Here is a 57,671-nt window from a genome sequence, read left to right as displayed (position 1 = left end):
TCTATACTGCGTTCCATATATCGTATTATTAGAAGTATAATGCACATAATCTAACCCTCTAGGTATAACAATACCTTCAGGGATATACGCATACTTTCTATCCTTAGAAGAAGCTAATACGTTAACTTCTCCGAATGCCTGAGCCTGCGCTATAGCCTTAGAAGACCAGTTACCCGTATCGATATAGCCCGCTTTCGTTTTCATCAGATTATAAGGCACACGCAGAAACTCCATACTCGCCCCACCTTGTAAGAAAAGGGCTGAATATCCCTTACCTTCAAGACCTAATAAAGACAGTGCTAAATGCTGTGCTTCTTCTAACACAGCTATAAACTCTTTACTGCGATGTGAGATAGACAGTACAGACAGTCCACTTCCATTAAAGTCAATTACTGCTTCGGCTGCGCCTCTATATACCTCATCAGGTAGTAAGCAAGGCCCTGCACAGAAATTATGCACTTTACTCATAGTTATACGTTGTTTGGTGCTTATATTCTTTACTTATGATCACTAATTAATCAGAGGTCACTAATACCTCTACATATTTAGACTGATAGATAAGTGATTGATTCTATAATTTTAATAAGAATTCTAATGTATCTACATTATCAGCATAGTCCCATAACTGAGGCTCCTGAGTCTGACCAAAAGCGATACTTCCTTCGATTAAGTTATTAGACACGATACACTGTATCTTATCCACATCCTCAGTTAAGCGTGCTTTCACCTCATTAATATCTGTATAATACTCATAGAATACAGATGATATAGGTGATGCATACCCTTTGTCCTCTTTCACAGTTAAGAATCCATTGTCTAAAATCTTAAACTCACTCATCAGGAACACAGCCTTGTTATAATCGTAGTTATTAGAATATTTCTCATACTCTATCACATCTTTATACTCAAACATGCCTTGGTAAAAGTTGTCAAACACATACCCATCTGGTACGAATATTTTAGACACATTACGACATCCTAACCCATAATAAGTAAATACATCTTTACCTAAAGCTACGAAATCTTCATGAGTCTCTGTACCATCTAATATAGCTACAGAGTTTCTGTTCTTACGTATGATATTAGGCACACTATTAAAGTAGTAATCAAAGTAACGTGCAGTATTATTACTACCTGTCGCTATCACAGCATCGAATGCCTCCATCTTTCCTTCAATAAATTCGAAACGATTAGCAAAACCAGGTTCTACAGCTACTAAATACTTAGCTAAAAATGGCAATAACTTCTGATCATTAGAAGACATCTTAACCACAGCTATATTACCCGAAATCAATACACTCAAGAAATCGTGAAAACCAACTAAAGGAATATTTCCCGCTAAGATAAGTCCTACGCGTTTATTAGGTTCTGTTGAAAAATCGTATTTTGAAGTCCACTTATCTAAATTTTCTTGTGTCAATGCACTTGCCCAAGAGTTGATAGAGATCACTACTTGCTCTAATGTGAACCATCCATTATAGTTTACTGAACTGTGAATTAGTTCTGAAAATGTTGAGAAAAATTCATCATTATGACATACATCATTGTTTTTTACAAATTCATTTGCAGTAAATTGACTCAAAAAATGGCCTAACTTAACAAATGCATTTTTTTTAACATCTAAATTCATATTGACTTGTTTGTGAATTGTTTTGGGTGTAAATTTGCATACAAAGTTAATACATATAAAACAAAATATAAGCTATGGCAATCATTATAACAGACGAATGCATAAATTGTGGAGCTTGCGAACCAGAATGTCCTAATACAGCGATATATGAGGGTGCAGATGATTGGAGATATAAAGACGGTACAGCCTTAACTGGTAAGGTAGTTTTACCTGATGGTACTGAAGTAGATGCTGATGCAGCTCAAGAGCCTGTATCTGATGAATTCTACTTTATCGTTCCTTCTAAATGTACAGAGTGTAAAGGATTCCACGAAGAGCCTCAATGTGCTGCTGTGTGTCCTGTAGATTGTTGTATTCCTGACGACAACCATGTTGAAAGCGAAGAAACACTTTTACAAAGACAAGCATTCTTGCACAAGCACTAAAAAGCATACAAAGCTACTCACTAGGAGTAGCTTTTTTTATTATACCTCATCGTTACATTTAGATTTGATAACACCTAGCTAAATGTTGAATCAGAACTCCACTGTATCTATTGTTACAGTGGAGTTTTTGGTTTTATACATTCACTATACTTTTTTGCCCAAATATTCGCGTACTGAACCCAAAACATCATTCTGCTATAGAGCCATTTTCATGGCATTTTACACCTAGTGTTAGTACAATGCTAGTATAGTGTAAGTATAGTGCAAGTACCAAAATACCGCAAAATGTTACTAACACCATACTAGCATTATAGTATAAGTATAGTAGCACCTCAACCATTACACATAAAAAAAAGGTGCGTAATGCACCTTTTTAATTAATAGTATTCTGTTAGCTATTCTGTGAAAGTTTATTTCTATAAGATATAGCTGATATATAATGTATTTCTTTGATATAATCTCTTGAATATTTCCCCTTGTCCTTTCTATTTAGAATTTACAAATGTAATAGGAAGTCCAAACATATGATTATAGTAATTACCTTTTATATCCTTATTAAAGTGATAATCCTCTAACTTAACACTGCCTAAAGCACTAAGTACACTAGTCACTAGATCTAAGTAAATATTCTGATTAACAGCGTACCCTTTAGAAAATTCAAATGACACATACCACTTCTTAGTTGCATAATCTGCCTCTAGATTGACCAGTAGATAGGATGGCAATCTTCCACTATATGAATATACAACATTAGTAAGTTGTTGTTTTATTAAATCACTTATCGTTTCCATTTTATGAAGAGGAAACTTAGAATGTGTATATAACAGGCATCCTTTATCGTTTATCTTATTACCCTTATTATCAATACAGACCATAGATTTTTTCCCTTTATCATTCTTATATTCCTGTACCGACCCATCTTTAAGCAAAATCCTAGACACGTATTTCTCTTTCTTTCCTTTCTTGTCTAATAGGGTTCTACTGCTCTCCGTCCATTTATACAGTTTACCTGTCTCATTATCTATCTTATAAACTTTAGTTCTCAATAGATATTGGTCATTATCAAGGCTTTTACCTGCATATTTCACTACTTGTGTCCATCTATAAACTGAATCAACTGGAAAACTTAAATTAAAGTAACGAGTGAAGACGGTATCCTTTCTTTGTTTACTTAACTCCTTGACAATATCTGCTCCGCTATACAGCTCATTATTAATTTTTATTGCCTGAGAAGCGAAACCACCTTGACTATATTGTCCATATCCTATAGTAGAAGCTAAGATTACAGCAATCACAAGTGCTGCCTTTAATAATTGATTCATTTAGTTGTGTTTTAAATAATATTGTATGTGTTTTCAAAAATAGCACTTTAGACATCTAAAAAACAAGACACTATCTGTCACAAAACCTACTAAAAACAAAGTATTAAGGAGATATTATTTCTTAAATCGAATAGGAACATACATCGTACGATTATAATAGTTACCATTGATATCCTGATCATAGTGATACTCTTCTAACTTTTCGTTATTTAGTACATGCACTATCGCAGCCACTAAGCTAGTATACATATCTGATCCTAAATTATACTGATCTGGAAAGTCTAATGCTAAATTCCATCTCTTAGATTTAGCGTCAGCTTCAATACTTAAGATGATATAGTTAGGTAATGCACCTCTACTCTTAGTCGCTACATTGTAAATTGCATCTTGCATACTGGCTCTAAACTTATGTGTTTTGATCTCTGGGAATGGCGTATATGAGTAGCGTAAACATCCTTTATTATTTAAAGTACTCCCTTCAGCATTTACGCATTTAACGACATACGTATCTCCTTTATGCACTACCTCTTCTACTAGACCATCTAGTAGATATTTCTGATGAATGATATGCGTAGCTTTAGTTTTTTTCTTCTCAAATCGTTTCTCACCTTTGATATAGAGACTTAATTCTCCTGTCTCCTTATTCTTTAGCATACTAGTAGTCAATAACTGATACTCATCCTCAGCAATTTGCTTACCTGTATAAATCACTTTCTCTCTCCATAAGGCTGTAGAATCAACCATAAATCCACCTAAATAATATCTCGTAAACAGGGTATCTTTCTCTTGCTTCAATAAATCTTTAATGATGTCAGATCCGACATAAATATCACGTCCATCTGCTTTTTGTTTTGTTTTACTGCTCTTTTGAGCATACATAGTTATGGTACTAGTCAATAAGGTAAAGACTAATAGTACTTTTAATAATCTATTCATAAGTGGTGTTTAAATATTCTAATAAGTGTCGCCGAAATTACTAACTAATCTAGTCAAACCACAGACGATATATGGCGTAAGCGTTAATATATTATTAAACCTAGATACAGTATTAACCTAGTAATATCCGTTAATTCTATGTTACATCTCATTCTCGTTTATGAGGTATAATGTAATAATCAGAGTCCAAATAAGTTCAAAAAAATGGGGATAGACACTAACCTGTCTATCCCCCTACCAAAAACTAAAAAATGTAAGATGCTTACAAAATTTACTTGTATAAAACCTAGTCTAATATAGCTATAGGTTTGAAATTATCATTTAATGCTACGAGTGTGAATACTCCTGTCACTACCTGAATGCGCTCATCTTCCCTCATCTTCTCTCTATACACATTCACACGGATGCGGATACTCGTATTGCCTATAGACTCTACCTCGCCTACCATCTCTACTAATGAGCCTGCTGGTATTGGCTTCTTAAAGTCTATCTTATCACTGCTCACGATCACGAAATTCTTTCTACAGAAACGCGTAGCAGTCATAAATGCAGTCTCTGTCATCATCATTATCACTCGACCACCAAACATCGTGTTATGGTGATTAGTGGTATCTGGGAATACTACCTTAAATACACTAGTCACTGCCTTCTGTTTGCGCTCTTCTATTGATACTTCTAATAACATTGTCCTATCTGTTAATGCTACAGTATAATGCCCATAACACAGACTAGATAAGTTATTATCTCAATGCTAACCGCTAAAATGTTTTGGAATTAAATGAAAAGATACAATGTGCCTATCCCCGAGTATATCATCTATAATCTCGTGAATACTATAGATAGCACATTCCAACTTGACATAAAGCTCTAAACCGCGAAAGCATAGTCTATAAACAGAATTAGGCAGGTCTCCTGACTTGTAACAGTTTTTTATCGTCCTTCCCATTATACAGATGATAACAGTGGATCTCTAGGATAAAAACTAGCTTGTTACTTACAGTTGCGCGACAGTTCGTGATTCTCACACGATTCCCTTTTCATATACAACTAAGTATAACCTATTTCTATGGAATTGATACTGTATTATTCTACTAATACAGTGGCGAAGATAGTAATTCTTTTTAAACTACCAACCTTTTTTTAGCAGTAGCAGCCTCGCTAGATATAGTATTACTCCTAATGATGACTGCTAAAACGCAATTATTTCAACTTCCTTTTTGCCCAGTTTAACACATCGATATAAAGGATACTTCGCACATAAAATTTATTAGTATACAACTCCTCTGTTCGGTTTACAAATCGCTCTAATACAGCTTTTTGTTCTTTATCAGAAGCACCTAATAATCCTTCAAAAAGAGTCATAAAAGTATCGTGTATTTCTGTCTTATTTTTCATCTTTTTCATTAAGGTTCTATTCGCCTTAACGAAGTCTTCATAATTCTGATCTATGCCAGACTCATACTGAGCCATTAAAGACAAAATACGGGTATGAAATAACAAATCCTCTTGTACAGAATAGTCAGATTTACATAAAATTCGCTCTGTATAAGCTAACGATTCATCGTATTTCTTATACCCAAAATACAAGGAAGCAACCTTAAAATAAAGGATGTGAAAGTGATGCTCATCTATCATATTCCTATATTCATTAATTCCCCTCTGTAGTTGTTTCACGAAGAGTAAACTTCCATTATAAGTTTGCTGTATAAACTCAATATTTAACTTATTGCTAAACTGCAATAAGAATCGCTGAGAATCTATATTTGACGATTGAGGAAAGTTCTCGTTGTTCAATTGGTCCTCTAATCTATTATTCCAATAGATATATTTATCCACAGATTTAAACAACAACAATATTTTAAATAGGTAAGAATTTCCCTTCAGATACCATATAGGATGACTCTGTATCATCTTAGGATGTTGATAGAATAACTCTACCCAAAACTTAGCATACTTATAAGCATTGCGATAATCCTGTATTAAAAAACACAGCCATACATGTGCTTTAAAATACCATAACTTCTCTCTAAAATTCAGTAAATCTATATTGATATCTAACAGTTGATCACTAAACTGATTAATCATCTCTTGCTTCTCTTCCTCGCTTTTAGCATATCCTGAGGTAAGCATCTCATTATAAAACTGAAGAGATAGATTAGATAGCTTAGTGGCATAGTAATTCTGTACTATTAAATCGTTAGACTGAGCGATCAGTTCATCAGCACGTCCTGTAATACTTCGTGTGATATACTGAGACTCTATGACCTTCTCTAGTTCTATAATTTCTAAAGCTAAGCTTTTCTCTTCTACGTCTAAAGCTATTTGTTTAGCCTTATCTAATATCTTTAATCCTTGTTTATGCAAGCCTTTTTGGTACAGAATAGTCGCGAAGTCAAGTTGCTCACGTATCTGTATTCTCACATTTTTCTTACTTGGATTCATGCGAAGACTTGCCAGAATAGCCTTGTATAAATTAGCTTTAAGGTTAGATAGCTGTTGTTTGCTCGTTATTTTTTGTTTCAGAATAGCTTGTTCGTCATACTCTTCCATCTTATCCATAGCGTTGAATAGAGAGATGAATTTAGCATCTGCATTGTTCTGCAGTCTATTTACATATAATGTGAATTGACGTTTCTCTGATCTTGTCAAAGATTTTATCAATATAAATAACCAGTCTTTACCCCAATTTGACATTGTAACAAAAAATATTATAACAATTTTAAAAACAACAACTTACACAACAAAAAACACTTTTAAACATTGTAGTTTTGAGTATTTTCTTAAAGTTAACAAAAAGCTTTTATACACTTTTGTCCAAAGTTATTTAAAAAGCTAAAATATGAAAACTGAAAAGATAGAGATTTTCGACACCACATTGAGAGACGGAGAACAAGTACCTGGTTGTAAGTTAGATAAACAACAGAAACTAGCTATTGCTCAACAGCTCGATGAACTCGGTGTAGATGTCATAGAGGCAGGTTTTCCTATTTCTAGTCCTGGTGACTTTGAAGCAGTACAAGCCATTAGCAAAATAGTGAAAAACGCCAAGATATGTGCACTTACTCGTGCAAATACAAAAGATATAGACTCTGCTGCCAAAGCACTAGAGTATGCACAAAAACCAAGAATACACACGGGTATCGGTACCTCAGATTCACATATAAAATACAAGTTTAACTCTACACAAGAGGCTATTATAGATAGAGCTGCAGAGGCTGTGGCTTACGCTAAGAAGTATGTACAGGATGTAGAGTTCTATGCTGAAGATGCAGGTAGAACAGATAATGCGTACTTAGCTAAAGTATGTGAAGCAGTTATACAAGCAGGTGCAACAGTAATCAATATTCCAGATACGACAGGATACTGCTTACCTACTGACTATGGAAATAAGATTAAGTACCTAAAAGAACACGTCAAAGGGATAGATAACATCGTCTTATCATGTCACTGTCATAATGATTTAGGTATGGCTACTGCTAATTCGATAGCTGGTATCATCAATGGGGCAAGACAGATAGAATGCACTATAAATGGGATAGGTGAACGAGCAGGTAATACTGCCTTAGAAGAGGTAGTAATGATCTTAAAACAGCATGAGGATTTAGGTTTTCACACAGATATTAATACTACGATGTTAAATCACTTGAGTCAATTGACTTCTGCTACTATGGGAATGATAGTACAGCCTAATAAAGCTATTGTAGGATCTAATGCTTTCGCTCATAGTTCAGGTATTCATCAGGATGGTGTAATAAAGCGAAGAGATACTTATGAAATCATCGATCCTAAAGATGTAGGTGTAGATGCTTCGTCTATCATACTTACGGCGCGTAGTGGTAGATCTGCTTTAGCTTATCGCTTTAAAAATATTGGGTATGATGTCACTAAAAACGAATTAGACACTCTATACGATTATTTCTTAGGAGTAGCTGATACAAAGAAAGAAGTGACTGAAGTGGACTTATACGCTATTATGAATATGTACACACAAAATCGAATGATTAAACACGCCTAAAACAATTGATAATGAGTAAAACACCTAAAACATTATTTGACAAAGTATGGGATGCCCATGTTGTAGAGAGTGTCGATAATGGACCAGATATATTATACATAGACAAACATCTAATTCATGAGGTAACGAGTCCACAAGCTTTTGATGAACTAAAGAAACGAGAAATTCCTGTCTTTAGACCAGAGCAGATAGTAGCTACTGTAGACCATAATGTACCAACTCTGAATCAAGAATTACCAATAAAAGATCCTTTATCAAAACAACAAGTTGAGCAATTAGCAATAAACTGTAAGGAAAACAACATTACATATTATGATTTAGGACATCCGTATCAAGGGATAGTGCATATTATAGCACCTGAACTTGGTATTACTCAGCCTGGTATGAGTATGGTGTGTGGAGACAGCCATACTTCTACTCACGGCGCTTTTGGAACTATTGCCTTTGGTATTGGAACTAGTCAAGTAGCTCAAGTATTCGCAAGTCAATGTATCTTAATGAATAAACCTAAGACTATGCGTATTACTGTAAGTGGTAAATTAAATAGTCATGTACAACCTAAAGATGTTATACTATATATCATCTCAAAGGTAGGTACGGATGCGGGTACTGGCTACTTCTGCGAATATGCTGGTAATGTGTTCCAAGAGATGAGTATGGAAGGAAGAATGACTGTCTGTAATATGAGTATAGAGATGGGAGCTCGTGGAGGAATGATAGCTCCTGATGAGACGACTTTTGCTTATGTCAAGGATAGACCTTTTGCTCCTAAAGGAGAAGAGTGGGATAAAAAAGTAGCTTACTGGAAGACTTTACCTACAGATAAAGAAGCTGCGTTTGACTGTGAATACCACTTCAATGCTGAAGAGATTAAACCTATGATTACTTATGGTACTAATCCTAGTATGGGTATTGATATAGATACGTTCATTCCATTTAACAAGAATGAATCAGAAGAAAAAGCATTGCATTATATGGGATTACTTCCAGGACAAGCAGTGGATACTATTCCGATTAAGCACGTATTTATAGGTAGTTGTACAAATGCTAGAATAGAAGACTTTAGAGTAGCTGCGTCTTATATCAGAGGTAAACAGATTTCTAAAGACATTAATGCTTTAATAGTACCTGGATCGCAACAAGTAGTCGCTCAGATAAAAGAAGAAGGATTAGATACGGTGTTTCAAGAGGCTGGTTTTATCATTAGACAGCCAGGATGTTCTGCCTGTCTAGCAATGAATGAGGACAAAATACCTGCTGGTGAATTCTGTGTATCGACCTCAAATAGAAACTTCGAAGGAAGACAAGGACAAGGGGCACGTACATTACTAGCGAGCCCATTAACAGCTGCTATAGTGGCTGTGGAAGGAAAGATTACTTACTCTAAAATGAATGAATATGCAAGCCTTAACTAAGATAAACTCTACTGCTACACCATTAGCAATAGAGAACATCGATACTGATCAGATTATCCCTGCGCGTTTCTTAAAGAGTATTAATAGAGAAGGTTTTGGTGATAATCTATTTAGAGATTGGAGATATAACAACGATGGTAGCGAGAAAAAAGACTTCTCTCTTAACAATACAAGATATACAGGTGAAATACTGATAGCTGGTAATAACTTCGGATGTGGTAGTAGTAGAGAACACGCTGCTTGGGCACTGTCTGATTACGGTTTTAAGGTTATTGTGAGTAGTTATTTTGCTGATATATTTAAGACCAATGCGCTAAATAATGGTGTACTGCCTATTATGGTGAGTAAAGAATATCTCTCTTATTTATTTAACGAGGTAGAAAGTAATCCTGATATAAAAATAGAGGTAGATGTAGAACAACAATCTATCACTATAAACAATCAAAAAGAACACTTTGATTTAGATCTGTACAAAAAGATATGTCTACTCAATGGATATGATGACATAGACTTTTTAATTGCTAAAAAGGATGCAATAAAGTCCTTTGAACTTACTAAATCATACTAATCATGATCAATAAATACAATATAGCAGTATTACCAGGTGACGGTATAGGTCCAGAGGTAATCCACGAAACAAAAAAAGTATTAGACGCAGCAGCACAGACTTATGTGTTCCAATTACAATATCATGAAGCGCTTATCGGAGCTATTGCAATAGACGAAACAAATGATCCTTTGCCACAAGATACATTAGCGAAATGCAAGGCTTCGGATGCAGTGCTTTTTGGAGCAATTGGAGATCCTAAATACGACAATGATCCATCGGCTAAGATACGTCCTGAACAAGGCTTATTAGCCCTTAGAAAAGCTTTAGGTCTATATGCTAATGTACGCCCTGTGAAGGCGTATCAAAAGCTTATAGATAAAAGCCCTTTAAAAGAAAGCATCATTCAGGGTACTGATATGGTAATTTATAGAGAATTAATTAGCGGTATCTACTTCGGAGACAAAAGTACTTCTGCTGACGGAAAGTCAGCAGTAGATATCTGTTCGTATCACCAAGAAGAGATAGAGTGTATCGCTAGATTAGCTTTTAAAGCAGCTAGACAGCGAAATAACAAGGTAACGCTAATTGATAAAGCGAATGTATTAGAGACTTCTAGACTATGGCGAAAAGTAGTAAAAACTATTGCTATGGAATTCCCAGAGGTAGAACTAGACTTTATGTTTGTAGATAATGCGGCTATGCAATTAATCCTAAACCCAAAACAATTTGATGTTATACTTACAGAGAATATGTTCGGTGATATTATTTCGGATGAGGCTAGTGTAATTGGAGGGTCTATTGGCTTATTACCTTCAGCATCTGTAGGAGATGAGAGTGCATTATTTGAACCTATTCACGGCTCATATCCACAAGCTAAAGGTTTAGGTATCGCTAATCCTATTGCTTCTATCTTAAGTGGTGCGATGATGTTAGAGCATCTAGGGGAACACGATGCTGCAGAAGCTATTCAAGACGCCGTTTTGCATTGTATCAATGCTGGAGTATTAACTTCTGACCTAGATAAAACATCAAAATTCATAACTTCAGACATTGGAGATTACATTTGCAATCATATCAAATACAGAACAGGATATCGCTATAAAGATACTATCCCGTATAACAAATCGACTATAATTTAATTAATTACATACATATAACTCTTAAATTTTATAATTATATTTGTACCGTAAGTAGTGCACTTCACAAGGTTATTTTTAATGTTCGAAAATATTTTTCAAAAACGTTTTGTAAGACTAAAAAGACTTTTATATATTTGCACTCGGTTTTTAAGCAACAGCTAATCGAAAGACCTAGTTAGAATAGTAAAATTTAAGATTTAAAGATAAAAGCAATGAGCAAGAGAACGTTTCAACCATCGAATAGAAAAAGAAGAAACAAACATGGTTTCATGGATAGAATGTCTACTCCTAACGGTAGAAAAGTATTAGCTGCTAGAAGAGCTAAAGGAAGACATAAATTGACTGTTTCTTGTGAAACAAGACATAAAAAATAATGTTTGAGTCAAACATAGATAAAGGTGTTACTATTATTTGTAACGCCTTTTTTTATACTTTGTCGTAAAACACACCCTATATCACACACAACAACACTAAACTTACTTCACTCACAACGAAGTATTTAACATAACAACACAATTAAAATGCCCAAAGACAATTCTATCAAAACTGTATTAATCATTGGTTCAGGACCAATCATTATCGGACAGGCTTGTGAATTCGATTACTCTGGTTCACAATCAGCAAGATCTTTAAGAGAAGAAGGAATTAAAGTTATTCTAATTAACTCTAACCCTGCTACAATTATGACTGACCCTTCTATGGCAGATCATATTTACTTAAAACCACTGACAACAAGATCTATTATCGAGATTCTTGTAGCACATCCTGAGATTGATGCTGTACTACCTACTATGGGAGGACAGACAGCTCTAAACTTATGTTTAGAATGTGATGAGAAAGGTATATGGGCTGACTTCGGAGTACGCCTAATCGGAGTTGATATCAACGCTATTAACATCACTGAAGACCGTGAACAATTTAAACAGCTTCTAGAGAAAATAGACGTACCTGCTGCACCAGCTAGTACTGCTACTTCATTCTTAGAAGGAAAAGAGATTGCTCAAAAATTTGGTTTCCCATTAGTTATTCGTCCTTCATTTACACTTGGAGGTACTGGAGCTGCTTTCGTTCACAAAGAAGAAGACTTCGACGATTTATTAACTTATGGTCTTGAAGCCTCTCCTATCCACGAAGTTTTAATTGATAAAGCTTTATTAGGATGGAAAGAATATGAATTAGAATTATTACGTGATAAAAACGATAACGTAGTAATCATCTGTACTATCGAAAACATGGACCCTATGGGTATCCACACTGGAGATAGTATCACTGTAGCTCCTGCTATGACTTTATCTGATAGAACATTCCAAAGAATGCGTGATCTATCAATCAAGATGATGCGTAGTATCGGTAACTTCGCTGGTGGATGTAACGTACAGTTCGCTGTATCTCCAGACGAAAAAGAAGATATCGTAGCTATTGAAATTAACCCTCGTGTATCTCGTTCTTCTGCATTAGCATCTAAAGCTACAGGTTATCCTATCGCTAAGATTGCTACTAAACTTGCATTAGGATATACACTTGATGAGTTACAAAACCAAATTACTAAATCTACATCAGCTTTATTCGAGCCTACTTTAGATTATGTAATCGTTAAAATACCTCGTTGGAACTTTGATAAATTTGAAGGTGCTGATAGAACATTAGGTCTTCAAATGAAATCTGTAGGGGAAGTAATGGGTATCGGACGTTCGTTCCAAGAAGCGTTACACAAAGCAACTCAATCATTAGAGATTAAACGTAATGGTTTAGGTGCTGACGGTAAAGGATACACTAATTATGACCAAATTATCGACAAACTTACTCACGCAAGCTGGGACAGAGTTTTCGTTATCTATGATGCAATCCAACATGGTATTCCATTAAGTAGAATTCATGAAATCACTAAAATCGACATGTGGTTCTTAAAACAATACGAAGAACTATATATGTTAGAAAAAGAGATTTCTAAATATACACTGGAAACTCTTCCTAAAGATTTATTACTTGAAGCTAAACAAAAAGGTTTTGCAGATAGACAAATCGCACATATGCTAAATACTGTTGAAAGTAAAGTTCACACACTACGTGATGATATGAACATTCAACGTGTGTTCAAATTAGTTGATACTTGTGCTGCTGAGTTCCCTGCTAAAACTCCTTACTACTACTCTACTTTCGAAGCTGAAATCGAAAGACCTGATGGTACTCGTTATGTATCTAACGAAAGTATCGTAACAGATAAGAAAAAAGTAGTTGTATTGGGTTCAGGACCTAATCGTATCGGTCAAGGTATCGAATTCGATTACTCTTGTGTGCACGGTGTATTAGCTGCTGAAGAGTGTGGATACGAAACAATCATGATTAACTGTAACCCAGAGACAGTATCTACTGACTTTGATACAGCTAACAAATTATACTTCGAACCTGTATTCTGGGAACATATCTATGATATTATCCAACATGAGAAACCAGAAGGTGTTATCGTACAGTTAGGAGGACAAACAGCTCTTAAACTTGCTGAAAAACTTGAGAAGAATGGTATTAAGATCTTAGGAACTAGCTTTGACGCATTAGACTTAGCTGAAGATAGAGGTCGTTTCTCTACATTGTTAGAGCAATTAGATATTCCATTCCCTCAATTTGGTGTAGCTAAAACAGCTGAACAAGCATTACAATTAGCAGATAAATTAGACTTCCCTCTATTAGTAAGACCTTCTTATGTATTAGGAGGACAAGGAATGAAGATTGTTATCAATAAAAAAGAATTAGAAGAGCACGTAATCGAATTACTTAACTCTATTCCTGGTAACTCATTATTACTTGACCACTACTTAGCTGGTGCTATAGAAGCTGAAGCAGATGCTATCTGTGATGGAGAGAACGTACATATCATCGGTATCATGGAGCACATTGAGCCTTGTGGGGTTCACTCTGGTGATAGCCACGCTATGTTACCTCCATTTAACTTAGGTGAGTATGTATTAAACCAAATTAAAGACCACACAAGAAAAATTGCTGTAGCTTTAAAAACAGTTGGTTTAATCAACATTCAGTTTGCTATTAAAGATGATATCGTTTATATCATCGAAGCAAACCCTAGAGCATCTAGAACTGTTCCTTTCATCGCTAAAGCTTATGGTGAACCATATGTAAACTATGCGACTAAAGTAATGTTAGGACATAACAAGGTAACTGACTTTGACTTCAATCCTCAATTAAATGGATATGCAATCAAAACTCCAGTATTCTCATTCAACAAGTTCAAAAATGTAAATAAAGCATTAGGACCTGAGATGAAATCAACAGGAGAAAGTATCTTGTTCATCGAAAACTTAAGAGATGATCAGTTTTATGAAATCTATTCTCGTAGAAAAATGTACTTAAGTAGATAATAATATTTTATTCTAAATATTTTAAAAGAGGTTAGTTAACGCTAACCTCTTTTTTTTTGCTATAAACCATAGCAGGACTAACAAGGTTCACTTCACTTATAATTACTACTTTTGAGTATTAATCTAAGTAGTCTATTATGTCACAAGAAATCTTAATCGCTTTATTAGCTGTTTTAATAATCATCGCTTTCTTTATTGGTAAATCAGGAAAGAAAGAAAATACCTCATCGACTGATTTTATAAAACTACAAGCTGACAATAACTATAAAGACAAACAAATAGAACAATTAAAAGCTGAAAAGAGAAATACAGAAGAAAACTTAGAAATTATCCGATTAGACAATCAGGAGTTAATAGCTCGTATCTCTATCCGAGATACAGAATACACAAATCTGCAAGAGCGATTAGAATCCCAGCAGAAAGAAACTTTAGCACTGCAAGAGAAATTTACAATAGAATTTGAAAACTTAGCGAATAAGATATTAGAAGAGAAAAGTGATAAGTTTACTAAACAAAACAAAGTCAATTTAGAAACACTACTCTCTCCTCTACAAGAGAAAATACTACACTTCGAACAAAAGGTAGAACAAACTCATAAAGAGAGTATTGATCATCATGCTGCTTTACGTCAACAGATATTTGGTTTACAACAAATGAACCAAAAGATGAGTCAAGAAACACTTAACCTGACTAAAGCTTTGAAGGGAGATAATAAGATGCAAGGAAACTGGGGTGAAATGATCTTAGAAAGTGTCCTTGAAAAATCAGGGCTAGAAAAAGGAAGAGAATATGAGACTCAACAGAGTTATACTTCAGAGAACGGCAATAGACTACAGCCAGATGTAGTAATCTACTTACCTGATAACAGACATATGGTGGTAGACTCTAAAGTATCTTTAGTGGCATACGAGCAATATGTAAATACCACAGATATCGAAGAACAAAAGCGCTATCTACAAGATCATCTTATCTCTCTAAAAAGGCATATAGATGGCTTATCAGACAAGAACTACCACGAACTATATAAAGGCACTAGTCCTGACTTTGTCTTATTATTTATCCCTATAGAAACTGCTTTCTCTATAGCTATAAATGCTGATAATTCATTGTACACAAAAGCATTTGAAAAAAATATTGTAATAGTTACTCCTTCTACCCTATTAGCTACTCTTCGTACAATAGAAACTATGTGGAGCCAACGCAAACAACAAGAAAATGCTTATGAAATAGCTAGACAGGCAGGATTGTTATATGACAAATTTGTTGGCCTTGTTACTGATTTACAAAAAGTAGGTAAACGTATTGATGATACTAAAATTGAATATGACAACGCATTCAATAAACTAAGTGAGGGTAAAGGAAACTTAATTACTTCTGTTCAAAAATTAAAAGAAATGGGTGCAAAAGCAAAGAAAAGCTTAGATTCCCAAATTTTAGATAATGCTATAGATAACCAATAGTTTAAATAGATAAAATCTTAAGAGAAGTTTATTTTATTAAAAAATCATTAGAAATTTTAAAGTACACTTAGTATAGATTACCTTTGCATAGTTTTTAAGAAATAATATACTAACACCTTAATAAACTTCGATCTATGACTTTTAAAGATATGCACCCAGCTGACATTGCTGAAGCTATTACAGAGATGAAAAGAACTGAAAGAAACCTTTCGTTTCTTAAGCTTTCACCTGACTTAAAAGTTGAAGTATTCTCCTTCTTAGACATCAACATTCAAGAGGAAATAGTACGCAGTATGACGCAAGAAGATTATGCTGATGTACTAAATAACCTTGAGCCTGATGACCGTACAGAATTACTGGAAGACTTTCCAGATGAGTTAATCAAATACTCTATCAACTTACTTAATGATAAAGAGAAACAAATAGCTCTTAACCTTATAGGGTATAAAGAAGATAGTATTGCTCGTCTAATGACTCCGCTTTATATACAAACAAAAGCGAATAAAACAGTAAGACAAGTTTTAGACCACATAAAGGTATATGGTAAAAAAGCAGAGACATTAAACTATATCTATGTTGTAGATGATCACAACAAGTTAATTGATGACTTAAAACTTGGAGAACTTGTATTAGCAGATGAGAATACGCTAATATCTGATTTGATAGATAATACTTTCGTTTCTATAACAAGTACAACTAAGACTGAAGATGCTTTTGATATATTTGAAAAGTATGATCGTTCTGCTCTTCCTATCATTACAGAAAGTGGAGTATTAGTAGGTATTGTTACATTCGATGATATCTTAGATGCGATAAAAGATAGGGACACTGAAGATATCCAAAAGTTTGGGGGTATGGAAGAGTTAGATTTATCTTATACTCAAACACCTTTATTTGAACTTGTCCGCAAAAGAGCAGGTTGGCTTATTATCTTATTCTTAGGAGAAATGCTTACAGCCTCAGCAATGGGACACTTCGAAGATGAAATAGAGAAAGCTGTAGTACTAGCACTATTCGTTCCTTTAATCATCTCCAGTGGAGGTAACTCTGGATCACAGGCAGCTTCACTTATCATCCGTGCTATGGCACTTGGAGAACTAAAACTAAGTGACTGGTGGTATGTAATGCGCAAAGAATTAGCCTCTGGGGTAATGCTAGGAGGAATATTAGGTATCATTGGTTTTGTTAGAATCTTTATTTGGCAAGAAGCAGGTATTTATGATTATGGAATACATTGGGTAGCTGTTGGTTTGAGTGTATCAGTATCACTTTTATTCATTGTCCTATGGGGGACATTATCTGGTTCACTAATACCATTTATCCTTAGAAAGTTTGGTATGGACCCTGCTACAGCCTCTGCTCCATTCGTAGCTACATTAGTAGACGTTTCTGGATTGATTATTTACTTCTCTATTGCAGCAATGTTCTTAACAGGAAAAATATTATAACAATTTATATAAAACAGAAAAAGCGTAAGTTAGTCACTTACGCTTTTTCTGTTTTATAACTTTTAGGATTTAATCATAAGCTAATACTACTCTTCTTCTCTAAACTTAACTTTCTTCATATTTGGTAAGAAAGCTGCTATAATACCTATTAGTGGTAAGTAAGCACAAATAACATAGATGTTCTCAATAGATGTGCGGTCTGCCCACCATCCTAAAACAGCTGATCCTAATCCTCCCATACCAAAGGCGAAACCATAGAATAAACCTGAAACCATACCAATCTTACGAGGTAATAACTCTTGGGCATATACTAAGATTGAAGGGAATGCAGATGATAAAATTAGTCCTATTATGACAATTAATATTCCTGTCCATTCTAAAGAAGCATAAGGTAACATTAATGTAAATGGAGCTACTCCTAATACAGAGAACCAAATAATGTATTTACGTCCTACTTTATCTCCAAAGAAACCTCCAATTAAAGTACCAGCTGCAACAGCTAATAAGAAGTAAAATAAATATACTTGTGCTTGTACTTCACTGATACCAAACTTCTCCATTGTATAAAACTGAAAGTAACTAGAGATACTTGCTACATAGAAGTACTTAGAGAATATCAATAATAATAGTACAAATATAGATGTCCATACTCTTAGTTTAGATAACTCAGGAATGCGTATAGCTTTCTTTGCTTTTCCTACTTGATTCTTTAATACATCTTTATACCACCCACCTATAAATGCGTAAACAAATTGAGCAATAATAGAAACTACAACGAACCAAAGAAGGTGCTGTTGTCCTTTTGGCAATACAATCCACGCTACTAGTAAAGGTGCAAGCGCGGTACCTGTATTACCTCCTATTTGAAATATAGACTGCGCTAAGCTACGTTTACCACCAGAAGCTACATAAGATACTCTAGAAGACTCTGGATGGAAAATAGATGATCCTATACCAATTAAAATTACAGCACAAAGCACCATAGCATAACTCGGAGCATAACTCAAAAGAATTACACCTAGCATAGAACAGATCATTCCGATCATTTGTGAATAAGGTTTTGGGTGTTTGTCTGTGTATGTTCCAACAAGAGGTTGGAGTAAAGAAGAGGAAATTTGAAAACAGAATGTAATAATACCTATCTGTGCAAAACTTAAGTTATAGTTCGTCTTTAACATTGGATAGACTGCAGGAACTATAGCTTGTAATAAATCGTTACATAAATGTCCGAAACTAATTGCTAGTAGGATGGGATAAACGGTCTTGTGATTGAGTGTTTGTTCGTTGATTTTCCTTACTAGACTTTTGGGGTAAAGTAATTTACTATTCATTAGGGTTATTTATTGTTAAGCCCAAATATAAGAGGTTGAGTAGATAAACTCCTAACCATTCAAATAAATTTCGAAATATGCCTATTTTTAGTACTTTTACCTTTTATCATTCCCAACAACTATTTAGATTTTTAGATATGTCACAGCATAATCACAATAAATCAGCGTTAACTGAAAACGAAGGTATAGAACAACCTAATACTACTGATAAAAATGCTATTGCTAAGTTTCAAGAAAGACGTAGACAAAAGGTTTCTACCAAAGAAATCATACAAAGAATTATAGAGAATGATAAAGTAGCTCTTAGCCAAGGTATAACATTGATTGAGAGTTTAAACCCGCTTCATCACGCACAAGCTGAAGAGATTGTACAGGGATGTCTTCCGTATGCTAATAAGTCTGTACGTATAGGTATTACAGGTGTTCCTGGTGTTGGTAAAAGTACATTTATAGAAGCCTTCGGTAAACTCCTAACATCACTAGGTAAGAAAGTAGCTGTGCTTGCTATTGACCCAAGTAGTAGTATTACTAAAGGAAGTATTCTAGGTGATAAGACTCGTATGGAAGAATTAGTACGTGAAGAAAATGCTTTTATTCGCCCCTCTGCTTCAGGTGATAGTCTAGGTGGTGTAGCTAGAAAAACAAGAGAAAGTATTATTCTTTGTGAAGCTTGTGGTTTTGACACTATACTAGTTGAGACTGTAGGTGTAGGTCAGAGCGAAACTGCTGTACAGAGTATGGTTGATTTCTTCCTATTGCTAAACCTTGCTGGGGCTGGTGATGAACTACAAGGCATCAAAAGAGGTATTATGGAAATGGCAGATGCTGTTATCATCAATAAAGCAGATGGAGAAAATATTAAGAAAGCCCATATGGCTAAACTAGATTATAATAGAGCCTTACACCTATTTCCTAAAAAACCTTCTGATTGGACACCTAAAGTTAGTACTTGTAGTGCTATAGAAAATACTGGGATAAGTGAAATCTGGGATATCATCACGCAATACACAACATTGACTAAAGAGAATGGTTACTTTGACAGCAGACGCAAAGAACAGAACCAATACTGGATGCTAGAAACGATCAATGAGAATATATTAATGAACTTCTACAATCATCCAGAAGTAAAAACTATGCTTACAGAAAACAAAAAAGCAGTGCAAAATAGTGAGTTATCACCTTTTGCAGCTGCTCATAAAATATTAAATATTTATTTTAATACAGATAACTCTAAGTAGAATATTCTATTGAAAGTTATCTGCTTTTTGAATAATCAAATATTAGTCTTCTTCGTCTAATTCTTCGTCATCTACATAGCGCTCCATTTCTCTCTCGTAAAACGCTCCTGCTTTAACGATAAGTCCTTCCATTTCTGCTTCTATTTCTTCCTCTTCAGACTCTTCAATTGTTTCTAAGAACTCAACCTCATCAGTGTTTAAGTTGATGATAAATCTAGGAAACTCTAAATGTATAATAAAGATATCCTCTGGATACTCTGTATTATCTGCTAGTACGAACTTTGGTAATTCCATATTATTTCTAATTATTATTTATTAATCTGTTTGACAGCACGTGAAAACGCCAATATAAGCATACAGCTGCTGTCGTTAATCCTGCCAATAATCCTATCCAGATTCCTGCTGCTCCGACGTTAGTATATAACCCCAAGTATATAGATACAGGGAAACCTATAATCCAATACGATATAAAAGTAATAATCATAGGCATATTAACGTCTTGAAGACCTCTAAGTGCTCCCAATGTAACTACTTGAATACAATCTGATATTTGGAACACAGCTGCTACTAATAACAACTGGCCTGCTAATTTAATCACTTCTTGGTTCATTACAGCACTTTCAATGCTATTATTATCTAAAAACAACATTGGAATATAATTGTGGAACAAGACAAATAGAATAGCAAAACCTGTATAAATCAAGATTGCCATCAAAATAATAGAACGTGCTACTACTCTAAGCTTCACATAATCCTTTAATCCTCTTTGATTACCAACTCTAATCATCGCTGCGACACTTAATCCACTCGCAAACATAAAGGTCATCGAAGACATACTTAATGCTATCTGATTAGCTGCTTGAGCTTCTGTACCTATCATTCCTGACAACCATACTGCACCAACAAATAAAGCTACTTCAAAGAAACTCATCATTCCAGATGGAACACCAATTTTTGTGATCTTAGATAACATCTCTTTCTTAACCTCACTAAAATTTATATTTAATAAGAAAGGTTTAAACATCTCCTGTCTTCTAAGGGCATAGTGCATATAAATAATCATCACAATACGAGAAATAAGTGTTCCATAAGCTGCCCCTAGCATACCCATTTCGGGGAAAATCCACACACCATATATCAATAGATAATTGAATACAATATTAGTAACATTAGCTATTATCGTCGCATACATAGAATTTTTAGTTTGTGATTTACCATCAGCAAACTGCTTATATGCTTGATACATTACTAGTGGTATCAGTGATAAAGCTACAATATCTAAGAACGGTTTAGCCAAAAGAGTTACGTCTTCAGGTTGTCCCATATGCATTAATAAAGGCTTTGCAAAGAATATTATTGAGAATAAGATTACCCCTAACGTTGTACATAACACTAATCCATTTACAAATATCTTACGACCTTCAGCTGTATCTTTCTCTGCATCACTATGTGCTACTAAAGGTGTTAAAGCTGTTGAAAATCCGACACCTAAGGAAATAGCTATAAATACAAAACTATTAGCTAAGGAAGCTGCTGCCAACTCTGTCGCTCCGATTTTTCCAACCATTATATTATCAATCACCCCAACAACAGTGTGACCTAACATTGCTAATATAATGGGATAAGCTAACCGTATGTTATACCCGAATTCTTTATAATATACAGATAAATTCATTTATTAAAATTTTGTGCAAATATACAGACTGTAGATTAAACTAACTTCTCTTATTACACGAATCAACAAAAACAAATTCTCAAACGGCAAGTTTATTGCAAGGTATTTTTATACAACAACAAATAAAAACACAAAACTCATGTTCAAACTCACAAAGAAAGTATCATTAGCTTTCATGGCTATTGTGCTATTAGCGACATTACCTGCTACAGCACAGAAAAAAGACAAACCCTATTACCCAAAAGGTTTTAGAGTAGGTTTTGGGTTAAATGGCGGATTGCCTTTAGACTCTGAATATGACGGAGCTCTAGGAGTGGATGCTAGGATTCAATACGATTTTAGCCAAAAAACATCCTTAACACTTACCTCTGGTTATACTCATTTATTTGATAGCGATGGAGACTTAGGGTTAGTACCTGTAAAAGCAGGATTTAAACAGTTCTTAAACAAAAACATCTATGCTATGGGTGAATTAGGAGCTGGTTTTGGTACACATGAAGGTATGGGAAATACTTTTATTTGGTCACCTGCTATAGGATATGCTAATCGTTACGTAGATGTAAGTCTTCGCTACGAGAACTTTAATGATTATAACACAGACCAACTTGCTATCCGAGTAGCCTACGGATTCTCTTTAAAAAAGAAAAGCAAGAAGAAATAAGATCATAACTGAATAAAAGAAGCCAATCCTATACCTTAGAATTGGCTTCTTTATTTTCTATTACTCTTCATTTTTAAGCTTCTCCATATACACATCTAAATCCTTCTTGATCTCAGGAGCCAATTTAGGTAATTTGATATCGTCATATTTACTAAACACCTCTTCTAGAATCTTAGCAAAGGCAAATCTACAATATGCCTTATCATCTGCTGGTATGACATACCACGGGCACTCAGAAGTAGAAGTCTTACTGATAGCTTCTTGATAATACTTCTGATAATCATCCCAATACTCTCTTTCTTTTATATCGCTAGGTTCAAACTTCCAATTGTGCTTTTCTTTTTCTAAGCGACGCAATATTCTCTTCTTTTGTTCCTTCTTGCTTAAGTGTAAAAAGAACTTTAAGACAATAACCCCATTGTTTGCAATATGCTTCTCAAAGTTATTAATCTCCTCATATCTTTTTTCCCAGAACTCATCTGTTATATCTTCAGCTTTTTGAATACCTGGTATCATTTCATTTAGTACTACTTGAGAGTGTACACGCGAGATTAATACATTCTCATAATGGCTTCTATTAAATACTGTGAACTTACCACGCTCAGGTAAAGTTACATAATGTCTCCACAGATAATCATGTTCTAATTCATACGAAGTTGGTTTCTTAAAGCTCTGCACTACCACTCCCCTAGCATTAAATGACTTAAACACCTCTCGGATAAGGCTATCTTTACCTGCAGTATCCATTCCTTGAATACAAATTAGTACACTATACCTATTATGTGCATACATCACATCCTGAAACTTCCCAAGGTTACGACTCAACTTATCAACTTTGCGAAAAGCTTTAGTCAACGAAAAATTTAAATCAGGTATGGTAGACAATTGTTCTAAATCAACATTGCTATTGTCTATTCTATATTTTTCTTCTAAATTCATTCTATCAAAATTAAAACCTTAAATTACTACTTTATTTCTAAACTTGCTCTGCATTAAAACAAACATTTATTCATGAAACAAATTGCATTAGAACTTCTTTTCCAATTATTAGGTATTGGAGCTGCCTCAGGTCTAGTATATGACGATAACCAAATTCATCTAATATCAGACAACTCTACCAACTTCTATCACTATAACATAGAACAACAACATCTATATAAAACACCTTTATCACTTGATAATATTGGTGAAGACAATATATATAAAGCAGCTAAGCCAGATTATGAAGCTATCACTACAGATGGTGTGAATTACTACATCTTTGGCTCTGGATCTAAACCTAACCGCATAAAACTAGTAGAAGTAAACAAACTTACGAACGAAGTAATATCAGAGAATGAATTAGACATACTATATGCTTCTATGAAAAGCTTTGCTAATCTATCAGACGAAGATTTTAATATAGAAGGCGTTATTTATGACAACGAACTTTGGTACTTCTTTAATAGAGGTAATGGTCCTAAGAAAGCCAATGGTATATTTGTAGTTAAAGGTAATAACATCCTTAACGACTTTCAACTTACTTATACACCTATAAAGCTTCCTAAATTAAACAAAGTACAGACTAGCTTTACTGATGCAATAAAAGTAGAAGATAAGATATACTTCTTAGCAGCTGCCGAAGACAGTAACTCTACTTACGCAGATGGTGAAATAAAAGGAACTATACTAGGCCGTATAAATCTAGATAAACTAAAAGTAGAAAAAACAATTACAGTAAGTGAAACACATAAATTCGAAGGGCTTACTCTATACAGTCAAGAAGGAAAGAACTTAGAATTCTTATTATGTGAAGATCCTGATAACGATACTAACAAATCAGGTATTTACAAACTATCTATCAAAAACTAATATAATTAATTAAAAATAATCAATACAAAACACTAAAAACACCATTAAATAAAATACTTTTTAGTTAATTTTAACAATTAAAACATTAATAAAAACTAAAGTATTAAAAGATGGATCCAATTTTAATTATTTTCATTGTAGTGGTATTTGGTGGTTCATACGGTTATATGTTCTATATCCGTAATAAACAGAAAAAAACTACAAAGAATTATGAAACACCTGAAATGGTAGCTAAAAGCGAAGAATTTAAAGCAGAATTGCTTCAACGAATTTTCAGTCCTTTAAACAATAAATTCCCTAATCAAACAATTGATGCTTTTACAGAATGTGCTTACTTAACAAACTTAACTGCTAAAACAAAAAGCACATTAATAACAGGATTAAAAGTAATTGGGTACAGTTTAATAGGAGTACGTGCTACATATACACAAGCAGATAATGCAGCCTATTTAGTTCTTACAGGGGAGGATCTACATTATGTATTTTTTCAAGAAGGAGAACTTTCTAGCTTATTCACTCTAACTAGAGGACAACTACAGCGTGCTAAAATCACAGATTTAAGTGCAGTTGATAAAACCTCTAGAATACAATCAACTGTTGGAGATAAAGTTTCTAAAAAACTAATCTATGAGAGCGATGGTAAGAATGTAGAAATTATCTTATTTGACCGCATAACTAAAGGCACACAAGGTATTCCTTTATCAGATGCATCATCATCGATAGTTGATATTTTAGGTAAATGTAGAGTAATGGGAATAAGCTTTAAAGAAAAATTAATAGAGCAATACCCTAACTTAAAATACTAATAAAGCTGATAATACTAAATAAAAAAGCAGAAGTAAAATTACTTCTGCTTTTTCGTTTAAGCTCTAAAGCTATATTGAATTATTTGTTTTCTTCTCTTCTGAATCTTCTGTTGGTCCAGACTGCAAATATAAAATAAAAAATACAAAGCCCCCACATTTTTATAAAGACATCATTAATTTCTGATAGTGATGCTCCAAACTGAGTTAACGAGACAAATCCCTTCACTCCTAATGTACTAGGTGCTAATACAGATATATTTTCTATCCACGCCGGAAAAGCAATTGTAGGCCACGATGTACCACTTATCATTAAAGCGGGTATCGAAAACACAGTTACACTCATAATAGCATCTTCTCTTCTTTTAAAGAAGTTCACTAACCCCATTCCTAAGAATGTTATAGCTAGTATTACTGGTATTAGAAATACGATAATTTCAATTAGTTTACCTCTTTGAGGCAAGTTATACACATGTAATACTATTAGTACTTCTATAAGAAGTAATACCATCGAAATAACTAAGTAAGCAAGACTTCTACCAAATGTCAAGAAGACATTTCCAAATCGTCTCTTTTCTGCATACGCAAATACCTGAGCAAAACGGCCACTTTCTCTAAGTGTCCCCCCCATAATTCCCATAGCTGTTAGCTGCAGAGTCTGTAATGCTATGATAAATACTACAGGCATTAAGAACGTAGCATATCCTACGTTTATATTATACAGCGGAACAGCCGTTACATTAAAAGGTCTTCTTGTGGCTACAGCTTGATCCATAGGAGTACTATTAGCCATAGCTTTATTTACCTCCACTTGTGCATTAAATGTTCCCATAGATACCATCACTGCACCTATCGTCTGCTTATAATAGAGCATATAAGAAGCATCAGCATACACTGATATAGAAGGTACCTTACCTTTTTGCATATCTTTAGTAAAGTCCTTAGGTATAGTTATTATACCACGGATATCACCTTTGTCATATATTTCTTTAGCCGCATCAAAGTCAGAAGTCTTATATACTACCTTTAACTGATGTGTAGCATCTATCATTCTTCCTACCTGTTGCCCTAATTTTGCTTGGTCATTATCTACGATTGCTATAGGTAAATCATCAAATGTCTCATGTGAATACACATAAGAGTAGAAGAACCCAACTAGCATCACAGATAACATATAAGACATTACCACTGCCGAGTCAGAGAATATAAGTTTAAACTCTCGTTTACAAGCCTCTATTATTAAAGCTAAATTACTAATCAAGTTTCTCAACATTATAACCTCCTTTCTTCAACTTTTTATAATACAACGGAATACACAATGCACCAAGGCATACGAATACAGCCATTGTGATTATATAATTCTGTTGTATACTATTGTACTGGATCCCTCTAATCGCATAGTCAACCGTAAATCGCATATATGAATGGAATGGGAAAATATAATTCAATCCTCTTGTAAATGCACTCATTCCTTCTGGAGGGAAAGTATACCCAGCAAACGAAAATGCTAATGCAGAATATGAACCTCCTATAGTTAGAGCAGTACGCATACTAGACATAATAGATGCCATAAAGAATGCCATACTCTGACTAACAACTACGAATGAGCAGAAAAATAAGTTTACCACAAAGAAATTACCTCTAAAAGGTACACCTATCTTATAATACAACAGTGAATTCATTAATAATCCTAACAGACAGAACACAAGTGTATAAGGTAGTATCCTAGCTATAATAGCTACAAATATCCTATCATCACTCTGTTCTAATAATTCCTTTCCTCTATTATACTTCAGCACAGAACCAAAAGCATAGATAGAAATTACCATAATAATAATCTGAAAAGACATAGGCATAAATGCTACATTTAGATAATAACCATAACTCGTATAAGGATTATACAGTACATGACTATTAGTACCTGTAGGAACAACAGTAGCAACAGCTTGATCTGCCATAAGTCCACTCTGTTGTAAATTCATAATTTTAGCCCCAGCAGCAAAGCTTCCTGCTGCCATCTGAAAGTCTCTCTGTATTAAACCAGCTGGTAATAAATACTGTCCGTTATAATAACATAACACATTAGTATAAACACTCTTCTGTATATTCTTTTGAAAATCTTTAGGAATAATAATTAACGCAAAAGAATCTCCTCTTCTAATAGTCTTTTGTCCTTCTAATTCATCACTCACTTCGTACGCAATATCCATACTCGAAGTGGCATCTATCATTCGACCTAGCTGACGTGATAATTTACTTTTATCTAGATCCAACAGAGTAACAGGTAAATCTCTAGAAACTCCCTGACTTAACAATGAAAAATAGAAGTAGAATAGCATAACAGGTACTCCTATCATCAAGACCAATAGTCTTGGTGAAGAGAATATCCTATAACACTCTTCTTTAAATATAGATAAAAAACCTTTTTTTGCCATTAAACTGATTATTTCAAACTACTTTCTAATACTAATGCACTCATTCCAGGTCTTAACCCTTCTACTTTTTTAGTAGGATAAGCCTTTATTTGGAATGTTTTCATATCAAAGTCACCTTTAGTTTTAGTTGCAGTCCATGTTGCATAGTCACCTTGAGCAGCGATATATTTTACTTCTAGTTCTACTAATTCTTCTCCTAATGCTGGAAATTTAGCCATAAACTTTGTTCCCATTTTAAACTTAGGCATTAAGTTTTCTTTGATATTAAAGTACACCCATACATCAGATAAATCCACTAGGTTTACCACAGGATACCCAGAGTTTACTATTTCTCCTTTGTTAGGCATAATAGTCAGTACCTCTCCAGCCTGTGGAGCTTTTACCTCACCTTCACCTTTTAGAGATAGCACCTCATTTACCGCACCTTGTGCCTGTCCTACCATAGCTAGAGCAGCAGCTTTATCTTCTACACGAGCACCTTTCTGTACCATTTGATACTTAGCATAAGCTGCTTTCTCTACTTCTTGAGAAGCCTTATATTGTGTATAAGCCTCATCTCTTTTTTGAGCAGGCACTACTTTCTCTTTATATAAGTTTTCTACACGATTATACGTTTTTTCAGCTAACTCAGCACCAGCTTTAGCCTGTTGCCACATATTATAAGTAGCTGATACCTCTTCACCTCTAGCTCCTTTATTAGCTTTATCATCCATAGCTTGAGCAGCTTTCTTAGCAGACTCGGCTTGTAATAATTTAGCATCTATTTCAGGAGTACTAATTCTTAGTAATATATCTCCAGCTTTAACTTGTTGTCCTTCTTTCACTAAAACGTCTTCTACACGTCCAGGTATCTTAGATGCCACATTAATTTGTGTAGCCTCTGTCTGTCCTTGAATATAAGACTCCGTAGGAGCACTCATATACCACAGTGAAATTATCAAAATTAAAAGTACTATTACGATAGCAACTATTGCACTTACTACTTTATTCTTCATCTTTTAAAGCTTATATTATTTTGTGTATTGTAAAAACTCTTGACTTAATCCTGCAACTTCGAATAACGATGCTACACCTACCGCATAATTATAATTAGCTTGTAACTTCATCAGTCTAACTCCTGATAAATTCATCTCAGCATCGACTACTTCTGTAGAAGTAGCAAAACCTTCAGAGAAAGCTTTAGTTCTAACGCGAAGATATTCCACAGCTAACTTCTCTTGAACATTCAGATTTTTTATCTGATCTTCTTGCTTCTGTATATCGTGGTACAGCTTAGCTACTAACATCTTCACATCGCTTTTAGCTTTAGCTTCAAACAATTCGACACTTTCTCTAGTTGCTTTAGCTGCCTTTATCTCGTTTCTATTCTTAAATCCTTCGAATAAAGTATATGTAACTCCTATCCCTACTATCCAAGGTTTATTGTCTTTTTCTCCTAACAGAATTGGATTATTATGTGCCAAAATAGTTTGTCCAAAACCAAATACAGTAGGATAATTAGCAGATTGTTTAACCTTTACTCCTTGATCTGCTAATTCTTTTTGAAGTACTAATTTCTGTAAGTCAGGATAATTCTCTATTGCTGATTCTTGAAAGAACCCCACATCCTCTAACTGTGATACAGAGAAGAAATCACTTCCTAACTTATCCGTTACTTCATCTACTTCTAAAGTATTAGCTAAAGCTAATCTAGCTAGTTTAGCATCCTTTAATGCTCCGTCTAACTGTCTATTAGCCTCTGACACTGCTACATCTGCACTCATCTTCTCTACTGCAGCTATCATACCGTTTTCTTCCAGTTTAGTAGCATCGTGTAAATGCTTATTCATACCTTCTAAAACAGATTGACGTACTATCACAGCTTCTTCAGCTAACTTTACCGAGTAATAACGCTGTGCTAATTCAGTAATTAATTTGTTCTTTGTCTTTTCTAGATCCTTCTCACCTATCTTACTTTCTATCTCGTGTGCTTTTATAGCTGCATTTATTTTACCTCCAGTATATAAAGGCCATGTAGCCATAAATCCACCGAAAGCCATATCGCGTTTATTAAATGACATAGACCAATTCCCCAATATATCAGGGTTAGGTAGGTGAATAAAGTCTCCTATACCATTCTTTAATCCATTTAAATCAAATCCCAATGAACGCCCTACGTACACTCCTCCACCGAATGCACGGATAGAAGGATATCGCAACCCTTTCATTGCTTCCCATTTATAGTGATGTATCTCTTCTTGTTTCTCTACTGCTTTTATTAGACTATTATCTTGATACATCTTATTATAAGCATCAGTGAATGACATCCCCTCTTGGGCATAAACTGAGCTAGATATACCAAAACAGAATAGTACTCCTCCCATAATTGAAAGATAATTCTTAAAATTTGATCCTTTCATTAACATAGCTTCTTTTTATATTATTGCAAATATATAGACTATACTTTAAATATTATATTTTACCTAAAATTACCTATAAATTTAAAGCTTTTTATTATAATCTAACACTAACTTTCGTCACTTTTTATCATACCTATCAGATGACAGCGCCTTATACACCCTATAACTGTATAAAACGCTATAACAAGTCGTATAAGAGTACTTAAAGTAAATCATTAGTTATTAAACCCAGATTGTGCGATAGACCAATTAACGAGAGTTCATTATACAAAATAGCTCTGAACTTATGAAAAAAGCATACTATAGCATGGTTTTAGAAAAAGTGATAGAGATATAAAGTAGAATTAATTCATAGTATTGGGCTAATGCGGAATCTGGGTTAAAACATACGAGTATTAAATGCACAAAATATATGCCACATAAACAGACATATAAAATCTCTACTAAATACAAATAAAAAAAGAGTAGCCTAACGACTACTCTTTAGTATATATTACTTTTCGATTTCTCTTAAGTTTTCCATTTTCTTATGTGCTAAGAAACCTCTGATATCTTCGAAGTGTTCCTTCACTCGCTTGTTACCAAACTCAAATACCTTCTCTGCTAACCCATCTAAGAAGTCACGGTCGTGAGATACTAAGATTACTGTTCCTTCAAACTCACGTAAGGCATCCTTAATGATATCTTTAGTTTTCATATCTAAGTGGTTCGTAGGCTCATCCAGAATCAATAAGTTATAAGGCTCTAATAATAACTTAACCATAGCTAGACGAGTTTTCTCTCCTCCAGATAACACTTTTACTTTTTTCTGAATATCATCCCCAGCAAACATAAAGGCTCCTAAGATATTCTTAATCTGAGTTCTGATATCTCCTTCTGCAATTCTATCTACAGTTTCAAAAATAGTGATATTCTCATCTAACAATGAAGCCTGATTTTGTGCAAAATAACCAATCTGAATATTATGTCCTATTTCTACTTCTCCTTGGAAGTCGATCTCTTTCATAATAGCTTTAATCATAGTAGACTTACCTTCACCATTCTTTCCTACGAAAGCTACCTTTTGTCCTCTTTCGATTACCATATTAGCATCCTTAAATACTACATGATCACCATAAGATTTAGACAATTCTTTTACAATTACAGGATACTGACCAGAACGAGGTGCTGGTGGAAACTTTAGTCTTAATGCAGAGTTATCTACTTCATCTACTTCTATAATCTCCAGTTTCTCTAACATCTTCACACGAGACTGAACTTGTAAAGTCTTAGAATAAGTTCCTTTAAAACGCTCAATGAACTCTGTATTCTCTGCAATCATCTTTTGTTGCTCTTCATAAGCTTTTAATTGATGTGCACGTCTATCCTGACGTAATACTAAATAATCAGAGTACTTCGCTTTATAATCATAGATTTTACCCATAGTCACCTCTATCGTACGATTAGTAATATTATCTACGAATGCACGGTCGTGAGAGATTACCATAACAGCCTTAGCCGAATTAATTAAGAAATCTTCTAACCATTCGATACTCTCAATATCCATGTGGTTAGTAGGCTCATCTAATAGAATTAAATCAGGCTTTTGCAATAAGATCTTAGCTAACTCAATACGCATTCTCCATCCTCCACTAAACTCTGAAGTAGGACGTGTAAAGTCTTCTCTTAAGAATCCTAATCCTTTCAAGATTTTCTCTACTTCTGCCTCATAATTAACCTCTTCGATTGAATAGAACTTTTCACTTAACTCAGATACACGTTCTATAAGTTTCATATAAGCATCACTCTCATAATCTGTACGAACAGTCAACTCTTCGTTTAAGTCATCTATCTCTTTCTTCATTGAGAAGATATGAGCATATGCTTTAGAAGCTTCCTCCATAACTGTACAGTTATCCGCTGTCAATAAGTGCTGTGGTAAATAAGCAATAACAGCATCTTTAGGTGCAGAAATAGCTCCTGAAGACGGTTTATTCTCACCTGCTACTATCTTTAATAAAGTAGATTTTCCTGCTCCATTTTTTCCCATTAGAGCAATCTTGTCGTTTTCATTGATTGAAAAATTGACACCACTAAATAAAGTAGTACCACCAAACTGAACTGAAATATCGTTAACTGTAATCATGTAACTCTGTGTATCTGTTTTTGAATTAAGTTGCAAATATAGTATTTGTTAGACACCATCTACTATATTTAAACCAATAAAAAAGGCTCTGTGAAATTAACTTTCACAGAGCCTTATATCTATTGTAATAAAATTACGCTTCTTCTTGTACTCCTGTCTTCTTACCACACATAGATAGTAAGATATACCCTATAATACCTCCAAGACCAGAAGCAATTAGAATACCTAATTTAGCCTGATCAGGAAACTCTGGATGTAAGTTAATATCAAATGCTAATTCTGTAACGAATAATGACATTGTAAATCCAATAGCAGCTAAGAAACCTAGACCTAATAAGTTTAAGTAAGTCATTCCTTTAGGCATTGGCACTACTTTTAACTTAATTAATAATCCTGTCAATCCTGCTACTCCTAACACCTTACCTACTAATAAACCAAAAGCAACACCTAGAGTAACTGCACTTAATCCTCCATCTCCTAAGTGAATAGGAATAGCTGCATTAGCTAGTGCAAATACTGGCATAACGAAGAACGAAACGAAGTTATGCATACTGTGCTCTAAACGAATAGATGCAGGTAATGCATCAGATGCTAGCACTCTAATATCCTCTACACACTCCATCTGATCTCCAGTAAGATTAGGAATTTTATCATCTGGATCTATTTTACTAAAACGATCTCTTAATGCATTTAATTTAGACACGAAGTAAGACTCGTGTACTCTAGCAGTACTAGGGATAGCAAAAGCAGCTAATACCGCAGCGATAGTCGCGTGTACTCCTGATAATAAGAAGCATAACCAAACTCCACCAATACCAATAATAGCATAGTAAAGTGTATTTCTAATTCCTATTAAATTACCTAAGATTAGCAGCCCGAAGAACCCTAATCCCATTCCTAGATTTAGCATAGATAAATCACTTGTATAGAATATAGCGATAACCATAACTGCTCCTAAATCATCAGCAATAGCTAGTGCTGTCAAAAACACTTTTAATGATGTAGGTACTTTATCTCCTAATAAGAATAATACTCCTAATGCGAAAGCAATATCAGTTGCCATCGGGATTCCCCATCCATGTGCAGCATCCGTACCTCCATTAAACACAGTGTATATTAAAGCAGGTACCACCATACCACCTATAGCAGCGATAATAGGTAACATCGCTTTCTTCGGTGATGATAATTCTCCTGTAGTCAACTCACGTTTTAACTCTAATCCTACCACAAAGAAGAAAATAGCCATCAGACCATCATTCACCCAATGTTTTAAAGAGTGGTTTAACACCATATCATTAAATGAAAAACCTATATGGTTATCATCCCAAAAACTCATGTAAGCATCTGCCCATTGTGAATTAGCCATAAAAATAGCAAATACAGCAGCTAAAAATAATACTACCCCACCTGACGTAGATTTACTCATAAATCTACTCACTGGATTTGCAATCCATTTGTCAGCAGGTGTTTCTCTAATTTGATCTTCCATTTTGTTGTAAAATAAATAATAGCGAATATATATTTTCTCAATAGTTTATACAAATTTATCCCCTATTTTTTGCAAATAACTAAATTATAGACAGCAATAAACTTTTTATTTTAAATAATTCATATTCACTCAATAAACGAAAGTATATACGCTAGTTTTTGCTCTATCTATAATAAAAATAGTCTTTTTTTATCAATCCAAAAATTATAATAAAACCCTACCTAGAACTACTTAAAAATTAAGGAATTTACAAAACTATTGATTTCGAGTTTCTAGTCTATTATTTCAAGAGAATAACAAATAAAACAGTTTAATAACTGTGATATCTTCTTTTTTCATAAATCTGTACTAAAACCTATAAGGTTTACTAAAGTAAAACATATTCATAACTATATCTTTTACTAAATACACAGATTGCCACTCTCAATTTTACCTCAATCTTTACCTATTTATCTATTTATCTATATCTAGGATCTTATATCTCTTACCCCTCAATATCTCCACTAAATCAATATCTACTAAACCTATCTGTGATATTTATTAAAATACGTACGTATGCCACTATCTAGGACAATACGACATCTATACATGAACAATTGTTCGACAAACTAGCTCGTTTGCCAACTAAACACGGCGTATTCTCCAAGAACTGTCCAACAAACCTCATTGAATGCCCTGTTTATAAGGGATTGAGAGGCTATATATTTTTTACTAAAACACCCACAAAATACATATAACATTAAAAATCAATATTTTACAAAAAAACAAATAAAAAAAAGTACCTCTAAAAATTTAGAAAAGACATCTAAAACAACCTCTTAATGAGTGTTATTTAAAAAAACTGATAAAAACACTCTACTATACTCCATCAAAAAGAGAAAAAATGGCTCTAAAAAGAAAAAAAAACTTCTATTTTTTTAAAATAATTCTGAGACAAAAATATACAGTTGATTAACTATTAACAAAATTGATAAAGTACTAAACAATAAACACTTTATAGATAAGTCAAAAATCTTTAAAGCAGATAGTCAGAGGTAAAATAAGTACAAACAACTTTTAGCATTTATTAATACAAGAAAAGTCTTAAGAATAAGTATATTTGTACTTTGATAAAATCATACTATGGATACAATCTTAGACTCAAATATAGAACCTAAAGCTAAACCAAAGTGGCTACGTGTAAAGCTTCCGACTGGAAAGAAGTACACTGAACTTAGAGGTTTAGTAGATAAGTATAAACTAAACACAATCTGTACTTCAGGAAGTTGTCCTAATATGGGAGAATGCTGGGGAGAAGGAACTGCTACATTTATGATATTAGGTAATATCTGTACGCGTTCTTGTGGATTCTGTGGTGTAAAAACTGGACGTCCTGAAACAGTGGATTGGGATGAACCAGAAAAAGTAGCACGATCTATCAAATTAATGTCTATCAAACATGCTGTTATTACTAGTGTGGATAGAGATGACCTTAAAGATGGAGGATCTATTATCTGGGCAGAAACTGTACAAGCAGTAAGAAGAATCAGCCCTGGTACTACTATGGAAACTTTAATACCAGACTTCCAAGGAATAGAGAGAAATATAGATAGAATTATCGAAGTTAATCCTGAGATCGTATCTCATAATATGGAGACTGTAAGACGTCTTACTCGTGAAGTGCGTATTCAGGCTAAATATGATAGAAGTTTAGAAGTACTTAGATACTTAAAAGAAAAAGGTATCAACAGAACTAAATCTGGTATCATGTTAGGACTAGGAGAAACAGAAGAAGAGGTAATCCAAACAATGCATGACCTTAAAGCGGTGAACTTAGATGTACTTACTATAGGACAGTATTTACAACCTAGTAAAAAACACCTTCCTGTAAAAGAGTTTATCACTCCTGAGCAATTCGAAAAATACGAAAAGATAGGTTTAGAACTTGGCTTCAGACACGTAGAGAGTGGTGCATTAGTACGTTCTTCATACAGAGCTCAAAAACACCTTTTATAATATACATGAGGTCGCGTTTACCGCGACCTTCTTCTTTTTACATTTATGAGTAAAATAAAAATAGCAATAAACGGTTTTGGTCGTATTGGACGAAACCTTTTTAAACTCTTACTAGATCATCCTACGATAGAAGTAGTCGCTATAAATGATCTAGCAGATACTCAGACTATGGCTCACTTAGTCAAATATGACAGTATCCATGGTATACTAAATAAGGAAGTATCTTACGATGATAATCATATCATTATTGATAATAAAAGGATTTCTTTCTTTAGAGAGAGTGAGATTAATGGATTAGATTGGAAATCTTTAGACATAGACTATGTGGTAGAAGCTACAGGTCGTAGAAAGACGTATGAACTGCTAAAAGAGCACATATCTCAAGGAGCTAAACGTGTTATCCTATCTGTACCTCCTGAAGATAACATCATTAAAACAATAGTATTAGGGGTAAATCAAGATATACTGACTGGAGAAGAACTTATCATCTCTAACGCGAGCTGTACTACTAATAATGCTGCTCCTATGGTAAAAGTGATTAAAGAACTATGTGGTATAGAGCATGCTTATATCACTACAGTACACTCATACACTACAGATCAGAGTCTTCACGATCAACCTCATAAAGACTTACGCAGAGCTAGAGGAGCTGCACAATCTATAGTACCTACTACTACTGGAGCAGCTAAGGCACTTAGCAAGATATTCCCAGAATACGAAGGTAGAATAGGTGGTGGTGGTATCCGTGTACCAGTACCTGATGGTTCTCTGACAGATATAACATGTATAGTGGAACGCAAAGTAAGTATTGATGAAATCAATGCTGCCTTTAAAAAAGCGGCAGAGGGAGAGCTAAAGGGTATCTTAGCTTATACCGCAGATCCTATCGTATCTGTAGATATACTAGGCAATACCAACTCTTGTCTTTTTGATTCACAGCTAACTTCTGTACTAGACAAAATGGTTAAGGTAGTAGGATGGTATGATAACGAGATTGGGTATTCATCTAGGTTAATTGACTTAATCACACATTTCGATAAAATCAAAAAGTAATCAAAGACTTTTTTCACTATAATTGCTATCTAACTTTAGATAGCTTTTTTTATGAATTGGAATGAAGAAATAACCTTTATAGAATCAATTTTTGATCAAACTGAATTAGTTCCACAGATAAAATGGGGTACTAAAGTTTATTGTTTAGGTAACGCGAAAGTAGTTGCTGTAGGCGGATTTAAGAACTATGTAGCTATTTGGTTTTACAAAGGTGTATTCTTAAAAGATTCTAACAATGTACTTATTAATGCTCAAGAGGGAAAAACTAAACTACTGCGTCAATGGCGACTGACCTCCTTAGATGAATTAGATAGTAATCTATTAGCACAGTACATAAATGAAGCAATAGAAGTCGAAAGAAAAGGTCTTACTCTAGAACCACAGGAAGTAAAACCATTAGAGTCTACTCTCTTTAACTCTTATATGACTAATGACCAAATACTAGCTAAGGCTTTTAAAACATTAACTCCTTATAAGCAGAAAGAATATATCGAACACTTCGAACATGCTAAACAAGAGAAAACTAAAATTAGCAGAATAGAGAAAGCGATTCCTTTAATACTAGAGGCGAAAGGACTTAATGATAAGTATAAGAAGTAACACTAGTATTAATATCTATAAGACATAAAAAAAGCGTTATCAATAATTGATAACGCTTTTTTGTATAAGTATAATGAGATTATTTCTTCTCATTTAATTTTTGACTCATTTCCATAGAAATCGCAGAGCGCTCCATTTGTAATTTACCAGCCATAGTCTCGATAATCACTGTAGTATCGTGTAATTCATTGATTCTACCGTGAATTCCAGATTTAGTAACAATGCGATCACCTACTTTAATGCTAGCTTCATACGCTTTCTCTTGTTTCATTTTCTTTTGTTGCGGACGAATCATTAAGAAATAGATTACCACAAACATTAAAATGATAGGTAAAAATTGTTGTAAATTTTCCATTTGGTTTAATTTATAAGTTATTAATTACTGCGAAGACCTACGTTAGCTTTAATCGTAAGAGTCTCTTCTCCTTTTTCTGTGTTAGTAACCAAAGTTACAGTTTTTTGTTGCTGTCCTTCAGCTCCAGTCTGAAACTTAACAGTTATTTTTGACTTTTCTCCAGGTTTAATAGGAGTCTTTTGATAATCTGGCACTGTACATCCACAAGAAGCAGTAGCGTTAATAATAATCAAATCAGCCTTACCTGTATTCGTTAATTCAAACTCAGTAGTTACAGCTTCATTATTAAGTATATTTCCAAAATCATGAACAACTCTATCAAATTCAACTGATGGATATTCACCATTTGCATTGTTTTGTTCAATCTTAGCAGCGTTTTCTTTGTCAATCTTACTTGATGCACTATTGTCTTTACAAGAAACAACTGTTAGAGCTAAACCTAATGTTAATAAAATAATTTTTTTCATAGTTCTTAGTGTGGTTCAGGTTTTAGACTATAAAAGTCCTTTTCCTATTTTATTTAATTTGTTCTCATCATTGTATGCTTTAGAGATATTATCTAAAACACCATTGATAAAAATACTACTTTTCGCCGTAGAATACTCTTTTGCGATCTCTAAATATTCGTTAATAGTAACTTTTACTGGAATAGAGTTGAACTTTAAGAACTCACAGATAGCCATTCTTAAGATGATAGTATCTAATTCTGCTATACGCTCAGGATCCCAGTTAGGTGTTTTGTCTTCAAATTCTTTAGTTAATTCACTAAAGTTTAGAATCGTTTTTCTATATAAGTTTATAGCAAATTCTTGGTCCTCTGAATCTTTATATAATTTAGGAACAATAAACTGAACATCGCGCTCTTTTAATTGACGAAGTTGTTTTTGAATCATTGTATTTACTACTGGTACATCGTCTAACCACGTTAGTTTACTGTCTTCTAAGAACTCATAAATCTTCTCATTAGGAGCAATAACTTCAGTAAAGATGTCACTTACGAACTGACGATCATCTTCAAAAGTAACTTCACTCTTAGCCATATAAGCTTTAAAGAAAGTACTCTCTTTTACTTCGTCTAATAACATCTGAATATAGTTATCATGTACTTGCCATGTAGTTATTCCTTTCTCTTCTACTTTAGTAGAAATAGACATAGAATTCTCTAACAAGTCTAAAACTTTATTCTCGATAAAACGTTTGCTTGGGTTTCGTTCTGCTGCTGTAGCTAAGTGTTTTTTTTGTGCTAGGGAGATATACTCGACTTCCTTTCTTCTAATCTCTATTAATGTAGTTATCATTAATAAGTATAGATCTTGTAGATTTTCTATACTATTGATTAGAAACTTTTCTCCTGACTGAATTTGTTCAGAATTACTTTGTTGCATTGCATAAAGCGTTTGCATAACCTTTATACGAATGTGTCTTCTGTTTAACATGCTACTTAAGAACTTTAAAAAATATTTGTACGTTGTTTGTATAACGGGGCAAAGGTATAAAAATATCGTTTCAATCAAATTAGAATTTTCACAGAACTGAATATTTTAACTTGAATTTTAATAATTTATTTAAATCTACACAATTTACTATCCCTAATAAACCTTTATATTTGCAACTACTAGCGGGTGTTCTCACCTATTTTTTATGAATTGAAAAAAAATGCTATTTTCTAGCATTTAATCTAAATATGAGCGCATTAAGTCAATTAAACAAATACTTTTTTAAGTACAAATATCGCTTTCTTATAGGGGTTATTATCACTATAGTAGCACAGATATTTACACTATACACTCCTAAATTGGTAGGAGATTCTATACGTACCTTAGAACAGATGACAGTCTTCGATAAAGAAGAGGTTACTTCTATCTTACTTAATAATATTGTCTGGATTCTGATAACTACTCTTATCGCAGGATTTTTGACATTCTTAATGAGACAGACGCTTATCGTAATGTCTCGCCATATTGAGTTTGACCTTAAGAATGATGTATTTAAACATTACGAAGTTCTTTCTCAAAACTTCTATAAACGAAATAGAACTGGAGATCTTATGAACCGTATCAGTGAGGATGTAGGTAAAGTAAGACAGTATGTAGGACCGGCAGTAATGTACTCTATCAATACCTTGATTAGATTTGCAGTGGTACTGACTCAGATGTATCTAATCTCTCCACAGCTAACATTCTACTCTTTATTACCTCTACCACTATTAGGATACTATGTATTCAAACTAAGTAGACAAATCAATGAGAGAAGTTCTATATTCCAAGCTAACTTATCTAAGTTAACAACTTTCTCTCAAGAAATGTTCTCTGGGATTAGAGTAATAAAAGCCTACTCTATAGAGCAAGAAAAACAAGAGGAGTTTAGATCACTGACACAAGAAAGCAAAGAAAAGTCTCTGCGCTTAGCTAAATCAGGTGCTCTAATAGGTCCGTTAATGATTTTTTTAATAGGGCTGAGTAATTTAGTGGTTATCGCTGTAGGTGCCTTAATGTTCTTTAATGGTAGTATACCTGATATTGGTATTATTGCACAGTTTATCCTATATATAAATATGCTTACTTGGCCAGTAGCTTCACTAGGATGGGTATCAACTATGGTACAAGAAGCTGAAGCTTCTCAAAAGCGTATCAATGAATTCTTAAACGAAAAACCTGAGATATACAACACTAACCCTAATCGTACGAATGTAGAAGGAAATATCAAGTTTGACAATGTATCCTATACGTATGAAGATACTGGTATTACTGCATTGAAAGATATTTCGTTTACTTTAGAGAAAGGAAAAACCCTTGCCATCTTAGGTAAAACAGGTTCAGGTAAGTCTACTTTACTTACTCTAATCAGTAGAATGTATGATGTAGAAAAGGGTAATATATTAATAGATAATATTCCTATTAAAGATTGCAATCTTACAGATCTTCGAAATAGTATTGCTGTAGTACCACAAGATGCCTTTTTATTCTCTGATAGTATCAGTAACAATATACGATTCGGTAAAGAAGACGCAACAGAAGAAGAGATTGTAGAAGTGGCTAAGAAAGCAGTGGTACACGACAATATCATTCTATTTAACGATGGATATAACACTGTTTTAGGAGAGAGAGGTCTAACCCTATCTGGTGGGCAAAAACAACGTGTTTCGATAGCTAGAGCACTGATAAAAGACGCTCCTATACTTATTTTAGACGATGCTTTATCTGCTGTAGACACTGAAACTGAAGAAAAAATCCTTCAAAATCTAGAACAACACAGTAAAGATATCACGACACTAATTGTCACGCACAGAGTGTCTTCAGCTAAAAACGCAGACCAAATTATAGTACTTGATAATGGACAAATAGTAGAACAGGGTACGCATAATGAACTTATTAGTACTGAAGGATACTATAGCGAGCTTTATCAAAAACAATTAAATGAAAAAGAATTGTTATAATTAGTTGGTTTATTAGGTTTTTTTTTAGACTTTTGAATGCTATATGAACAAATCAATTAATTGATAAGAAGGAATTATGAGAGATAACGAAATGTTAGAAAAAGAAGAAATTTTTTCAAAAGTACTAAGAGCAGGAAGAAGAACATATTTCTTTGATGTTAGATCTACAAAGGCAGATGACTATTACATAACAATTACTGAGAGTAAAAAGTTCACGGAAGAAGATGGATCTTTTCATTTTAAAAAACACAAAATCTACTTATACAAAGAAGATTTCGGAGCGTTTAGAGAAATATTAGATGAGATGACTCAATTCGTAGTAGATCACAAGGGAGAAGAAGTTATTTCTGAAAGACACCAAAAAGATTTCAAAAAAGAATATCAGTCAGAAGATGAAGTAAGTTCATTTACGGATATTAGTTTCGACGATATTTAATAGATTACAAAATAAATCAAGTCTGAGTTTATAACTCAGACTTTTTTTTTATCTTTGTTTTATCATTTAAGGCAATGATGTCTGCCTCGAACCGCTTCTTAATTGAATGCTGATGACGTCTAACATTGATAGTAATACTAACTGTAAAACTTAATGATAGACTATGCATTTTAATTTTAACTACTTAAAAGAAGCTTTAAACAATAACTATTCTTTACGAGATATATTAATACTATTTACTAAATGGTGTGGAATAGCAATATTAGTAGGTACTGCTATTGGTAGTGTCTCTGCTTTATTTTTATACTTACTAGAACTCGTTACCGAAATAAGAATAGAACATTCCTATTTACTCTATGGGCTTCCTATAGGAGGTTTACTTATAGGACTACTATACCATTACTATGGTGGAGATGCTAATAAAGGCAATAACTTAATCATTGATGAATATCATACGCCTGAAAAGACAATCCCTTTTAAGATGTTTCCATTAGTATTATTGGGGACATTGACTACTCACCTCTTTGGAGGATCTGCTGGTCGTGAAGGTACAGCAGTACAAATGGGAGGAACTATAGCTGATCAATTCACTAAATACTTCAAGCTCTCACCTGACAACAAAAAAACATTACTCTTAATGGGAGTTAGTGCAGGTTTTGCATCTGTCTTTGGTACTCCTATAGCTGGAATATTCTTTGCTTTTGAATTAATGCTACTAAAGAACTTTAGACCTAAAGCTGTTCTTCCAGTAATAATAACAGCTTATATTAGTCATTATGTGTGTATAGCATGGGGAATCCATCATACTATATATGTTGTAGACAGTTTGCCACAGTACAGTTTTAAATATATAGGATTACTACTAATAGCAGGAATTCTATTTGGACTAGCTGCATTCCTATTTATTCATAGCACTAAACTATGGAACACATTATTTAGCAAAACAATCTCATATCCTCCATTAAGACCATTTGTAGGAGCGATACTATTCATAGTATTAATATTCCTAATAGGTAGTAGCGATTACTTAGGTTTAGGAGTACCTATGATTGTCAATTCATTTACACATCAAATGGATTGGAATGTATTCTTACTTAAGATACTATTTACTAGTTTAACCTTAGGAGCAGGGTTTAAAGGTGGTGAAGTAACTCCCCTATTCTTTATTGGTGCTACATTAGGAAGTTTCTTATCAATATATACAGGAATTCCTGTAGGACTAATGGCTGCATTAGGATTTGTTGCAGTTTTTGCAGGGGCTACTAAAACTCCCATAGCTTGTACCTTTATGGGAATAGAACTTTTTGGCATAGAATATGCTATTTTCTTAGCGTTAGTCTGTTTTACAGCTTATTTTACGTCAGGAAAAGGCAGTGTTTATAGCTCTCAATTCAAAAAACGTATTAAAACATCTGATACAAAACTGAATTAATTGCAGACAAAGCCTAGATAAATAGCATATTATCAAAGCAGTATTAACAAAACAGTATAAAATTATCAATTTGATATTTTCAAGCCTTTATAATAGGAAAATTATAATTACAAAAATGAGGTAAATTCAAAATCTTTGCTACCTTTGCTTCGTAAATTTCACAAGATATTGATTGATTTGAGAGTATAATTATACTAGATTCTAACAATAAATAATTTGTGGTTTAGAATAACAAATAAACGCTAATTCTATACAAACTAAACAACAAAAAGATTGCATTAAAATTCTATTTTATGTTTCACAAAAAATTTTTAAATCGGTTTACATTTGGACAATTAACGATGGCATTCGTTTTTATCTACCTTATTTACTCAATCACTTCTTTTGTATTATACCAATCAACTGCAAGCATAGTAAATATCGTTATTTCAGGTTTTCTTGTAATACTTGCTGTAACTGATAAATTACAATCTAAACATACTATCCGTAAAAACTATCCTATCTTCGCTAGATTCAGATATATGTTTGAATCAATCAGACCTGAGATGCGTCAGTACTTCTGGGAAGGTGAGTTAGACGGAAAACCATTCAATAGACGTGAGCGTTCTATTGTTTATCAAAGAGCTAAAAACGAGAAACAAACTGTTTCTTTCGGTATGCAAGATGACCCTAACCGTATTGGTTACGAATGGGCTTCTCACTCTGTATACCCTAAACATATATCAGATACTAATTTCAGAACTACTATCGGTAGCGACTTATGTAGCCAGCCATACAGTGCGAGTGTTTATAACATCAGTGCGATGAGTTACGGTGCTTTAAGTAAAAAAGCTATTACAGCTCTTAACGAAGGAGCTAAGATTGGTGGTTTTGCACACAATACAGGAGAGGGAGGTATCAGTCAATACCACCGCTCTGGAGGGGACTTAATCTGGCAAATTGGTACAGGATACTTTGGATGTCGTAATGAAAAAGGTTTCTTTGACGATACTTTATTCGAAGAGCGTTCTAACTATCCAGAAGTTAAAATGATTGAGCTTAAATTATCTCAAGGGGCTAAACCAGGTCACGGAGGTCTTTTACCTGCTGAGAAAAATACTGTTGAGATTTCTAAAATCCGTAGTATTACTCCTCACACTACAGTTCACTCTCCATCAGGACACACTGCTTTCTCTAACCCTACAGAGTTAGTTCACTTCATCGCTAGATTAAGAAAACTATCTAATGGTAAACCTATTGGTTTCAAAATCTGTATTGGTAAGAAAGAAGAATTCTTAGATATCGTAGCTGCTATGGTTGAGACAGGTATCCACCCAGACTTTATCACTATTGATGGTGCTGAAGGAGGAACAGGAGCTGCTCCATTAGAGTTTATCGATTATATGGGTATGGCATTAAACGATGCTTTAGTATTCGCTAACAAAACATTAATCGAAAACGGATTAAGAGATAAAGTTAAGTTATTAGCTTCTGGTCGTATCATTTCTGCATTTGACATCGCTAAAACAATGGCTTTAGGAGCTGATGCTTGTTATAGTGCACGTGGTATGATGTTCGCTTTAGGTTGTATCCAAGCTTTACAATGTGATAGTGGTCACTGTCCAGTAGGTATTGCAACTCAAGACGAAACACTATACACTGCTTTAGATGTAACTGATAAGAGAATGCGTGTGGCTAACTTCCACAAAAATACAATGAAAGCTTTAGGTGAGTTTATCGGTGCTTGTGGATATGAAAACACACAAGAGGTTAATCCTAAAACATTCAACAAACGTATCGAGCACGGAGTTATCAAAACATTCCAAGAAATGTACTTCGGTAACTTAGATACTAGAAAAGTAAAATAGTAAGCTTAATAAGCTTCATTTATATAAAAGACCACAATAACCTTGTGGTCTTTTTTTATATTAGCCCAATAAATCAAGATTCCGCATTAGTGTAATCTAGATTAAAACACCATAATTACTACTACATTGAAACTTAAACCAAAACACTGGATAACACTTATAGTTCTTTCCCTAATCTGGGGATCTTCCTTTATTCTTATTAAGCGAGGATTAGAGTACTTCACTCCTATACAAGTAGGTGCGCTTAGAATTACTTTCGCAGGATTATTCCTACTACCTATTTCATTAAAACACATCAGTAAGCTACCTAAGAAAACTTTTCATTGGCTATTCTTAACTGCTGTAGTAGGGAGCTTTATACCAATGTTTTTATTTCCAATAGCAGAGGTACATTTAGATAGTTCTATTGCAGGAATACTAAATGCTCTGATGTCTATATTCGTAATTGTACTAGGTGTACTTTTCTTTAAGTACAAAACACATCTAGGAGAAATACTAGGAGTTATACTTTCCTTTATAGGTGTAATCTTGTTACTACAATCTCCAGATTCTACAGGTATGGTTTCTGATGATTGGTTTTATCATTTACTATTAGTAATAGCATCCCTGATGTATGCCTATAGCGGATTATTAACTCAAAAATATATGGGTAATATTCCTCCTCTAGTCTGGACTGCATTTATCGAATTAGTATTACTAATACCTGCATTAATTGTTCTAATATCTTCGGGTTTCTTTCAGACTATAGGAGAACATCCAGAAGCATTAAAAGGCCTTGGCTTTGTATTTTTACTTGCTCTATTCGGCAGTGCTCTAGCGAATATTTATTACTATAAATTAATACACGAAACTAATGCGAGCTTTGCCTCATCTGTTTCTCTACTTATGCCTTTAGTAGCATTTTGTTGGGGATTATTTGATGATGAAGTATTAGGAGTATTACAGATAGTAGGAGGTATATTGATAGTTGCAGGACTTTACTTTGGTCGTAAAGACATTAAAATACCAAAACTCAAAAAGAAACAAGCATAAAAAAAGGGTGTCAATAGTATTGACACCCTTTACTTTTATATCACTATTATTCAAAAGGGAGATTGTTTAAATCTACATTTCCTCCTGATAATATAATTCCTACTTTCTTTCCTTCAAAAGAAGGTCTTTCTTTAATCAAAACAGCTAATGCTACAGCACTACTAGGCTCTACTACTATCTTCATACGTTCCCATATCAAGCGCATTGAACTTACTATCTCATTCTCACGAACTCTAATAATCTTAGCAACATTATCTTTAATAATAGGGAAAGTAATATCTCCTAATTGTGTTCTAAGACCATCTGCTATAGTATCAGTAGTCTCATTACATTCGATCGCTCCACTAAGTAATGAACGATAAGCATCATCGGCTTCTAAAGGTTCCCCTCCTATCACCTGAATTGTCTCTTTACCAAAAGCCTTAGCAGCTAATGCAGTACCTGCAATAAGTCCACCTCCACCTACTGGTGTAATAAGAACATCTAAATCTGGATATGCTTCTAATAATTCCATAGCAGCAGTTCCCTGTCCCATAATGACATCTATATTATTAGATGGATGGATAAAGGTAGCCCCTGTTTCGTCAATTATTTGTTTGCATACACGCTCTCTAGATTCCAGAGAAGCCACACATTCAATAATTTCACCGCCATAAGCTTTTACAGCATTACGCTTTACAGCAGGAGCATCATTAGGCATTACTATATAACACTTCACTGATAAGTATTTAGCTGCCAAAGCTAATGCCTGAGCAAAATTACCTGACGAATGTGTAATAACGCCTTTTTCTCTCTGCTCATCACTTAATTGTAGAATAGCGTTGGCAGCACCTCTCATCTTAAAGGCACCAGCACGTTGAAAATTCTCACACTTAAAATATAAGTCGTTACCTAAAAAGTTTTCTATCTGACCAGACTCCATTATAGGAGTATAACGAGCATACGGTCTAATACGTTCTAAACAAGCTAAGAAATCTTCTTTCATAAAAATGTAATAATTTAAACAAAAAAACTCTCAGCGGATAACTGAGAGTTTCATTCTATTATTATTTTACGTCCATTAACTCTACGTCAAAAACTAATACAGCGTTAGGAGGAATAACTCCACCTGCACCAGCTTCTCCGTAACCTAAGTAAGAAGGAATAACAAATCTAGCTTTGTCTCCTACTTTTAATAATGCGATACCTTCATCCCATCCTTCGATTACATATCCTTGTCCTAATGGGAATTCGATAGGTTTTTTTCTTTTGTATGAGCTATCGAACTCTTGTCCGTTAGCTAAAGATCCTTTATAGTGTACAGAAACTGTCTTACCTTTTTCAGCTTGTTTACCAGTACCGTTAACGATCATTTGGTAACGTAATCCACTTGGAGTTTCTTCAAAACCAGCAGCTAATTTCTCTACCTCAACTAAAGCAGCTTTCTTAGCTTCAGCTTCTCTTTTTTCTCTTGCTCCTTCGAAAGTTCTGAAAGCCTCGATAGCATTCCATTTCTCAGCAGCCTCACCTACTCTTACGATTTCTACTGACTCTAAAATATCTCCTTGTGCTACAGCATCAACGATATCTTGTCCCTCGATAACTTTTCCGAAAACAGTATGTTTACCGTCTAACCAAGGAGTAGCTACGTGAGTGATAAAGAATTGAGATCCATTAGTACCAGGACCTGCATTAGCCATAGATAATACTCCAGGACCATCATGTCTTAACGCTGGGTGAAACTCATCATCAAATTTATAACCTGGACCACCAGAACCTTGACCTAATGGACAACCTCCTTGGATCATAAAGTCAGGGATAACTCTGTGAAATTTAAGACCATCATAGTAAGGTTTCCCTTGTGGACGTGCTGTGTTTTCAAGATTTCCTTCTGCTAAAGCTACGAAGTTACCTACTGTACCAGGAGTTAACTCTTCTGTAAGCTTTACTAATATAGCTCCTTTTGATGTGTTGAACTTAGCGTAAATACCGTTTTCCATTGTTCTATTATTTTATCGTTTTTGAATAACTTCACTTAGCCTAATTTGGCTAATTATACATTTATATATTCTTCTTAGCAGTGAGATATACTATAAAAGAAAGTAGTGCTAAACACATCCCTCCAATACAAACTCCACTCCATCCAAAAAACTTCCACAAATATAATCCAAAAGCCGAGCCAAAAGCTGTTCCAAGGAAACTAAATGACATATAGACAGTATTTAATCTGTTACGTGCCTCTGGTAAAAGTGAATAAATTCGAGTTTGATTAGATACATGTATAATCTGCAAACCTAAGTCTATCAATACAATACCTATTATCAATCCTACTACTGACACACTAGAAAAGTAAAAAACAGCAAAACTTAAGAATGTCAGTACTATGCCATAAAGAATTAACTTGCGAGCTCCTCCTGATCCACCTACTTTACCTACTAAGGGAGCTGCGAATGCTCCACATGCACCTATCAAGCCAAAAGAACCTATTAATGCTGAGTCATACCCAAACGGTTCATTGTGTAGTAACAGTACCATCGTAGTCCAGAACGCTCCGAACTGAGCAAAAGCTAATGCTGTAATACCAGTTGATTCTCTTAATACAGGTTGTTCTTTGATCAGAATAAACAATGATTTATACAGATCTATCACCTTACCATTAAAGTTAGGTTTATTATAAGGTAATCTCAACTGTATCATGATAACTAATATTACACTTATCGCAGTTGCTATCCAGAACATTCCTCTCCAGCCTAGCCACACTCCTACGAATCCACTAAGTGTTCTAGAAAATAAAATACCTATCAGAAGTCCACTCACAACTGTACCTATCACCTTACCACGCTGCTCATCTGACGATAAACTAGCCGCTAATGGCAATACTAACTGAGGAACAATAGATGTAGCTCCTAATATGAAACTGATAATTTGTAACACAAAGAAATTATGTACTACCGCCATCAAGGATAATGAAATAGTAGCGAATATGGTAGTTATGATAATTTGTTTCTTGCGCTCTAACATATCCCCTAAAGGAATCATCAAGAACATTCCTACTGCATAACCAGCCTGTGTAAGATAAGTCAGAGTACCTGCAGAGGCCTCTGAAACCCCGAATTCCTCTGCTATCATCGGAATTAGCGGTTGACAATAATATAAATTAGCAACGATTAACCCTGTAACCGCGGCCATAAATAAGACATTTGATTTTGATAAACTCATAGGTGCAAATTTAGGGTAATTCAAAAACAGAAATCTTAAGCTAGCGTAAGAAATTATAATTAGTACAGTAAAATTAGAAGTTTTACAATATTATTACTTTGTATACTTAAATCTTATTCACATTTCTTTCAAAAAAAGGTAACCTATTTAAAATTAACCACATATAATATTATATCCATTACTCATTCAGAAAGATAGCTGAGCCTTCTTACTTTGATATATAATGACTCACTACGGACCTACAGCTGAGACAATAAGCACTGATACAAAATCGAGCAACACGTCAACTAACATTGTAATAAAGAGAGTTGGGTTTAGCATATAAAAGAACACTATTTTTGTTACTTCAGCATTCTCTTTAAAATAATAAAAAACTATTTTTGCTAAAAAAATATGAAGAACATCGTATTCTTACTTTTCGCTATACTACTAGAAACTATTGCTACTACAATGCTTAAGGCTAGCGAAGGTTTTACTAAACCTATTCCTACAGCAGTAACCTTAATAGGATATGCAGGAGCATTTTACCTATTGAGTTTAACGCTTCGTACCATACCTATTGGTATTGCTTACGCCTTGTGGTCAGGTATCGGTATTGTATTAGTAACAGTAGCTGCTTATTTCTTATATAAACAAAAACTAGATACTCCTGCATTGATAGGAATATCACTAATCATTATCGGTGTATTAGTAATACAACTGTTTTCAAAAAGCCAAGCACACTAATACATTTTTGTAAGATACAGAATACAGTTGTACATTTGTCGAAATATCAAAAGTAATTATGCGCATAGACATTATTTCCGTTTTACCAGAATTAATAGAGAGTCCTTTTCAAGCTTCTATTTTAAAAAGAGCTATAGAAAAGGGATTAGTAGAAGTACACTTTCACAATTTACGTGACTATAGTACTAATAAGCATAAGAATGTAGATGATTACCAGTTCGGTGGTGGTGCAGGTATGGTGATGAGTGTAGAACCGATAGACAAATGTATCTCTGCTCTAAAAGCAGAAAGAGAATATGACGAAGTAATCTATATGACTCCTGATGGAGAAACCCTAAACCAACAGATGGCTAATGGAATGTCAATGCTTAAGAACATTATCATTCTATGTGGTCATTATAAAGGAGTAGATCAGCGTGTACGTGATCACTTTATCACTAAAGAGATTTCTATCGGAGATTATGTATTATCTGGAGGAGAACTAGGAGCTGCTATCTTATGTGATGCTATCATCCGTCTTATACCAGGTGTATTATCTAACGAAACTTCAGCACTAACTGATAGCTTCCAAGACAACCTATTAGCTCCACCTATCTATACTAGACCAGCTGAATACAAAGGATGGAAAGTACCTGATGTACTACTTAGTGGTAACTTCGCTATGATAGACAAATGGAGAGAAGATATGGCATATGAACACACTAAGACTAGAAGACCTGATCTACTAGAACGAGAAGATTAAATTATACTATATTCTTTTATAAAAGATATATCTCACAATAACAAACAGAATAACAGTCAGTTATTTATCTAAAATAATTGATTATTATTCTGTTTTTATTTTTTATATTTGCACTCGATTTGGATCAACCTCTGGCGAGGTCCGTGCATGTTGCTCTGAACAATAACTATATACATTATTACAATGGCAGATTTAATGAAATTCGTTCAAGACGAATTAGTTACAAAAAAAGATTTTCCTCAATTCAGCGCAGGAGATACTATCACAGTTTACTACGAAATTAAAGAGGGTGACAAAAAAAGAACTCAGTTCTTTAAAGGAGTAGTTATCCAAAGAAGAGGACACGGAGCTACTGAAACTTTCACTATCCGTAAAATGTCAGGTAACGTTGGTGTAGAGCGTATCTTCCCAATCAACATGCCAGCTTTAGAAAAAATCGAGCTTAACCAAAGAGGTAAAGTACGTAGAGCACGTATCTTCTACTTCAGAGAGCTTACTGGTAAAAAAGCAAAAATCAAAGAAAGAAGAAGATAATCAACTTTCTAAGAGTTATAAAAAAAGAGATTGTACTCAGTACAGTCTCTTTTTTTTATGCAATATATTCAATACTACTTCTTACTAATCATAAGTTATGTGTATAAAAAAGAGGAACCTAAGTTCCTCTTTTTTATTATTTTACATCTTTTCTGTTATCATATGATCTAGTATCAATCAACTTATTATAAGGATCTATACCAACCTCAGTAGGCAACTCATCTACAACAATAGTAAAGTCATTTGCTATCTTAGAAACCTTAACTTTCTTCAGATACAGTACTTTTTCTTTTGCTTTCTTGTCCTTTGTATCACCCTGAGTGAAAATACCCACTTCAACATAATCTGCCAAAGGAAGAGATTCTATACTTGCTCCTTTATCCGTTTTATACATTAGTTTTTGACTATTTCCTTCAGCATATATCTTTTCACCTTTTTCACCTGCTCTATACTTACTAACAATAGCTTTAATCTTCACTTCATACTTTCCATTCTCAAGCTTCTTAACCTCAGCCTCATCAATATAATTATCGTATAAAGTAATTGTCTCAAACATATCTTTAACCATATACTTCAATGAATCAGGTGTTGCCGCTTTAATATCAGTTACTAACTCTGCTGCAGTAGTATAAGGAGCTTCTTGGAATGCTACTTTTTTAATATACTCTTTTAGAACACTATTAAGCTTGTCCTCTCCTAAGTAATCACTCAGTGCATAGAATGCTAGAGAACCTTTCTGATAATGAATATACTGTTGATTCTCATTATACATCAATGCTTTTTCTTTTTTACTCTCACCACTACGTCCTCCTAAGTATCTATCTAATGCTTCTTTTAAGAACTTACGCATCTGTCCTTTTCCATATTCTGCTTCTAATACTTTTAAAGAGCTATATTCAGCTAAGCTCTCAGACAACATCGTTGCACCTTGGACATTAGCTCCTATCACTTGATGAGCCCACCATTGGTGCGCTACTTCATGTGAAGTTACTGCGAATGGATAATCTACCTTATTATCGGCTTCATCATCAACATTAGCAATAAAACCTATACCTTCTGAAAATGGTATCGTGTTAGCAAATGACTGTGCGAATACCCCCATTGCCTGAGGGAATTCAATAATACGTACCTGCTTATGTTGATAAGGACTGAATGACTTCTCATAATATGCTAATGATTTCTTCACTCCGTTGATCATTCTATCTACGTTATACTCATGCCCTTTTTGATAATACACTTCTATATTGATATCGTTCCACTTATCGCGTTTCACCTCATACCTTGCAGAATTATAAGCATAAAAGTTCAACATTTTTTGATCCATCTTATAGTGGAAATAACGTCTGTTACCTTCTGTCCATTCTTTCTGTAGGTATCCAGGAGCTATCGCTATTTGATCTGCTGATGTACTTACAGTAGTTTCAAATGTTACCCAATCAGCATCTGAACTAATATAAGTATTCTGCAGTGCCTTCTTATCAGTCTGCTCTGCCATGCGCTCTTTAGGAGCTAACCCGTATTTCTTACGCACTTCATCATCAGTTAACTCTCCTTTACTATTGTAACCAAATGATGGGAATGTGCTATTATTTATAAATGTACCATTACCAATAACTGGTGAATTACTTCTAATGGCTGTATTCGGTCTATTCTTTACCTCAAATTTGAAAGTCATCTTCTCACCATGAGCTAAGGGCTTATCTAACTTATATAATTTGATACCAAATACAGTATCATTTAATACTTCTTTAGCTCCCGCAATAGTTATTGTATTTACATAATCAGTAATATAGTTAACATATAAACTATCTACAGTTCCTTCATTCTTATTTTCTAAGATAAATTGCCCTTTAGCTACAAAATCTCTAGTCTCTGGATGTAAATCCATATCAACTTTAATATCTGTAATTCGTGGCAAAAGCATATTTTCATACTTCTTATAAGTCTTCTCGTACTCTACTACCTGTAACTCTTGATCTTTCTCAGATACAAACTCATTAAGTACTGTATTCTCGTAGTATAAATATCCTCCTAGGCCAAAGAAAGCTAATGCAGACACTATAGTAGGAATTACAATAACACTTTTAGCTCGGCGCTTAGCATAATAGAATCTCTCTTTGATACTACTCACTATCCCTCTTCTCCAGAACAATAATGTCAATCCACTTATAGAAATAATAAAAAGTATCCAATAAATAGCAAACACATAGTATCTACCCAATGCAGCACCATAACCATCCATGTCAGAATATGGTGTTCCTGGCAACTTATTAAAGAAGAAGATACGTTGTTCTATACCTAACTTTGACAATTGTCCTCCAAATAAGAAGAATACAAATAAGGCAAAGAATCCTACTAAATAATTTCTAAAATAAGTTTGAACCGCAATAGCTAAACCTGCCCAGATAATATACCATATCCAACTTATTCCTATTAGCTCCTTAAGATAAAGTTCTATCTCAAAGTTGTAATAACCATTGTGTATTTGTACAATAATCCCTCCTATCATTATCACTAACAATAACAATAACTGCACTACTATTAAACTTAGAAACTTAGAAAAGAAGAATACATAATTAGGAGTAGGTGTAGCATCTATTAATAAGTCCATTCTTGACAACTTTCCTCTATGTACTAATAACCCAGCTCCTAAGAAAGTAATGATGATGATAACCAACTGAAATGTAGATCCTGGTATTCCTAACATTAAGCGAGTTATTGGATATACTGTGGTTCCATATAAAGAAGTTGCTGAAGAAGAAACTAACAACATCATTAAAATACCTAATCCCACAAGGATCATAAACACTTTATTCTTAGCTAGATATTTTATCTCTCCTTTAGCAAAACTAAATATATTACTCCACTGTGTTCCTAATGAAAAGTTATAGCTAACAGTAGGTAATTCAATACGTTCTATTCCACCGAAATTATTCTTTGTTACGCGTTCTGATTTCTTAGACTTTCTACTAAAAGTAAATGCTTGCTGTGTAAATGTAAAGAACTTTGCAAGCCCCACTAAAAACAATAAAGATACTCCTAACCAAATTCCTCTATTTAATAGATACCACTTGTCTATAGGAAGATTATTGTTATTTATTTCATCTATAGTCCAGTACTTAGTATAATATCTTAAAGCCGAACTTCCTGATGGATCTAATAAAGCAACTAACTCTTTATTATCCATGTCATGCCCTAAGCCACCTATTATCCCCTGTATAATCAATAATATCACCATAGAGACAAAACCAACATACACGCTTCTAGACATTGTCACTACAACAAATACAATGCTACCAAAGAATAACATATTAGGAATAATGGTTAATAAATACACCTGCACATAACTCCAGAATACATTAGGTCCTATCAATAACTCATTAGCCCAAGGCAATAAAGTAGCCATAAAGATTCCCACTCCTATCATTACACTAATAATTAGTGTCACTAAGAATGAACTTAAAAACTTACCTGCCAAGTAGTCTCTCTTAGAGAAAGGGTATGAGAACAATATGTGATGTACATCATATCTAAAGTCTCTATATATAGATGCCCCAATAATAGAAGGAAATAAGAAATAAAGTAAATTATTAAAACCTTCTATAAAATTAGCCAATACATAAGGTGAATTAAACTTCATTAGAGAACTAGACGTTACTTTCACTACATCAAAAACTCCTACAGCACTTGCCATACTTAAAAAACCTAGCAAAAAGAATAGGGTTAAATACAAATAAAACACCCAACCTTTAAACCAGCGTTTTAGTTCAAAAGAAAAAATAGTTCCAAACATAGTTTATCCGTTTTTAAGTGCAACAAAATAAACATCTTCTAAGTTTGGTTTAACTTGAACAAAACCAGCTTCCGCAAGAGATACTTCTGAATAAGCTCTAATATTCAGATTATTATCTTGATTATACTTTCCAGATAAGATAGTCAATTCTTTGTTTAACTCTTCTGCCATCTCACGTGTAGTCTCTCTCGTCCAGATCTTCCCTTCTAGCTTTTGTTCTGCTTCCTTAGGTGTACTGCGCTCAAGTAAATTACCTCCATTAAGAATAGCCATCTCATGACATAGTTCATTTACGTCATCTACGATATGTGTAGAGAAAATAACTGTATTGTTATTTCCTATTTCTCTCAATACATTTAAGAAACGATGTCTCTCTGCTGGGTCAAGTCCTGCTGTTGGTTCATCTACAATAATTAACTTAGGGTCATTTAATAGTAGTTGAGCGATACCAAAACGTTGTTTCATACCTCCAGAGTACCCACTTACACTTTTGCGACGAACCTCATATAAATTAGTTACTTCTAAAACTTTAGTTACTATCTCATTTCGCTCTGACGCTTTTGCTATTCCTTTTAAACGAGCAAAATAATCTAATAGATCAAGTGCTGACATATTAGGATATACACCAAAGTCCTGAGGTAAATATCCCAACATCTTTCTAAACTCATTTTGTTGCTCTAATATATTGATATCACCAAAATGGATAGATCCACTATCAGGTTTTTGAAGAGTAGCAATAGTTCGCATTAAAGAAGATTTACCTGCTCCATTAGGTCCTAATAGACCAAACATACCTGCACCAATCTCTAAGTTAAGATTGTCTATAGCTTTAACGCCATTCTTATAAGTCTTGTTTAAATTTTTAATAACTAATTTCATAATTCTAATTTTGGTTTTAACTATATGTAGTAGTTGTATTATAAATGTTACAACAATTAATCATTTTTATTACACTACCTATTTCTCATTCATCTTAAACTATTACAAAAACAGCTAGCTTTATAAGCGTAAGAATTAATTATAAATTACTTTTGTCACTCTAAAAACAGACAACTTTATGTTACAAAATATATTCGGACTAAAGGATAAAAATATTCTAATACAAAATGAAATATTAGCAGGACTAACAGTAGCTATGACGATGATTCCTGAATCATTGTCTTTCGCTATACTAGCAGGTTTACACCCTTTAACAGGACTATATGCAGCCTTTCTTATGGGAATTATCACAGCTATATTTGGTGGTCGTCCAGGTATGGTATCTGGAGGTGCAGGAGCTACTATTATTGTCATGATTTCATTAATCTCAATGTATGGTGTAGAATACCTATTTGCAGCTGTGGTACTAGCAGGTATTATACAGATTATGGTAGGTGTATTAAAGTTAGGTAGATTTGTTCGATTTATACCACAGCCGGTTATGTACGGTTTCTTAAATGGATTAGCTGTAGTTATATTTTTTGCACAGATAGCCCAATTCAAAATAGACATAGATGGTGTAAGCACTTGGCTTAGTGGAATTCCTCTATATATGATGATAGGTTTGACATTGTTAACAATATTTGTTGTTACCCTATTTCCTAAAATCACTAAGAAAGTACCTGCTACTCTAATAGCTATTATAGTAACTACAGCAGTAGTATTCTTGTTTCAACTAGACACACGCAAAGTAGTAGATATAGCTCATATCAGTGGTAGTTTACCTTCTTTTCACATTCCATCTCTACCTTTCACACTAGAGACTCTACAGATTATCCTTCCATTTTCATTAGTAATGGCGGGTGTAGGACTAGTAGAATCTTTACTTACACTAAATATTGTAGATGAAATAACAAACTCTAAAGGAGACACAAATAAAGAAGCAGTAGCACAAGGGGTTGCTAATATTACTAATGGTTTCTTTGGAGGTATGGGAGGTTGTGCTATGATAGCTCAGACATTAGTTAATCTAGATGCTGGAGCAAAAAGCAGAATAGCAGCTATCATAGGTTCTTTAACTATACTAGCCATTATTCTAGTAGGAGCACCAGTTATAGAACAAATACCATTAGCTGCCTTAGTGGGTGTAATGATTATAGTAGCTATTACCACATTCAAGTGGGTATCTTTCCAGCTAGTAACTCGTATGCCTAGAGCAGATATTTTTGTGTTATTTCTAGTTACTGGAATTATTATACTTACACATAACCTAGCATTAGCAGTTTTAATTGGTGTGATAGTCTCTGCACTAGTATTTGCTTGGGACAATGCAATACGCATACGTGCTCGAAAATCATTTGATGCAGATGGCAATAAGGTGTATGCTATCTACGGACCTTTGTTCTTCGGTAGTACTACAACTTTTACAGAGAAGTTTACTCCTCATAAAGACACTACTATTATTACTATTGATTTCTTAGAGTCTAGAATAGTCGATATGTCTGCCTTAGAAGCAATTAAGAAAGTAGTAGATAAATATAAAGAGCATAATAAACAAGTAATCTTAATCAATATCAATGCAGAGGGTAAACGTTTGCTATCTAATTCTAAGCTATTCACTAATGATTTATTAGAAAACAATTAGATTACAATAGTTAAGCACCTCATTATTAAGCATTATTCTTTATATTTGAGTATTAACCACTACAATTTAAAAACACTATTATTATGCTTAAAATATCACTATCTGTATTACTAGCTATATTAGGAGGCTATCTAATCTTTTTAGGGCTTAAAGCTGATATGCTACCTCCTACTATCACAGGTATAGGTTTCTTTATCATCGCTATTAT

Annotated in this window: 50 protein-coding genes and 2 riboswitches (2 of these 52 cut by a window edge); of the genes, 26 read left to right on the top strand and 24 right to left on the bottom strand. The window is 33.9% G+C overall.

Annotation, left to right across the window (positions count from 1 at the left end):
• Window positions 1–468, bottom strand: partial view of a 3-phosphoserine/phosphohydroxythreonine transaminase gene (serC, locus tag BMX53_RS12225; RefSeq protein WP_074746589.1) — the 5' end (the start) only. The gene continues 600 nt to the left of window position 1, outside the view; 468 of the gene's 1,068 nt are visible here — the first part of the coding sequence; the start codon lies at window positions 466–468; its stop codon lies off the left edge, out of view.
• A 103-nt stretch (window positions 469–571) separates the two neighbouring features.
• Window positions 572–1,630 carry an acyl-CoA reductase gene (locus tag BMX53_RS12220; protein ID WP_074746587.1) on the bottom strand — a complete coding sequence of 353 codons (1,059 nt, stop codon included), beginning with the start codon at window positions 1,628–1,630 and terminating at the stop codon, window positions 572–574.
• A 74-nt stretch (window positions 1,631–1,704) separates the two neighbouring features.
• Here BMX53_RS12220 and BMX53_RS12215 point away from each other — a divergent pair, with 74 nt between their 5' ends.
• The gene (locus BMX53_RS12215) at window positions 1,705–2,055 is read left to right on the top strand and encodes a 4Fe-4S binding protein (protein WP_038987937.1); all 351 of its coding nucleotides are present in this window, start codon (window positions 1,705–1,707) and stop codon (window positions 2,053–2,055) included.
• A 485-nt stretch (window positions 2,056–2,540) separates the two neighbouring features.
• Here BMX53_RS12215 and BMX53_RS12210 read toward each other — a convergent pair whose 3' ends face one another.
• The 4 genes from BMX53_RS12210 to BMX53_RS12195 all read right to left on the bottom strand — a co-directional run bounded on the left by BMX53_RS12210 (window position 2,541) and on the right by BMX53_RS12195 (window position 7,007).
• Window positions 2,541–3,377: a hypothetical protein gene (locus tag BMX53_RS12210; protein ID WP_038987936.1), complete on the bottom strand. Its 837-nt coding sequence runs from the start codon at window positions 3,375–3,377 to the stop codon at window positions 2,541–2,543.
• 114 nt (window positions 3,378–3,491) lie between these two features.
• The gene (locus BMX53_RS12205; RefSeq protein WP_074746585.1) at window positions 3,492–4,313 is read right to left on the bottom strand and encodes a hypothetical protein; all 822 of its coding nucleotides are present in this window, start codon (window positions 4,311–4,313) and stop codon (window positions 3,492–3,494) included.
• Between the two features lie 286 nt (window positions 4,314–4,599).
• Window positions 4,600–4,998 (bottom strand): acyl-CoA thioesterase, encoded by a 399-nt coding sequence (locus BMX53_RS12200; RefSeq protein ID WP_074746583.1) that lies wholly within the window; start codon window positions 4,996–4,998, stop codon window positions 4,600–4,602.
• Between the two features lie 200 nt (window positions 4,999–5,198).
• A riboswitch (cobalamin riboswitch) is annotated at window positions 5,199–5,390 on the bottom strand.
• Window positions 5,391–5,513: 123 nt separating this feature from the next.
• A complete protein-coding gene (locus tag BMX53_RS12195; protein ID WP_074746581.1) occupies window positions 5,514–7,007 on the bottom strand; it encodes a hypothetical protein in 1,494 nt (497 codons plus the stop codon).
• 145 nt (window positions 7,008–7,152) lie between these two features.
• Here BMX53_RS12195 and BMX53_RS12190 point away from each other — a divergent pair, with 145 nt between their 5' ends.
• The 8 genes from BMX53_RS12190 (at window position 7,153) to mgtE (ending at window position 17,714) form a co-directional block, all read left to right on the top strand.
• A complete protein-coding gene (locus BMX53_RS12190; RefSeq protein WP_074746579.1) occupies window positions 7,153–8,328 on the top strand; it encodes a 2-isopropylmalate synthase in 1,176 nt (391 codons plus the stop codon).
• A gap of 11 nt (window positions 8,329–8,339) precedes the next feature.
• Window positions 8,340–9,743, top strand: a complete 1,404-nt coding sequence (gene leuC, locus BMX53_RS12185; RefSeq protein WP_038987931.1) for a 3-isopropylmalate dehydratase large subunit — start codon at window positions 8,340–8,342, stop codon at window positions 9,741–9,743.
• Window positions 9,727–10,311, top strand: a complete 585-nt coding sequence (leuD, locus tag BMX53_RS12180) for a 3-isopropylmalate dehydratase small subunit (protein ID WP_074746601.1) — start codon at window positions 9,727–9,729, stop codon at window positions 10,309–10,311. Before leuC ends, leuD begins: the two co-directional genes overlap by 17 nt.
• A 2-nt stretch (window positions 10,312–10,313) precedes the next feature.
• A complete protein-coding gene (leuB, locus tag BMX53_RS12175) occupies window positions 10,314–11,432 on the top strand; it encodes a 3-isopropylmalate dehydrogenase (protein ID WP_074746577.1) in 1,119 nt (372 codons plus the stop codon).
• A 212-nt stretch (window positions 11,433–11,644) separates the two neighbouring features.
• A complete protein-coding gene (gene rpmH, locus BMX53_RS12170; protein WP_006256972.1) occupies window positions 11,645–11,806 on the top strand; it encodes a 50S ribosomal protein L34 in 162 nt (53 codons plus the stop codon).
• Between the two features lie 147 nt (window positions 11,807–11,953).
• Window positions 11,954–14,806 carry a carbamoyl-phosphate synthase large subunit gene (carB, locus tag BMX53_RS12165; protein ID WP_074746575.1) on the top strand — a complete coding sequence of 951 codons (2,853 nt, stop codon included), beginning with the start codon at window positions 11,954–11,956 and terminating at the stop codon, window positions 14,804–14,806.
• Window positions 14,807–14,943: 137 nt separating this feature from the next.
• A complete protein-coding gene (locus BMX53_RS12160) occupies window positions 14,944–16,266 on the top strand; it encodes a DNA recombination protein RmuC (protein WP_074746573.1) in 1,323 nt (440 codons plus the stop codon).
• A gap of 134 nt (window positions 16,267–16,400) precedes the next feature.
• A complete protein-coding gene (mgtE, locus tag BMX53_RS12155; RefSeq protein ID WP_038987927.1) occupies window positions 16,401–17,714 on the top strand; it encodes a magnesium transporter in 1,314 nt (437 codons plus the stop codon).
• Between the two features lie 86 nt (window positions 17,715–17,800).
• Here mgtE and BMX53_RS12150 read toward each other — a convergent pair whose 3' ends face one another.
• Entirely contained in the window at window positions 17,801–19,045 is a 1,245-nt protein-coding gene (locus BMX53_RS12150; protein ID WP_038985887.1) for an MFS transporter, read from the bottom strand.
• A gap of 137 nt (window positions 19,046–19,182) precedes the next feature.
• On the opposite strand from BMX53_RS12150, the gene meaB reads away from it, so the two are divergent.
• Window positions 19,183–20,283 (top strand): methylmalonyl Co-A mutase-associated GTPase MeaB, encoded by a 1,101-nt coding sequence (gene meaB / locus BMX53_RS12145; RefSeq protein ID WP_074746571.1) that lies wholly within the window; start codon window positions 19,183–19,185, stop codon window positions 20,281–20,283.
• A 42-nt stretch (window positions 20,284–20,325) separates the two neighbouring features.
• Here meaB and BMX53_RS12140 read toward each other — a convergent pair whose 3' ends face one another.
• On the bottom strand, window positions 20,326–20,577 hold the full coding sequence (locus BMX53_RS12140; protein ID WP_038985885.1) for a hypothetical protein: 252 nt from the start codon (window positions 20,575–20,577) through the stop codon (window positions 20,326–20,328).
• A 7-nt stretch (window positions 20,578–20,584) separates the two neighbouring features.
• Window positions 20,585–21,958: an MATE family efflux transporter gene (locus BMX53_RS12135; RefSeq protein WP_063176463.1), complete on the bottom strand. Its 1,374-nt coding sequence runs from the start codon at window positions 21,956–21,958 to the stop codon at window positions 20,585–20,587.
• A 139-nt stretch (window positions 21,959–22,097) separates the two neighbouring features.
• On the opposite strand from BMX53_RS12135, the gene BMX53_RS12130 reads away from it, so the two are divergent.
• A complete protein-coding gene (locus BMX53_RS12130) occupies window positions 22,098–22,619 on the top strand; it encodes a hypothetical protein (RefSeq protein WP_038985883.1) in 522 nt (173 codons plus the stop codon).
• 60 nt (window positions 22,620–22,679) lie between these two features.
• Here BMX53_RS12130 and BMX53_RS12125 read toward each other — a convergent pair whose 3' ends face one another.
• Window positions 22,680–23,558, bottom strand: coding sequence for a PPK2 family polyphosphate kinase (locus tag BMX53_RS12125; RefSeq protein WP_074746569.1), 879 nt, complete (start codon window positions 23,556–23,558; stop codon window positions 22,680–22,682).
• Window positions 23,559–23,630: 72 nt separating this feature from the next.
• On the opposite strand from BMX53_RS12125, the gene BMX53_RS12120 reads away from it, so the two are divergent.
• Together BMX53_RS12120 and BMX53_RS12115 are read left to right on the top strand one after the other, a co-directional pair.
• The gene (locus BMX53_RS12120; RefSeq protein WP_038985881.1) at window positions 23,631–24,470 is read left to right on the top strand and encodes a DUF6929 family protein; all 840 of its coding nucleotides are present in this window, start codon (window positions 23,631–23,633) and stop codon (window positions 24,468–24,470) included.
• A 110-nt stretch (window positions 24,471–24,580) separates the two neighbouring features.
• On the top strand, window positions 24,581–25,276 hold the full coding sequence (locus tag BMX53_RS12115; RefSeq protein WP_038985880.1) for a hypothetical protein: 696 nt from the start codon (window positions 24,581–24,583) through the stop codon (window positions 25,274–25,276).
• Between the two features lie 79 nt (window positions 25,277–25,355).
• Here BMX53_RS12115 and BMX53_RS12110 read toward each other — a convergent pair whose 3' ends face one another.
• From BMX53_RS12110 to nhaA, 6 genes are all read right to left on the bottom strand, one after another.
• Window positions 25,356–26,546 (bottom strand): ABC transporter permease, encoded by a 1,191-nt coding sequence (locus tag BMX53_RS12110; RefSeq protein WP_244154506.1) that lies wholly within the window; start codon window positions 26,544–26,546, stop codon window positions 25,356–25,358.
• On the bottom strand, window positions 26,527–27,708 hold the full coding sequence (locus BMX53_RS12105) for an ABC transporter permease (protein WP_038985878.1): 1,182 nt from the start codon (window positions 27,706–27,708) through the stop codon (window positions 26,527–26,529). Before BMX53_RS12105 ends, BMX53_RS12110 begins: the two co-directional genes overlap by 20 nt.
• Window positions 27,709–27,716: 8 nt before the next feature.
• Window positions 27,717–28,703, bottom strand: coding sequence for an HlyD family secretion protein (locus BMX53_RS12100; protein WP_038985877.1), 987 nt, complete (start codon window positions 28,701–28,703; stop codon window positions 27,717–27,719).
• Window positions 28,704–28,718: 15 nt separating this feature from the next.
• Window positions 28,719–30,107, bottom strand: coding sequence for a TolC family protein (locus BMX53_RS12095; RefSeq protein WP_244154505.1), 1,389 nt, complete (start codon window positions 30,105–30,107; stop codon window positions 28,719–28,721).
• 493 nt (window positions 30,108–30,600) lie between these two features.
• A complete protein-coding gene (locus BMX53_RS12090) occupies window positions 30,601–32,232 on the bottom strand; it encodes an ABC-F family ATP-binding cassette domain-containing protein (protein ID WP_038985875.1) in 1,632 nt (543 codons plus the stop codon).
• A gap of 133 nt (window positions 32,233–32,365) precedes the next feature.
• Window positions 32,366–33,721, bottom strand: a complete 1,356-nt coding sequence (gene nhaA / locus BMX53_RS12085) for a Na+/H+ antiporter NhaA (protein WP_038985874.1) — start codon at window positions 33,719–33,721, stop codon at window positions 32,366–32,368.
• A 1,122-nt stretch (window positions 33,722–34,843) separates the two neighbouring features.
• On the opposite strand from nhaA, the gene lipA reads away from it, so the two are divergent.
• From lipA to BMX53_RS12070, 3 genes are read left to right on the top strand one after another with little or no spacing between them, the layout of a single operon-like run.
• Window positions 34,844–35,716: a lipoyl synthase gene (gene lipA / locus BMX53_RS12080; RefSeq protein ID WP_038985873.1), complete on the top strand. Its 873-nt coding sequence runs from the start codon at window positions 34,844–34,846 to the stop codon at window positions 35,714–35,716.
• A 45-nt stretch (window positions 35,717–35,761) separates the two neighbouring features.
• Window positions 35,762–36,769, top strand: a complete 1,008-nt coding sequence (gap, locus tag BMX53_RS12075) for a type I glyceraldehyde-3-phosphate dehydrogenase (RefSeq protein WP_074746566.1) — start codon at window positions 35,762–35,764, stop codon at window positions 36,767–36,769.
• A gap of 51 nt (window positions 36,770–36,820) precedes the next feature.
• Window positions 36,821–37,369: a YdeI/OmpD-associated family protein gene (locus BMX53_RS12070; protein WP_074746564.1), complete on the top strand. Its 549-nt coding sequence runs from the start codon at window positions 36,821–36,823 to the stop codon at window positions 37,367–37,369.
• Window positions 37,370–37,448: 79 nt separating this feature from the next.
• On the opposite strand, the gene yajC is transcribed toward BMX53_RS12070, so the two are convergent.
• From yajC to nusB, 3 genes are read right to left on the bottom strand one after another with little or no spacing between them, the layout of a single operon-like run.
• The gene (gene yajC / locus BMX53_RS12065) at window positions 37,449–37,724 is read right to left on the bottom strand and encodes a preprotein translocase subunit YajC (RefSeq protein WP_038985870.1); all 276 of its coding nucleotides are present in this window, start codon (window positions 37,722–37,724) and stop codon (window positions 37,449–37,451) included.
• A gap of 20 nt (window positions 37,725–37,744) precedes the next feature.
• The gene (locus BMX53_RS12060) at window positions 37,745–38,191 is read right to left on the bottom strand and encodes a DUF1573 domain-containing protein (protein WP_038985869.1); all 447 of its coding nucleotides are present in this window, start codon (window positions 38,189–38,191) and stop codon (window positions 37,745–37,747) included.
• A gap of 27 nt (window positions 38,192–38,218) precedes the next feature.
• Window positions 38,219–39,160 carry a transcription antitermination factor NusB gene (gene nusB / locus BMX53_RS12055; protein ID WP_074746562.1) on the bottom strand — a complete coding sequence of 314 codons (942 nt, stop codon included), beginning with the start codon at window positions 39,158–39,160 and terminating at the stop codon, window positions 38,219–38,221.
• Window positions 39,161–39,408: 248 nt separating this feature from the next.
• On the opposite strand from nusB, the gene BMX53_RS12050 reads away from it, so the two are divergent.
• The 5 genes from BMX53_RS12050 (at window position 39,409) to BMX53_RS12030 (ending at window position 45,907) form a co-directional block, all read left to right on the top strand.
• Window positions 39,409–41,160 (top strand): ABC transporter ATP-binding protein, encoded by a 1,752-nt coding sequence (locus tag BMX53_RS12050; RefSeq protein WP_074746560.1) that lies wholly within the window; start codon window positions 39,409–39,411, stop codon window positions 41,158–41,160.
• A 76-nt stretch (window positions 41,161–41,236) separates the two neighbouring features.
• Window positions 41,237–41,596, top strand: a complete 360-nt coding sequence (locus BMX53_RS12045) for a PUR family DNA/RNA-binding protein (protein ID WP_038985866.1) — start codon at window positions 41,237–41,239, stop codon at window positions 41,594–41,596.
• A gap of 61 nt (window positions 41,597–41,657) precedes the next feature.
• Window positions 41,658–41,725: riboswitch (Fluoride riboswitch) on the top strand.
• Window positions 41,726–41,759: 34 nt separating this feature from the next.
• Window positions 41,760–43,028: a voltage-gated chloride channel family protein gene (locus BMX53_RS12040; RefSeq protein ID WP_074746558.1), complete on the top strand. Its 1,269-nt coding sequence runs from the start codon at window positions 41,760–41,762 to the stop codon at window positions 43,026–43,028.
• Between the two features lie 293 nt (window positions 43,029–43,321).
• On the top strand, window positions 43,322–44,875 hold the full coding sequence (locus BMX53_RS12035; RefSeq protein WP_038985864.1) for an FMN-binding glutamate synthase family protein: 1,554 nt from the start codon (window positions 43,322–43,324) through the stop codon (window positions 44,873–44,875).
• A gap of 126 nt (window positions 44,876–45,001) precedes the next feature.
• Complete coding sequence (locus BMX53_RS12030; RefSeq protein ID WP_074746556.1) at window positions 45,002–45,907, top strand: DMT family transporter; 906 nt, start codon at window positions 45,002–45,004, stop codon at window positions 45,905–45,907.
• A 46-nt stretch (window positions 45,908–45,953) separates the two neighbouring features.
• Here BMX53_RS12030 and BMX53_RS12025 read toward each other — a convergent pair whose 3' ends face one another.
• The 3 genes from BMX53_RS12025 to BMX53_RS12015 all read right to left on the bottom strand — a co-directional run bounded on the left by BMX53_RS12025 (window position 45,954) and on the right by BMX53_RS12015 (window position 49,105).
• Complete coding sequence (locus tag BMX53_RS12025) at window positions 45,954–46,892, bottom strand: pyridoxal-phosphate dependent enzyme (protein ID WP_074746554.1); 939 nt, start codon at window positions 46,890–46,892, stop codon at window positions 45,954–45,956.
• A gap of 61 nt (window positions 46,893–46,953) precedes the next feature.
• Window positions 46,954–47,886 carry a peptidylprolyl isomerase gene (locus BMX53_RS12020; RefSeq protein WP_038985861.1) on the bottom strand — a complete coding sequence of 311 codons (933 nt, stop codon included), beginning with the start codon at window positions 47,884–47,886 and terminating at the stop codon, window positions 46,954–46,956.
• A gap of 61 nt (window positions 47,887–47,947) precedes the next feature.
• Window positions 47,948–49,105, bottom strand: a complete 1,158-nt coding sequence (locus BMX53_RS12015; protein ID WP_038985860.1) for an MFS transporter — start codon at window positions 49,103–49,105, stop codon at window positions 47,948–47,950.
• 393 nt (window positions 49,106–49,498) lie between these two features.
• On the opposite strand from BMX53_RS12015, the gene BMX53_RS12010 reads away from it, so the two are divergent.
• The 3 genes from BMX53_RS12010 to rplS all read left to right on the top strand — a co-directional run bounded on the left by BMX53_RS12010 (window position 49,499) and on the right by rplS (window position 51,107).
• A complete protein-coding gene (locus BMX53_RS12010) occupies window positions 49,499–49,831 on the top strand; it encodes a DMT family transporter (RefSeq protein WP_038985859.1) in 333 nt (110 codons plus the stop codon).
• Window positions 49,832–49,889: 58 nt separating this feature from the next.
• The gene (gene trmD, locus BMX53_RS12005; RefSeq protein WP_063176445.1) at window positions 49,890–50,573 is read left to right on the top strand and encodes a tRNA (guanosine(37)-N1)-methyltransferase TrmD; all 684 of its coding nucleotides are present in this window, start codon (window positions 49,890–49,892) and stop codon (window positions 50,571–50,573) included.
• Between the two features lie 183 nt (window positions 50,574–50,756).
• A complete protein-coding gene (gene rplS, locus BMX53_RS12000) occupies window positions 50,757–51,107 on the top strand; it encodes a 50S ribosomal protein L19 (RefSeq protein WP_038985857.1) in 351 nt (116 codons plus the stop codon).
• Between the two features lie 136 nt (window positions 51,108–51,243).
• On the opposite strand, the gene BMX53_RS11995 is transcribed toward rplS, so the two are convergent.
• The gene (locus BMX53_RS11995; RefSeq protein ID WP_074746552.1) at window positions 51,244–54,900 is read right to left on the bottom strand and encodes a M1 family aminopeptidase; all 3,657 of its coding nucleotides are present in this window, start codon (window positions 54,898–54,900) and stop codon (window positions 51,244–51,246) included.
• Window positions 54,901–54,903: 3 nt separating this feature from the next.
• On the bottom strand, window positions 54,904–55,779 hold the full coding sequence (locus BMX53_RS11990) for an ABC transporter ATP-binding protein (RefSeq protein WP_038985855.1): 876 nt from the start codon (window positions 55,777–55,779) through the stop codon (window positions 54,904–54,906).
• A 178-nt stretch (window positions 55,780–55,957) separates the two neighbouring features.
• Between BMX53_RS11990 and BMX53_RS11985 the strand changes: the two genes are divergently transcribed.
• Together BMX53_RS11985 and BMX53_RS19125 are read left to right on the top strand one after the other, a co-directional pair.
• Window positions 55,958–57,463: a SulP family inorganic anion transporter gene (locus BMX53_RS11985; RefSeq protein WP_074746550.1), complete on the top strand. Its 1,506-nt coding sequence runs from the start codon at window positions 55,958–55,960 to the stop codon at window positions 57,461–57,463.
• Window positions 57,464–57,546: 83 nt separating this feature from the next.
• Window positions 57,547–57,671, top strand: partial view of a hypothetical protein gene (locus tag BMX53_RS19125; protein ID WP_164071959.1) — the 5' portion only. It continues 28 nt past the right edge of the window; 125 of the gene's 153 nt are visible here — the first part of the coding sequence; it begins with the start codon at window positions 57,547–57,549; its stop codon lies beyond the right edge, outside the window.

Source organism: Myroides marinus, assembly GCF_900109075.1.
Lineage (GTDB): Bacteria > Bacteroidota > Bacteroidia > Flavobacteriales > Flavobacteriaceae > Flavobacterium > Flavobacterium marinum_A.
This window is presented reverse-complemented; position numbering and strand designations above follow the sequence as displayed.

What these genes read in the sequence shown, in the direction of transcription:
- BMX53_RS12220 (WP_074746587.1), bottom strand. Translation starts at nt 1,630, where the DNA reads ATGAATTTAGATGTTAAAAAAAATGCATTTGTTAAGTTAGGCCATTTT.
- BMX53_RS12215 (WP_038987937.1), top strand. Translation starts at nt 1,705, where the DNA reads ATGGCAATCATTATAACAGACGAATGCATAAATTGTGGAGCTTGCGAA.
- BMX53_RS12210 (WP_038987936.1), bottom strand. Translation starts at nt 3,377, where the DNA reads ATGAATCAATTATTAAAGGCAGCACTTGTGATTGCTGTAATCTTAGCT.
- BMX53_RS12205 (WP_074746585.1), bottom strand. Translation starts at nt 4,313, where the DNA reads ATGAATAGATTATTAAAAGTACTATTAGTCTTTACCTTATTGACTAGT.
- BMX53_RS12200 (WP_074746583.1), bottom strand. Translation starts at nt 4,998, where the DNA reads ATGTTATTAGAAGTATCAATAGAAGAGCGCAAACAGAAGGCAGTGACT.
- BMX53_RS12195 (WP_074746581.1), bottom strand. Translation starts at nt 7,007, where the DNA reads ATGTCAAATTGGGGTAAAGACTGGTTATTTATATTGATAAAATCTTTG.
- BMX53_RS12190 (WP_074746579.1), top strand. Translation starts at nt 7,153, where the DNA reads ATGAAAACTGAAAAGATAGAGATTTTCGACACCACATTGAGAGACGGA.
- leuC (WP_038987931.1), top strand. Translation starts at nt 8,340, where the DNA reads ATGAGTAAAACACCTAAAACATTATTTGACAAAGTATGGGATGCCCAT.
- leuD (WP_074746601.1), top strand. Translation starts at nt 9,727, where the DNA reads ATGCAAGCCTTAACTAAGATAAACTCTACTGCTACACCATTAGCAATA.
- leuB (WP_074746577.1), top strand. Translation starts at nt 10,314, where the DNA reads ATGATCAATAAATACAATATAGCAGTATTACCAGGTGACGGTATAGGT.
- rpmH (WP_006256972.1), top strand. Translation starts at nt 11,645, where the DNA reads ATGAGCAAGAGAACGTTTCAACCATCGAATAGAAAAAGAAGAAACAAA.
- carB (WP_074746575.1), top strand. Translation starts at nt 11,954, where the DNA reads ATGCCCAAAGACAATTCTATCAAAACTGTATTAATCATTGGTTCAGGA.
- BMX53_RS12160 (WP_074746573.1), top strand. Translation starts at nt 14,944, where the DNA reads ATGTCACAAGAAATCTTAATCGCTTTATTAGCTGTTTTAATAATCATC.
- mgtE (WP_038987927.1), top strand. Translation starts at nt 16,401, where the DNA reads ATGACTTTTAAAGATATGCACCCAGCTGACATTGCTGAAGCTATTACA.
- BMX53_RS12150 (WP_038985887.1), bottom strand. Translation starts at nt 19,045, where the DNA reads ATGAATAGTAAATTACTTTACCCCAAAAGTCTAGTAAGGAAAATCAAC.
- meaB (WP_074746571.1), top strand. Translation starts at nt 19,183, where the DNA reads ATGTCACAGCATAATCACAATAAATCAGCGTTAACTGAAAACGAAGGT.
- BMX53_RS12140 (WP_038985885.1), bottom strand. Translation starts at nt 20,577, where the DNA reads ATGGAATTACCAAAGTTCGTACTAGCAGATAATACAGAGTATCCAGAG.
- BMX53_RS12135 (WP_063176463.1), bottom strand. Translation starts at nt 21,958, where the DNA reads ATGAATTTATCTGTATATTATAAAGAATTCGGGTATAACATACGGTTA.
- BMX53_RS12130 (WP_038985883.1), top strand. Translation starts at nt 22,098, where the DNA reads ATGTTCAAACTCACAAAGAAAGTATCATTAGCTTTCATGGCTATTGTG.
- BMX53_RS12125 (WP_074746569.1), bottom strand. Translation starts at nt 23,558, where the DNA reads ATGAATTTAGAAGAAAAATATAGAATAGACAATAGCAATGTTGATTTA.
- BMX53_RS12120 (WP_038985881.1), top strand. Translation starts at nt 23,631, where the DNA reads ATGAAACAAATTGCATTAGAACTTCTTTTCCAATTATTAGGTATTGGA.
- BMX53_RS12115 (WP_038985880.1), top strand. Translation starts at nt 24,581, where the DNA reads ATGGATCCAATTTTAATTATTTTCATTGTAGTGGTATTTGGTGGTTCA.
- BMX53_RS12110 (WP_244154506.1), bottom strand. Translation starts at nt 26,546, where the DNA reads ATGTTGAGAAACTTGATTAGTAATTTAGCTTTAATAATAGAGGCTTGT.
- BMX53_RS12105 (WP_038985878.1), bottom strand. Translation starts at nt 27,708, where the DNA reads ATGGCAAAAAAAGGTTTTTTATCTATATTTAAAGAAGAGTGTTATAGG.
- BMX53_RS12100 (WP_038985877.1), bottom strand. Translation starts at nt 28,703, where the DNA reads ATGAAGAATAAAGTAGTAAGTGCAATAGTTGCTATCGTAATAGTACTT.
- BMX53_RS12095 (WP_244154505.1), bottom strand. Translation starts at nt 30,107, where the DNA reads ATGAAAGGATCAAATTTTAAGAATTATCTTTCAATTATGGGAGGAGTA.
- BMX53_RS12090 (WP_038985875.1), bottom strand. Translation starts at nt 32,232, where the DNA reads ATGATTACAGTTAACGATATTTCAGTTCAGTTTGGTGGTACTACTTTA.
- nhaA (WP_038985874.1), bottom strand. Translation starts at nt 33,721, where the DNA reads ATGGAAGATCAAATTAGAGAAACACCTGCTGACAAATGGATTGCAAAT.
- lipA (WP_038985873.1), top strand. Translation starts at nt 34,844, where the DNA reads ATGGATACAATCTTAGACTCAAATATAGAACCTAAAGCTAAACCAAAG.
- gap (WP_074746566.1), top strand. Translation starts at nt 35,762, where the DNA reads ATGAGTAAAATAAAAATAGCAATAAACGGTTTTGGTCGTATTGGACGA.
- BMX53_RS12070 (WP_074746564.1), top strand. Translation starts at nt 36,821, where the DNA reads ATGAATTGGAATGAAGAAATAACCTTTATAGAATCAATTTTTGATCAA.
- yajC (WP_038985870.1), bottom strand. Translation starts at nt 37,724, where the DNA reads ATGGAAAATTTACAACAATTTTTACCTATCATTTTAATGTTTGTGGTA.
- BMX53_RS12060 (WP_038985869.1), bottom strand. Translation starts at nt 38,191, where the DNA reads ATGAAAAAAATTATTTTATTAACATTAGGTTTAGCTCTAACAGTTGTT.
- nusB (WP_074746562.1), bottom strand. Translation starts at nt 39,160, where the DNA reads ATGTTAAACAGAAGACACATTCGTATAAAGGTTATGCAAACGCTTTAT.
- BMX53_RS12050 (WP_074746560.1), top strand. Translation starts at nt 39,409, where the DNA reads ATGAGCGCATTAAGTCAATTAAACAAATACTTTTTTAAGTACAAATAT.
- BMX53_RS12045 (WP_038985866.1), top strand. Translation starts at nt 41,237, where the DNA reads ATGAGAGATAACGAAATGTTAGAAAAAGAAGAAATTTTTTCAAAAGTA.
- BMX53_RS12040 (WP_074746558.1), top strand. Translation starts at nt 41,760, where the DNA reads ATGCATTTTAATTTTAACTACTTAAAAGAAGCTTTAAACAATAACTAT.
- BMX53_RS12035 (WP_038985864.1), top strand. Translation starts at nt 43,322, where the DNA reads ATGTTTCACAAAAAATTTTTAAATCGGTTTACATTTGGACAATTAACG.
- BMX53_RS12025 (WP_074746554.1), bottom strand. Translation starts at nt 46,892, where the DNA reads ATGAAAGAAGATTTCTTAGCTTGTTTAGAACGTATTAGACCGTATGCT.
- BMX53_RS12020 (WP_038985861.1), bottom strand. Translation starts at nt 47,886, where the DNA reads ATGGAAAACGGTATTTACGCTAAGTTCAACACATCAAAAGGAGCTATA.
- BMX53_RS12015 (WP_038985860.1), bottom strand. Translation starts at nt 49,105, where the DNA reads ATGAGTTTATCAAAATCAAATGTCTTATTTATGGCCGCGGTTACAGGG.
- BMX53_RS12010 (WP_038985859.1), top strand. Translation starts at nt 49,499, where the DNA reads ATGAAGAACATCGTATTCTTACTTTTCGCTATACTACTAGAAACTATT.
- trmD (WP_063176445.1), top strand. Translation starts at nt 49,890, where the DNA reads ATGCGCATAGACATTATTTCCGTTTTACCAGAATTAATAGAGAGTCCT.
- rplS (WP_038985857.1), top strand. Translation starts at nt 50,757, where the DNA reads ATGGCAGATTTAATGAAATTCGTTCAAGACGAATTAGTTACAAAAAAA.
- BMX53_RS11995 (WP_074746552.1), bottom strand. Translation starts at nt 54,900, where the DNA reads ATGTTTGGAACTATTTTTTCTTTTGAACTAAAACGCTGGTTTAAAGGT.
- BMX53_RS11990 (WP_038985855.1), bottom strand. Translation starts at nt 55,779, where the DNA reads ATGAAATTAGTTATTAAAAATTTAAACAAGACTTATAAGAATGGCGTT.
- BMX53_RS11985 (WP_074746550.1), top strand. Translation starts at nt 55,958, where the DNA reads ATGTTACAAAATATATTCGGACTAAAGGATAAAAATATTCTAATACAA.